At 55.6% G+C, this 56,066-nt stretch carries 55 protein-coding genes, 1 tRNA gene and 2 pseudogenes (2 of these 58 only partly in view); 35 read left to right on the top strand and 23 right to left on the bottom strand.

The window, feature by feature from the left end:
• Both Q1A32_RS01425 and gndA read left to right on the top strand, forming a co-directional pair.
• Positions 1-863, top strand: the 3' portion of a protein-coding gene (locus Q1A32_RS01425; protein WP_299648501.1) for a 2-dehydropantoate 2-reductase. Its footprint begins 121 nt before the window's first position; 863 of the gene's 984 nt are visible here — the last part of the coding sequence; its start codon lies beyond the left edge, outside the window; the stop codon is at positions 861-863.
• Positions 864-915: 52 nt separating this feature from the next.
• Positions 916-2,313, top strand: coding sequence for an NADP-dependent phosphogluconate dehydrogenase (gene gndA, locus Q1A32_RS01420; protein ID WP_299648498.1), 1,398 nt, complete (start codon positions 916-918; stop codon positions 2,311-2,313).
• Between the two features lie 10 nt (positions 2,314-2,323).
• On the opposite strand, the gene hrpB is transcribed toward gndA, so the two are convergent.
• Positions 2,324-4,723, bottom strand: coding sequence for an ATP-dependent helicase HrpB (gene hrpB / locus Q1A32_RS01415; protein WP_299648495.1), 2,400 nt, complete (start codon positions 4,721-4,723; stop codon positions 2,324-2,326).
• A gap of 75 nt (positions 4,724-4,798) precedes the next feature.
• Here hrpB and meaB point away from each other — a divergent pair, with 75 nt between their 5' ends.
• The 4 genes from meaB (at position 4,799) to Q1A32_RS01395 (ending at position 7,194) form a co-directional block, all read left to right on the top strand.
• The gene (gene meaB, locus Q1A32_RS01410) at positions 4,799-5,812 is read left to right on the top strand and encodes a methylmalonyl Co-A mutase-associated GTPase MeaB (protein ID WP_299648492.1); all 1,014 of its coding nucleotides are present in this window, start codon (positions 4,799-4,801) and stop codon (positions 5,810-5,812) included.
• Positions 5,813-5,915: 103 nt separating this feature from the next.
• Positions 5,916-6,206 (top strand): 50S ribosomal protein L28, encoded by a 291-nt coding sequence (rpmB, locus tag Q1A32_RS01405; protein WP_299610302.1) that lies wholly within the window; start codon positions 5,916-5,918, stop codon positions 6,204-6,206.
• Between the two features lie 138 nt (positions 6,207-6,344).
• Complete coding sequence (locus Q1A32_RS01400; protein WP_299648490.1) at positions 6,345-6,698, top strand: DUF2946 family protein; 354 nt, start codon at positions 6,345-6,347, stop codon at positions 6,696-6,698.
• A 31-nt stretch (positions 6,699-6,729) separates the two neighbouring features.
• Positions 6,730-7,194, top strand: coding sequence for a copper chaperone PCu(A)C (locus Q1A32_RS01395; RefSeq protein ID WP_299648486.1), 465 nt, complete (start codon positions 6,730-6,732; stop codon positions 7,192-7,194).
• 83 nt (positions 7,195-7,277) lie between these two features.
• Here Q1A32_RS01395 and Q1A32_RS01390 read toward each other — a convergent pair whose 3' ends face one another.
• Both Q1A32_RS01390 and Q1A32_RS01385 read right to left on the bottom strand, forming a co-directional pair.
• A complete protein-coding gene (locus tag Q1A32_RS01390) occupies positions 7,278-7,976 on the bottom strand; it encodes an NAD-dependent deacylase (protein ID WP_299648484.1) in 699 nt (232 codons plus the stop codon).
• A 39-nt stretch (positions 7,977-8,015) separates the two neighbouring features.
• Positions 8,016-8,978, bottom strand: coding sequence for a LysR family transcriptional regulator (locus Q1A32_RS01385; protein WP_299648482.1), 963 nt, complete (start codon positions 8,976-8,978; stop codon positions 8,016-8,018).
• Between the two features lie 146 nt (positions 8,979-9,124).
• Between Q1A32_RS01385 and Q1A32_RS01380 the strand changes: the two genes are divergently transcribed.
• From Q1A32_RS01380 to Q1A32_RS01355, 6 genes are all read left to right on the top strand, one after another.
• A complete protein-coding gene (locus Q1A32_RS01380; protein ID WP_299648480.1) occupies positions 9,125-10,015 on the top strand; it encodes a carbon-nitrogen hydrolase family protein in 891 nt (296 codons plus the stop codon).
• A gap of 81 nt (positions 10,016-10,096) precedes the next feature.
• Positions 10,097-10,315: a translation initiation factor IF-1 gene (gene infA / locus Q1A32_RS01375; protein WP_005978431.1), complete on the top strand. Its 219-nt coding sequence runs from the start codon at positions 10,097-10,099 to the stop codon at positions 10,313-10,315.
• Between the two features lie 87 nt (positions 10,316-10,402).
• Positions 10,403-10,984, top strand: coding sequence for a nucleoside triphosphate pyrophosphatase (locus Q1A32_RS01370; RefSeq protein WP_299648478.1), 582 nt, complete (start codon positions 10,403-10,405; stop codon positions 10,982-10,984).
• The gene (locus tag Q1A32_RS01365) at positions 10,981-12,000 is read left to right on the top strand and encodes a ribonuclease E/G (RefSeq protein ID WP_299648475.1); all 1,020 of its coding nucleotides are present in this window, start codon (positions 10,981-10,983) and stop codon (positions 11,998-12,000) included. The genes Q1A32_RS01370 and Q1A32_RS01365 overlap by 4 nt, the downstream gene beginning before the upstream one ends.
• Entirely contained in the window at positions 12,000-12,170 is a 171-nt protein-coding gene (locus Q1A32_RS01360; protein WP_299610323.1) for a DNA gyrase inhibitor YacG, read from the top strand. Before Q1A32_RS01365 ends, Q1A32_RS01360 begins: the two co-directional genes overlap by 1 nt.
• Positions 12,171-12,251: 81 nt before the next feature.
• Positions 12,252-12,326 (top strand) — tRNA-Phe (locus tag Q1A32_RS01355).
• 233 nt (positions 12,327-12,559) lie between these two features.
• Here the strand turns inward: Q1A32_RS01355 and Q1A32_RS01350 are convergent.
• The 4 genes from Q1A32_RS01350 to Q1A32_RS01335 all read right to left on the bottom strand — a co-directional run bounded on the left by Q1A32_RS01350 (position 12,560) and on the right by Q1A32_RS01335 (position 16,744).
• Positions 12,560-12,772 (bottom strand): AlpA family transcriptional regulator, encoded by a 213-nt coding sequence (locus tag Q1A32_RS01350; RefSeq protein ID WP_299648472.1) that lies wholly within the window; start codon positions 12,770-12,772, stop codon positions 12,560-12,562.
• A gap of 58 nt (positions 12,773-12,830) precedes the next feature.
• Positions 12,831-15,116: an AAA family ATPase gene (locus Q1A32_RS01345; protein WP_299648469.1), complete on the bottom strand. Its 2,286-nt coding sequence runs from the start codon at positions 15,114-15,116 to the stop codon at positions 12,831-12,833.
• Between the two features lie 60 nt (positions 15,117-15,176).
• On the bottom strand, positions 15,177-16,151 hold the full coding sequence (locus Q1A32_RS01340) for a hypothetical protein (RefSeq protein ID WP_299648466.1): 975 nt from the start codon (positions 16,149-16,151) through the stop codon (positions 15,177-15,179).
• A 122-nt stretch (positions 16,152-16,273) separates the two neighbouring features.
• On the bottom strand, positions 16,274-16,744 hold the full coding sequence (locus Q1A32_RS01335) for a hypothetical protein (RefSeq protein ID WP_299648463.1): 471 nt from the start codon (positions 16,742-16,744) through the stop codon (positions 16,274-16,276).
• Between the two features lie 71 nt (positions 16,745-16,815).
• Between Q1A32_RS01335 and Q1A32_RS23975 the strand changes: the two genes are divergently transcribed.
• Positions 16,816-17,028 carry a ribbon-helix-helix protein, CopG family gene (locus tag Q1A32_RS23975; RefSeq protein WP_366141186.1) on the top strand — a complete coding sequence of 71 codons (213 nt, stop codon included), beginning with the start codon at positions 16,816-16,818 and terminating at the stop codon, positions 17,026-17,028.
• A 108-nt stretch (positions 17,029-17,136) separates the two neighbouring features.
• Here the strand turns inward: Q1A32_RS23975 and Q1A32_RS01325 are convergent, their stop codons facing one another.
• Both Q1A32_RS01325 and Q1A32_RS01320 read right to left on the bottom strand, forming a co-directional pair.
• A complete protein-coding gene (locus Q1A32_RS01325) occupies positions 17,137-18,042 on the bottom strand; it encodes a cyclic nucleotide-binding domain-containing protein (RefSeq protein ID WP_299648460.1) in 906 nt (301 codons plus the stop codon).
• Complete coding sequence (locus Q1A32_RS01320; RefSeq protein ID WP_299648457.1) at positions 18,021-18,902, bottom strand: WYL domain-containing protein; 882 nt, start codon at positions 18,900-18,902, stop codon at positions 18,021-18,023. Before Q1A32_RS01320 ends, Q1A32_RS01325 begins: the two co-directional genes overlap by 22 nt.
• A gap of 127 nt (positions 18,903-19,029) precedes the next feature.
• Here Q1A32_RS01320 and Q1A32_RS01315 point away from each other — a divergent pair, with 127 nt between their 5' ends.
• The 6 genes from Q1A32_RS01315 (at position 19,030) to Q1A32_RS23960 (ending at position 24,757) form a co-directional block, all read left to right on the top strand.
• Positions 19,030-20,637 carry a hypothetical protein gene (locus Q1A32_RS01315; protein WP_299648454.1) on the top strand — a complete coding sequence of 536 codons (1,608 nt, stop codon included), beginning with the start codon at positions 19,030-19,032 and terminating at the stop codon, positions 20,635-20,637.
• A complete protein-coding gene (locus Q1A32_RS23970) occupies positions 20,634-21,425 on the top strand; it encodes an E2 domain-containing protein (RefSeq protein WP_366141185.1) in 792 nt (263 codons plus the stop codon). The genes Q1A32_RS01315 and Q1A32_RS23970 overlap by 4 nt, the downstream gene beginning before the upstream one ends.
• 250 nt (positions 21,426-21,675) lie before the next feature.
• Positions 21,676-22,692: an HD domain-containing protein gene (locus tag Q1A32_RS01310; RefSeq protein WP_299648451.1), complete on the top strand. Its 1,017-nt coding sequence runs from the start codon at positions 21,676-21,678 to the stop codon at positions 22,690-22,692.
• A gap of 4 nt (positions 22,693-22,696) precedes the next feature.
• Positions 22,697-23,650: a hypothetical protein gene (locus tag Q1A32_RS01305; RefSeq protein WP_299648448.1), complete on the top strand. Its 954-nt coding sequence runs from the start codon at positions 22,697-22,699 to the stop codon at positions 23,648-23,650.
• A gap of 9 nt (positions 23,651-23,659) precedes the next feature.
• The gene (locus tag Q1A32_RS23965) at positions 23,660-24,223 is read left to right on the top strand and encodes a histidine phosphatase family protein (protein ID WP_366141183.1); all 564 of its coding nucleotides are present in this window, start codon (positions 23,660-23,662) and stop codon (positions 24,221-24,223) included.
• A gap of 279 nt (positions 24,224-24,502) precedes the next feature.
• Positions 24,503-24,757, top strand: a complete 255-nt coding sequence (locus Q1A32_RS23960) for a hypothetical protein (RefSeq protein ID WP_366141220.1) — start codon at positions 24,503-24,505, stop codon at positions 24,755-24,757.
• Between the two features lie 140 nt (positions 24,758-24,897).
• Here the strand turns inward: Q1A32_RS23960 and Q1A32_RS01295 are convergent, their stop codons facing one another.
• Positions 24,898-26,613 carry a hypothetical protein gene (locus Q1A32_RS01295; RefSeq protein ID WP_299648442.1) on the bottom strand — a complete coding sequence of 572 codons (1,716 nt, stop codon included), beginning with the start codon at positions 26,611-26,613 and terminating at the stop codon, positions 24,898-24,900.
• A gap of 603 nt (positions 26,614-27,216) precedes the next feature.
• Between Q1A32_RS01295 and Q1A32_RS01290 the strand changes: the two genes are divergently transcribed.
• On the top strand, positions 27,217-27,345 hold the full coding sequence (locus Q1A32_RS01290) for a hypothetical protein (protein ID WP_299648439.1): 129 nt from the start codon (positions 27,217-27,219) through the stop codon (positions 27,343-27,345).
• Positions 27,346-27,956: 611 nt separating this feature from the next.
• Here Q1A32_RS01290 and Q1A32_RS01285 read toward each other — a convergent pair.
• A complete protein-coding gene (locus Q1A32_RS01285; protein ID WP_299648436.1) occupies positions 27,957-28,433 on the bottom strand; it encodes a hypothetical protein in 477 nt (158 codons plus the stop codon).
• Between the two features lie 290 nt (positions 28,434-28,723).
• Between Q1A32_RS01285 and Q1A32_RS01280 the strand changes: the two are divergent.
• The 8 genes and pseudogenes from Q1A32_RS01280 to Q1A32_RS01245 form a co-directional block, all read left to right on the top strand.
• Positions 28,724-28,948 (top strand): annotated as a pseudogene (locus Q1A32_RS01280) (MobA/MobL family protein); the annotation flags it as partial.
• Between the two features lie 86 nt (positions 28,949-29,034).
• A pseudogene (locus Q1A32_RS01275) lies at positions 29,035-29,208 on the top strand (hypothetical protein); the annotation flags it as partial.
• Complete coding sequence (locus Q1A32_RS01270) at positions 29,136-29,807, top strand: MobA/MobL family protein (RefSeq protein ID WP_299648433.1); 672 nt, start codon at positions 29,136-29,138, stop codon at positions 29,805-29,807. The pseudogene Q1A32_RS01275 and the gene Q1A32_RS01270, both read left to right, overlap by 73 nt.
• A gap of 92 nt (positions 29,808-29,899) precedes the next feature.
• Positions 29,900-30,034, top strand: coding sequence for a hypothetical protein (locus tag Q1A32_RS01265; RefSeq protein ID WP_299648430.1), 135 nt, complete (start codon positions 29,900-29,902; stop codon positions 30,032-30,034).
• 289 nt (positions 30,035-30,323) lie between these two features.
• The gene (locus tag Q1A32_RS01260) at positions 30,324-31,019 is read left to right on the top strand and encodes a hypothetical protein (protein ID WP_299648427.1); all 696 of its coding nucleotides are present in this window, start codon (positions 30,324-30,326) and stop codon (positions 31,017-31,019) included.
• Positions 30,992-32,836 carry a serine protease gene (locus tag Q1A32_RS01255; RefSeq protein WP_299648424.1) on the top strand — a complete coding sequence of 615 codons (1,845 nt, stop codon included), beginning with the start codon at positions 30,992-30,994 and terminating at the stop codon, positions 32,834-32,836. The genes Q1A32_RS01260 and Q1A32_RS01255 overlap by 28 nt, the downstream gene beginning before the upstream one ends.
• Positions 32,817-34,142 carry a serine protease gene (locus Q1A32_RS01250; RefSeq protein ID WP_299648421.1) on the top strand — a complete coding sequence of 442 codons (1,326 nt, stop codon included), beginning with the start codon at positions 32,817-32,819 and terminating at the stop codon, positions 34,140-34,142. Before Q1A32_RS01255 ends, Q1A32_RS01250 begins: the two co-directional genes overlap by 20 nt.
• Complete coding sequence (locus Q1A32_RS01245; RefSeq protein ID WP_299648418.1) at positions 34,139-34,771, top strand: hypothetical protein; 633 nt, start codon at positions 34,139-34,141, stop codon at positions 34,769-34,771. The genes Q1A32_RS01250 and Q1A32_RS01245 overlap by 4 nt, the downstream gene beginning before the upstream one ends.
• A 191-nt stretch (positions 34,772-34,962) precedes the next feature.
• Here the strand turns inward: Q1A32_RS01245 and Q1A32_RS01240 are convergent, their stop codons facing one another.
• From Q1A32_RS01240 to Q1A32_RS01225, 4 genes are all read right to left on the bottom strand, one after another.
• Positions 34,963-36,303 carry an IS1182 family transposase gene (locus tag Q1A32_RS01240; RefSeq protein WP_299648415.1) on the bottom strand — a complete coding sequence of 447 codons (1,341 nt, stop codon included), beginning with the start codon at positions 36,301-36,303 and terminating at the stop codon, positions 34,963-34,965.
• A 187-nt stretch (positions 36,304-36,490) separates the two neighbouring features.
• On the bottom strand, positions 36,491-37,045 hold the full coding sequence (locus Q1A32_RS01235; protein WP_299648412.1) for a GNAT family N-acetyltransferase: 555 nt from the start codon (positions 37,043-37,045) through the stop codon (positions 36,491-36,493).
• A 403-nt stretch (positions 37,046-37,448) separates the two neighbouring features.
• On the bottom strand, positions 37,449-38,111 hold the full coding sequence (locus tag Q1A32_RS01230; protein ID WP_299648409.1) for a hypothetical protein: 663 nt from the start codon (positions 38,109-38,111) through the stop codon (positions 37,449-37,451).
• Between the two features lie 298 nt (positions 38,112-38,409).
• Positions 38,410-39,036, bottom strand: a complete 627-nt coding sequence (locus Q1A32_RS01225; protein ID WP_299648407.1) for a hypothetical protein — start codon at positions 39,034-39,036, stop codon at positions 38,410-38,412.
• Between the two features lie 112 nt (positions 39,037-39,148).
• Here Q1A32_RS01225 and Q1A32_RS01220 point away from each other — a divergent pair, with 112 nt between their 5' ends.
• Together Q1A32_RS01220 and Q1A32_RS01215 are read left to right on the top strand one after the other, a co-directional pair.
• Positions 39,149-39,391, top strand: a complete 243-nt coding sequence (locus Q1A32_RS01220; RefSeq protein ID WP_299648404.1) for a helix-turn-helix domain-containing protein — start codon at positions 39,149-39,151, stop codon at positions 39,389-39,391.
• 172 nt (positions 39,392-39,563) lie between these two features.
• Positions 39,564-41,678 carry an AIPR family protein gene (locus tag Q1A32_RS01215; protein WP_299648401.1) on the top strand — a complete coding sequence of 705 codons (2,115 nt, stop codon included), beginning with the start codon at positions 39,564-39,566 and terminating at the stop codon, positions 41,676-41,678.
• 12 nt (positions 41,679-41,690) lie between these two features.
• On the opposite strand, the gene Q1A32_RS01210 is transcribed toward Q1A32_RS01215, so the two are convergent.
• Genes Q1A32_RS01210 through dcm form a run of 6 tightly spaced genes read right to left on the bottom strand, consistent with a single transcriptional unit; the run spans position 41,691 to position 47,945 of the window.
• Positions 41,691-42,122 carry an EcoRII N-terminal effector-binding domain-containing protein gene (locus tag Q1A32_RS01210; RefSeq protein ID WP_299648399.1) on the bottom strand — a complete coding sequence of 144 codons (432 nt, stop codon included), beginning with the start codon at positions 42,120-42,122 and terminating at the stop codon, positions 41,691-41,693.
• A complete protein-coding gene (locus tag Q1A32_RS01205; protein WP_299648394.1) occupies positions 42,119-43,930 on the bottom strand; it encodes a DEAD/DEAH box helicase in 1,812 nt (603 codons plus the stop codon). The genes Q1A32_RS01210 and Q1A32_RS01205 overlap by 4 nt, the downstream gene beginning before the upstream one ends.
• Complete coding sequence (locus Q1A32_RS01200) at positions 43,923-44,747, bottom strand: HNH endonuclease (protein WP_299648391.1); 825 nt, start codon at positions 44,745-44,747, stop codon at positions 43,923-43,925. The genes Q1A32_RS01205 and Q1A32_RS01200 overlap by 8 nt, the downstream gene beginning before the upstream one ends.
• A complete protein-coding gene (locus tag Q1A32_RS01195; RefSeq protein WP_299648388.1) occupies positions 44,744-46,378 on the bottom strand; it encodes an ATP-binding protein in 1,635 nt (544 codons plus the stop codon). The genes Q1A32_RS01200 and Q1A32_RS01195 overlap by 4 nt, the downstream gene beginning before the upstream one ends.
• Positions 46,379-46,420: 42 nt before the next feature.
• The gene (locus Q1A32_RS01190; RefSeq protein ID WP_299648385.1) at positions 46,421-46,858 is read right to left on the bottom strand and encodes a very short patch repair endonuclease; all 438 of its coding nucleotides are present in this window, start codon (positions 46,856-46,858) and stop codon (positions 46,421-46,423) included.
• A gap of 13 nt (positions 46,859-46,871) precedes the next feature.
• The gene (gene dcm / locus Q1A32_RS01185; RefSeq protein WP_299648382.1) at positions 46,872-47,945 is read right to left on the bottom strand and encodes a DNA (cytosine-5-)-methyltransferase; all 1,074 of its coding nucleotides are present in this window, start codon (positions 47,943-47,945) and stop codon (positions 46,872-46,874) included.
• Between the two features lie 594 nt (positions 47,946-48,539).
• Here dcm and Q1A32_RS01180 point away from each other — a divergent pair.
• The 3 genes from Q1A32_RS01180 to Q1A32_RS01170 all read left to right on the top strand — a co-directional run bounded on the left by Q1A32_RS01180 (position 48,540) and on the right by Q1A32_RS01170 (position 50,732).
• The gene (locus tag Q1A32_RS01180; protein ID WP_299648379.1) at positions 48,540-48,854 is read left to right on the top strand and encodes a hypothetical protein; all 315 of its coding nucleotides are present in this window, start codon (positions 48,540-48,542) and stop codon (positions 48,852-48,854) included.
• Between the two features lie 816 nt (positions 48,855-49,670).
• Positions 49,671-49,952 carry a hypothetical protein gene (locus tag Q1A32_RS01175; RefSeq protein WP_299648376.1) on the top strand — a complete coding sequence of 94 codons (282 nt, stop codon included), beginning with the start codon at positions 49,671-49,673 and terminating at the stop codon, positions 49,950-49,952.
• Positions 49,953-50,315: 363 nt separating this feature from the next.
• Positions 50,316-50,732, top strand: a complete 417-nt coding sequence (locus Q1A32_RS01170) for a hypothetical protein (protein ID WP_299648373.1) — start codon at positions 50,316-50,318, stop codon at positions 50,730-50,732.
• Between the two features lie 272 nt (positions 50,733-51,004).
• Here the strand turns inward: Q1A32_RS01170 and Q1A32_RS01165 are convergent, their stop codons facing one another.
• Entirely contained in the window at positions 51,005-52,366 is a 1,362-nt protein-coding gene (locus tag Q1A32_RS01165) for an integrase family protein (RefSeq protein WP_299648370.1), read from the bottom strand.
• An 810-nt stretch (positions 52,367-53,176) separates the two neighbouring features.
• On the opposite strand from Q1A32_RS01165, the gene Q1A32_RS01160 reads away from it, so the two are divergent.
• A complete protein-coding gene (locus Q1A32_RS01160) occupies positions 53,177-54,205 on the top strand; it encodes an AraC family transcriptional regulator (protein WP_299648367.1) in 1,029 nt (342 codons plus the stop codon).
• A 175-nt stretch (positions 54,206-54,380) separates the two neighbouring features.
• Positions 54,381-55,586 (top strand): acyl-CoA dehydrogenase family protein, encoded by a 1,206-nt coding sequence (locus tag Q1A32_RS01155; RefSeq protein WP_299648364.1) that lies wholly within the window; start codon positions 54,381-54,383, stop codon positions 55,584-55,586.
• 225 nt (positions 55,587-55,811) lie between these two features.
• Here the strand turns inward: Q1A32_RS01155 and Q1A32_RS01150 are convergent, their stop codons facing one another.
• Positions 55,812-56,066, bottom strand: partial view of an HpcH/HpaI aldolase/citrate lyase family protein gene (locus Q1A32_RS01150; RefSeq protein WP_299648361.1) — the end only. Its footprint extends 516 nt past the window's final position; 255 of the gene's 771 nt are visible here — the last part of the coding sequence; its start codon lies beyond the right edge, outside the window — the gene reads right to left on this strand; its stop codon occupies positions 55,812-55,814.

Below are 56,066 nucleotides of genomic sequence, written 5' to 3'. Positions count from 1 at the left end.
GTGCCAAAGACGGGCTGCGGCTGACTGATTTTGACGGCAATGAAACGATTGTCAGGGCTTCTCAAATGGTTGAGGCGGCCGAGCAGGCGTTTTCGGATGCCGATGTGATCCTGGTCTGCGTGAAGTCCGGTGACACGCAAGCCATGGCACAGGAAATCGCGACGCATGCCCCGACAGCCCAGGTCATCAGCCTGCAAAACGGGGTCGAGAATGCAGCCGTTTTGCGCGCGGCTTTGCCCGCGGCGGATGTGCGTGCCGCGATGGTGCCTTTCAATGTGGTGCCCGAGGCGGATGCACATTTTCACCGCGCGACCTCCGGCAATATATTGGTGGAGGCAGGGCCATTGCCTGATTTTGGCACGCCGACTCTGGTCTGGGAACAAGTCGACAATATCGAGGCGGTCCAATGGGGTAAGCTGCTTATCAACCTTGGAAACGCGATCAATGCGCTGGCGGATATGCCGTTGCTGACACAGCTGCAGGATCGGGCGTGGCGCCGACTGATGGCGGACCAAATGGCTGAAGCATTGCGTGTCATGGCGGCGGCAGGGATTGTGCCGGCAAAGACCACGGCAGCACCACCGCGCCTGATCCCTCATATCCTGCGCCTTCCCACACCACTGTTTCGCCGGATCGCCGCGCAGATGTTGATGATCGACGCACAGGCCCGGTCGTCGATGTGGGACGACCTGAAACGTGGCCGGAGAACAGAGATCGATGCGCTGCAAGGCGCAATCATTGCGCTGGCAGAACGGCATGGTCGACAGGCTCCGCTCAACACCCGGATGCGCGCCCTGATCCGAGAGGCCGAGGCTGCGGGAAACGGGTCACCCGGTCTTTCGCCTGGCGACATCCGGCAATAGCCTTGCGCGTCCGTCCACCGGCCCTATGGTCGCCGTGCAGCGAGATAAGGGGATGCGCATGTCGGCAGACATCGGAGTGTACGGTCTGGGGACGATGGGCAGCGCGTTGGCTCTCAATTTTGCCGAGAATGGATTTTCTGTTGCGGTGTCGAACCGGGAGCCGGATTGGATCGATCCCTTTCTGACGGAAGCGGATGGTCTTGCCGGGGACGTTCGTGGATTTGCCGAACTTGCGGACTTTGTGGAGGCGATCAAGGCTCCGCGTACCATCCTTTTCATGATCCCGTCAGGTGCGCCGATGGACGCCATGATCGACACCGTTGTGCCACTTCTGAGCGATGGCGACACAATCATAGATGGCGGCAATGCGGACTTCAACGCCACACGCGCGCGCAATGACCGCCTGAACGGGACAGGTGTGCACTTCGTCGGTATGGGTGTGTCCGGCGGTGCCGAGGGCGCGCGTCACGGTCCGTCCATGATGGTTGGTGGATCCGATCACTCCTGGGCGCAATTCCGGCCTATGGCTGAAGCGATCGCAGCCAAGTTCGAGACGGACCCTTGTGTCGCCCATGTCGGTCCCGATGGCGCGGGTCATTTTGTGAAGACCGTGCACAACGGCATCGAATATGCAGACATGCAGATGATTGCCGAAATCTATGGCATCCAGCGCGACATGGCCAAGCGGGCGCCCGCGGACATTGGCGCAATGTTTGCACGTTGGGACGAAGGCGCATTGCACTCGTATCTGACGGAGATTGCGGCGAAGGTTCTGACCGCGACGGACGAGGCGTCGGAGAAACCGATGGTGGATTTGATCAAGGACGCTGCCGGACAAAAGGGGACGGGGCGGTGGACAGTGATCGAAGCCTTGAAACTTGGCCAGTCCGCGTCGGCAATAGAGGCGGCTGTCGGTGCCCGTGGCTGGTCGTCGGAATTGGAGGCGCGCCGGTATGGTGAAGAGGTGCTCGACAAGGGACAACCAACAGATGCGCCAACCGTAGCAGATCTGGAAGCCGCGATGCTGGCAGGGCGCATCATTTCTCACGCGCAGGGGTTTCGGGTGATGACAACGGCGTCGGAGGCCTTTGGCTGGGACCTCGATATGGCGCGCATCGCCGAAATTTGGCGGGCCGGATGTATCATTCGGTCTGCGTTGCTAGATGATTTCTCTGACGCGTTTCGCAAAGAAATGCCCCACGATCATATGATCTTTGCCCCGGCAATTCGGGATCGTTTGACGTCCGCGATACAGTCTTTGCGGCGCGTTGTGGCTTCGGCAACACTGGCAGGCCAGCCGGTTCCCGCACTGGCTGCGGCACTTGCCTGGCATGACAGCATGGGGCAGGCACGCGGAACGGCCAACATGATCCAGGGATTGCGCGACTTTTTCGGTGCACATGGGTTTGAACGGATTGATGCGTCGGGCACCCACCACGGATCGTGGTGAGAGCTGTGTTCTACCGTCGCGGTTTGGCGCGCAGCGTTGGATCAGCCTGTGTGGGATCTTCGGGCCAGGGATGCTTGGGGTATTGCCCGCGCATGTCTTTGCGCACATCGGCATAGGAGTTCGCCCAGAAGCCCGGCAAGTCCGAAGTCACCTGCACGGGTCGCCGTGCCGGTGAAAGCAGCGTGACCTGCAACGGCACTGTACCAACCAACGGGTGCTTTTTTACGCCGAACATCTCTTGCAACCGTACCGAGATGCCCGGCACCGCCCCATCGTAGTCGATCGGCACACGGCGTCCAAGCGGGGTCTGGAAGTGCCCCGGAACGGCACGATCCAAACGTTGCATGTTGTCCCATCCCAGATGCGCCTGCAGGGCTGGCAGGATGTCGAAGGCTTTCCAATCTGCGGACGTCTTCACACCCGAGAGATGCGGCAAGAGCCACGTTTCTATTGTGTTCAACAATGTCTCTTCGCTCAGGTCTGCAAAGTCATCGCCCATCAGAGCGGACCGCGCCATCAGACGCTGAGCGGCTTTGGAGGGTGCAAGACCCAACTGCCGCACACCGTCCAACATCGCAGTGGCGATCGCCTCTTCGGGCGCGTCGTGCCATGGTTTGTCGTCCAGCACCAAGGCGCCAAAGCGACGTTGGCTGCGGGTAAGAACCGCTCGGTCACGTTTTGACCATGTGCACGTGTCGGCCCACGTAATCTGATCAGAGAACAGCTCCTCCAATTCGGACAGTGCCAAAGCCGCCGCCTGTCTGATCCGTGCTTCACGCGGGTTGCCGTCGAGGTCGGTTGCCACGATCAGGCGCTGCCCGGCCAGCGCATCGCCGTCTGGCATAACAGCCCCTTTCCCGCCCGACAGAACATAGCGGGGTGCATCGCCAGCCCGTCGCAGGCCGATGCGGTCGGGGTAGGCGAGCGCGGCCATGGCGGCGGGGCTGAGTTGGGGGCCGTTTTGTTGTTTGGCGGCGAGCCGTTTGGCTTCGTCCTTGATCCGCGCCACGGCGCTTCGGTTGACGTTGTCGCCAAAGTCACCCGGCGTCCGGAGCGCGCGCAACCGCAGTGACAGATCCGTGCCCCGGTTCCGCAACGGGTCGCGATCCGCAAGGAGAGCGGTTAGAAGGCCCGCCTGACGGCCCGCCGCGACCAGCATATGCGCGAGCCTTGGATGCAAGGGTTGCCGGGCCAGCAACCGCCCGTGATCCGTAATGCGGTTCTGCGCATCAAGCGCGCCAAGCATTTGCAGCACACTTCGCGCTTCGGCGAGGCGCCCTTCATGCGGAGGCGTGACGAATTTCAGTTCGTTTTCTGTTCCGCCCCAGATTGCCAGTTCCAGCGCGAAGCTGGCCAAGTCGCCTGCGGTGATCTCTGGTGGCGGAAAGGCCGCGAGAGCGCCGTCCTCTCCCTTGGTCCACAGTTTGTAGGCGATACCTGTGGCAACGCGTCCCGCACGCCCCGCGCGTTGCGTCGCCTCCGCTTTGGTGACCTTTTCAGTGATCAGGCGCGACATGCCTGATGACGGGTCAAACCGAGCCCGGCGCGCGCGCCCGCCGTCAACAACGATCCGGATGTCAGGAATGGTCAGGGACGTCTCGGCAATGGATGTGGCAAGCACAATCTTTCGATGCTTGGACGGTGACACGGCGGCGCGCTGCGCCTTGAAGTCCATTGCCCCAAACAAAGGCTGCACATTCGGCAGATCAGACAAAAGCGCGGCGGTGCGCCGGATTTCACCTTCGCCGGGGAGAAAGGCCAAAAGACTGCCCGGGTTCGCAGCACATGCGGTGCGGATCAGATCGGCCATTGCTGTCTCAAATCGCACGGTCTTTGGCATCGGGGCCTCCAACCAATGCGGTGTCACCGCAAAACTCTTGCCTTCCGAAGTGAGGATAGGCGCGTTCATCACTTCGGACACTGGGCCTGCGTCAAGCGTGGCGGACATGGCAAGCAGGATCAGGTCGTCGCGCAGCGCCTCGGCCACTTCGAGGCAGAGGGCGAGGCCAAGGTCTGCGTTGAGGGAGCGTTCATGGAATTCATCGAAGATGACCGCCCCCACACCGGGCAGGTCCGGTGCATCCTGAAGCATACGGGTCAGGATACCTTCGGTGACGACTTCGATCCTTGTCGATTTGCTGACCGAGCTGTCGCCGCGGATGCGGTAGCCGACGGTGGTGCCCGTCTTTTCGCCCAAGGTGGCGGCCATCCGATCTGCTGCCGCTCGCGCGGCGAGCCGTCGCGGCTCCAGCATCAGAATGCGGCCCTTGGTCAGGCCCGCGTCCAGCATGGCAAGCGGTACGCGCGTCGTCTTGCCCGCGCCCGGCGGCGCTTGCAGCACGGCCCGGCCTTGGTCGCGCAAGGCGTCCATAAGGTCTGGCAGGATGTCATCAATGGGCAGCCGGGTCATGCGCGGCCTTATGGCCGAACTGGCCGCCATCGCCAACACTGGACATTTTCGAGACGCCCCCGCAGAAACACCGGCATGAACACGCAAGACCTTGCAGATCGGATTGCAGCGGGTGAACGCCGGGCGTTGGCGCGCGGGATTACGCTTGTTGAAAGCGGGCGTGCGGATCATCGTGCGCAAGCGGCTGACGTTTTGGCTGCGTTGCCCCGTGACCGTCAGGCCTTGCGCATCGGGCTGTCGGGCACTCCGGGTGTTGGCAAATCCACCTTTATCGAAGCTTTTGGCATGATGCTGGTTCAGGCGGGCCTGCGGGTGGCAGTGTTGGCCGTTGATCCATCATCGGCTCGGTCAGGCGGATCAATCCTGGGCGACAAGACACGAATGGACCGGCTGAGCCGGGAGTCGGCTGCCTTCATCCGCCCATCGCCCAGCCAGACGCATTTGGGGGGTGTCGCCCGGCGCACGCGTGAGGCGGTTGCCCTGTGTGAGGGGGCCGGATTTGACGTGGTGCTGATCGAGACCGTGGGCGTCGGGCAATCGGAAACGGTTGTGGCGCAGATGGCGGATCTGTTCTTGTTGCTTCTGGCCCCTGCGGGCGGGGACGAGTTGCAGGGTGTGAAACGCGGCATCATGGAAATGGCCGACATGATCCTGATCAACAAGGCGGATGGCGATTTGAAACCTGCCGCCACGCGGACCTGTGCGGACTATACGGGGGCGTTGCGGCTTTTACGCAAACGTCCGCAGGATCCAGATGGATTTCCCAAGGCAATGATGGTCTCTGCTTTGACCGAAACCGGGCTTGTGGAGGCTTGGTCGGACATGCAGGCGTTGGTGGAATGGCGGCGCGGTGCAGGTTTCTTTGACCGAACGCGCGCGGATCAGGCGCAGTATTGGTTTGAACAGGACGTTCGCGCAGCCCTGCTGTCGAAACTTGAAACCGGTGCCGCCAAAGACGTGATGCGCGGCCTTGGTGCACAGGTTGCACAGGGCAGTTTGGACCCTGCTGCGGCAGCGGCACAGATGCTGGATGCTCTGGATGCTGATTTCGGCCAAGGTCGGGTTGACCCGGCCAGCGATTCCCCCTAAAGCCACCGAACGAATTTCGATGGCGCCGCCGTGCCGTGCGGTGCCTATGTCGTTTGGGGACCCGCACCGGGTTCAACGGCAGAGCGGAGAAGAGGATAAACCCATGTCGCGCGTATGCGAACTGACCGGTAAAGGCCCGATGACTGGCAACAATGTCAGCCACGCCAACAACAAGACACGTCGGCGTTTCCTGCCGAACCTGAACGATGTGACCTTGCAGTCTGAAACGCTTGGTCGTGGCGTCAAGCTGCGCATCTCGGCGGCTGCTTTGCGGTCTGTCGATCACCGCGGTGGTCTGGACGCGTATTTGGCGAAAGCCAAGGACGTGGAATTGTCCGATCGCGCGATGAAGGTCAAGAAAGAGATCGCCAAGGCGCAGGCCGCAACAGCCTGATCCTGGCTGCGTTTTGATTTGAAACCCCGTCTGCCTGTGCAGGCGGGGTTTTCTCATGTGTTGGCCAAACTTGGTTTATGCTCAAGCAGCGTTTGTGCCGCAGTTGAGATGTGGAAAAAGTCCATCTACATGTAAGCTATGTTGCGCGCTTTGTTGTCCATAGCTCTGAGCCTTGTGCTGCTGGTAACCAGCCACAGCGCCGCTATGGCCCGCGGCGCACCGCATGCTGTGGACCAGATCGTGATCTGTTCCGGCACGACTGTCACAACGGTTTACGTGGATGCAGACGGTCAGCCGATCGAAACACCACATCTCTGTCCAGATTGCGCGCTTCACCTGCTGGCGGCGCTGGTGCCACCCGACATCGCGCCCATTTGGGCTATTGTCGCTTCTGCAAAAGCCGTACACCTGTCTTCTGTGCACGGTGCCGGTGTCACGTGGACATATGCATCCGCACGCGCACCTCCTTTTGACGTGATCCATCTTTCGTAGTTTCGGACCACTTCAAAATCAGGAGGACCACATGTCCTTTCGCACATCCCTTTTCGCTGCTGCAGCGGCCACACTCTTCACTCTCCCGGCCTTTGCCGATGGCATCATGGTTATGGATCCCTACGCACGGGCCGCAAGCCCGGCAGCCAAATCCGGTGCCGCATTCATGATGATCCGCAACGAGACCGGCCAGGACGATACCCTTATTGCAGCCCAAACTGATGTGGCCGCTCGTGTCGAATTGCACACCCATGTCGAAGTCAGTGATGGCGTGATGCAAATGACCGAAATTGAGGGCGGCATCACTTTGCCTGCCGGTGGTACACACCACATGATGCGCGGCGGCGATCACGTCATGCTAATGGGCCTGACCGGCCCGCTCGAACAGGATTCGACGATCGACGTCACTCTGGTCTTTGAAAAGGCGGGAGAGGTTGTGATCACCATCCCGGTGGACAATGAGCGCAAGCCCGAGGCGGGCGCGCATTCGCACTGAGGATGGGCGGATCGAGATCCGCCTTACGGTTGGATGTCGGCCTGCCGCAATGGACGATGCTGTAAGGCGGATCCTGATCCGCCTTACCTGGCCAGCAGTTCGGCCACCCATGCGGGCACCGTATCCGACGCCTTGCCGGATCGGATATCGTCGAACAGCCCCACGTTTTCTCCGGGATCGAGGTTCATCTCGATCGTCTTGGCGCCGACATGGCGGGCCATCTGAACAAAACCTGCGGCCGGATAAACGTTACCCGAGGTGCCAATCGCCACGAAGATATCCGCGTCCAGCAGTGCGCGTTCAATGCGATCCATCTGGTATGGAATTTCACCGAACCACACAATGTCCGGTCGCGCTGTGGGTTGATCGCAATTGGGGCATGATTGCCCGACCGACATCTCCAGTGGCGCTGACCAGCGATGATCGCAATCGGAACACAATGCCGAGTTCAAAGCGCCGTGCATGTGGATGACGTCAACACTGCCGCCCCGTTCATGCAAATCATCCACGTTCTGCGTCACGAGCGTAACAGGCCCTGCATGTTCTGTCTGCAACCGGGACAATGCGTGATGGGCGGCGTTTGGGCGTGCCTCGGCAGCTTGAGTACGACGAGCGTTGTAGAAGTCGACCACCAGTTGCGGATTACGGGCGAACCCTTCGGGTGTGGCGACATCCTCGATGCGGTGCTGCGCCCAGAGCCCCCCCTCGTCTCGAAAGGTACCAAGTCCGCTTTCAGCCGAGATACCGGCGCCGGTCAGGATCACGATGGATGGAGCTGTCATGTTGTTCTCCTGTTCAGGACGCACAGACTGGGAAGAAGTTCAGCTGTCGATAAGGCGCAGTTCACCTGCGAGCCATGGCAGCTGGGTCAGTGCGGGGTCGATCATATGTGTCTTGATGAGGCGGCGCATCGTATTTGCAACATCCGTCGGCACATCGCCCGCCCAATCGGCACTGGCATAGAGCGAGATCGTGCGTGAAAACGGCTTGAAGGGCAGGGGGAAGGCATCCACCTGATCGTGGAAGCGACCGGCTCGCATGTAGCCAAGCGGCGTCGTCACGGCCCAGCCAATGCGCCGCGCAACCATAGCCATCAAAGCCAGATGACTGCCGATTTCGAACCGGTCCGGGAAGTCCAGCTTTTGCCTTGCCAGATGCGCCTCGATCTGGCGTGAGATCAGTTGCGCCCGTTCGTATCGCAAAAAGGGCAGATCGGGCAGGATCGTCATGGGGTTGCCATCACGAACAACACCGCGTGGTGCCACCAAGATAAACGGATCGCGGGCGAGCGGGTATTCGATAACGCCATCACGCATCGCTCCGTCGCTGGCCGATATGGCGATGTGCAGGCTCTTGTCAGCAATCGCTTGGAGGATCTCGTGGCTTGGCGCAGTTGCAAGCGTGAATTTGCAGCGCGTCAGGCTGTCCGCAAGTATCGTCACAAGCCGAGGCGTAAGGTCATTTTCGAAATCATCGATGACCCCGATCGCGAGCGCCGACAGATGTGCCAAGTCCATCACCGTCAGTTCCGATTGTGCAAGGCGCAGCTGGGACAAGGCAGCTTCTGCCCGCGTAAGAAAGCTTGTGCCCGCGGGAGTGAGGCGCATTGGTCGCTTGCCGTGATCGACCAAATCCGTTGCCAATGCTGTTTCAAGATTGCGCAATTGCTGACTGACGGCAGGTTGGCTTAGCCCGGTTACAGCGGCGGCTTGGGCAACGGACCCTGTTGCCGCGAGCGCCTCAAATACCTCTAGCCCGCGCAGTGTGACGCCCTTGCTCAGCATATCTTGCCTTTCCCCAGTTTTGTTTTCTTTGAATGTGGGGCGTGCGATTGGTCAAGAAAAATCAGCTTTTTCCCGATCCATATTCAGAAAACGTGAAGGGAGTGCGTTGACTTGCGCCGTTTGTCACAGATGGGGCACAACTAGGTATGAGGATTGCAACAGCTTCTTATCCCCTTGATGTATTGCCCGATTGGGCCGCCTACGAAGACAAGTTGACCGCCTGGGTCACTGAGGCGGCGACAGCCGGTGCGGACCTTTTGGTGTTCCCGGAGTATGGCGCCATGGAGCTTGCCACGCTGGCAGGTTTGGACGTTGCAGGCGATTTGGAGGCGTCACTCTTCGCGGTTGCAGAGCGCTTGCCGGATGCAGATGCATTGCATGCCCACCTCGCGGCCCAATTCGGAGTGCACATCCTGGCAGCTTCTGGTCCTGCAACCCATGACCCGCCGGACGGTGTTGTGCGCCCCGTGAACCGCGCGCGTCTATTTGCACCGAGCGGTGAAGTAGGTGTTCAAGACAAACAGATCATGACCCGGTTTGAAGCCGAAACATGGGATGTCGTGCCGGGTGGACCGCTTCAGCTGTTTGACACCGCGTTGGGGCGGATTGGGATCCTGATCTGCTATGACAGCGAGTTTCCCCTTCTGGGTCATGCGCTGAATGAAGCGGACATCATTCTGGTACCATCGGTGACGGAGGCGCTGGCCGGGTATTCCCGCGTGCGGATTGGGGCACAAGCCCGCGCGCTGGAGAACCAGTGCGTCACGGTTATGTCGTCTGTCGTTGGTCTGGCGCCATGGTCCGAGGCGGTTGATATCTCCGTCGGCGCAGGCGGTATTTTTGGACCGCCTGATCGCGGTTTTCCCGATACGGGCGTTGTCGCGTTGGGCGAGATGAACGAAACCGGTTGGGTCTATGGGGATGTGGATCTCGCCGATGTTGCAGCAGTGCGTGTTGATGGTGGCGTTCTTAACCGTAGGGACTGGAACGCCCAGACCGGTCGTGCCGATCCTGTCACAGTCGTGAAGCTGGCCTGATTACCCCTTGAATTATGGGGCGGAGGGGCGCATTTAGTGGCGCGTCCGCAAATTGGCGGGCTGTGTAACGAAGGAGAGACCATGGCCAAGGAAGATACGCTCGAATTTCCCGGTGTCGTGAAGGAACTCCTGCCCAATGCGACGTTTCGGGTCGAGCTAGAGAATGGCCATGAGATCATCGCACACACGGCAGGGAAGATGCGCAAGAACCGCATTCGTGTTCTGGCAGGCGACAAGGTGCAGGTCGAGATGACCCCCTACGATCTGACCAAGGGTCGGATCAACTACCGTTTCAAATAGCACGAAGCCGATGGCTTCGCGTCAGTGTGGTAAGCGGCTTGGCGTTGCAAAGCGCCGCCATCACTGGCTGGCGGACAAGGCACCAGCGTGACTCAAACCGGCAAATTCATCCTCGGTTCAGGAAGCCCGAGGCGGCTTGAGCTGCTCGGGCAATTGGGCATCGTGCCGGATGCCGTGCGCCCTCCTGACATTGATGAAGACCCACTCAAGGGTGAGTTGCCGCGTCCGTATTGCGCCCGCATCGCGCGGGAGAAGGTTGAAGCGGTCAGTGCGGATGCGCGGGATATCATCTTGTGCGCCGATACCACCGTCGCGCTGGGTCGGCGTATACTGGGCAAACCGGCGGATGAGGCTGAAGCGCGCATGTTTCTGGACTTGCTGTCCGGACGCCGCCACCGGGTCATAACAGCCGTTGCGGTGCGGAAAGATGACCAGATTTGGGAACGCGACGTTGTCAGCACGGTGCGCATGAAGGTTTTGTCGGAACGCGAAATCGCCAGCTATTTGTCCACCGATGATTGGCGGGGCAAGGCTGGCGGGTATGGCATCCAGGGTCCGGCTGGCGCTTTGATCCCTTGGATTTCGGGCTCTTTCACAGGCATAGTCGGCTTGCCGTTGGCCGAAGCCGCAGGCCTATTGCAGGCTGCAGGGATGAGGGTGTGGACATGAAGGGTCGCCAGATATTGCTGGATCATCTCGACGGGCGCGAGGCGGCCGCACTGATGGTTGACGGGCGTTTGGATGATCTCTTGATCGATTCCGATGCACCACGGCCCGGCACAGTGTACCGCGCCGTGACGGACAAACCGGTGAAGGGGCAAGGCGGAATTTTCCTCAAAACGCCAGATGGCGCGGCCTATTTGCGTGGCGTGAAAGGGATCGGCCAGGGCGAAACGCTGCTGGTACAAGTGACGGGTTATGCCGAACCAGGCAAAGCGATCCCGGTCAGTCACAAGGTTCTGTTCAAGAGCCGCTATGCGATTGTCACACCTGACGCGCCGGGTTTGAACCTGTCGCGCAGTATTCGCGACGACGACATGCGGGATGAACTGCTGGCACTTGCCCATGATGGGATGGAAGGCAGCGCGATGGGTCTGATCCTGCGTTCGGCATCCGCTGGTGCTGCCGCAGATGATGTGTCTGAAGACATCGCAGCGATGCGCGCCCTTGCAGAGACCGTTACAGACGACAATGGCACAGGCCCGGAGACCTTGACCGAGGGGGATGGGCCCCATGTCCTTGCATGGCGCGATTGGGCGGAAACGGCAGACGTGGTCACCAAAGCCGGATCGTTTGAGACGCATGGTGTTCTCGATGCTATTGATGATGCACAGTCGCCGCGAGTATCATTGGGCGCTGGCGCCAGCATGTATGTGGAGGCGACCCGCGCGTTGATTGCTGTCGATGTGAACACAGGCGCTGATGGATCCTTTGCAGCCGGTTCAAAGGCCAACTTGTCATGCGCTCGCCAGTTGCCAGCGGCGTTGCGCGTGCGCGGGTTGGGTGGTCAGGTGACAATTGATCTCGCACCCATGCCAAAGAAGGAGCGAAAGACATTCGAAGCCGCGTTGCGCGCGGCACTGCGCAAGGATGATGTGGATACGGTGATGGCAGGTTGGACGCCTCTTGGGCATTTCGAACTGCAGCGCAAGCGCGCTCGCCTTCCGTTGGCGGAGGTGCTTTGATGGGTTGCCCGATCTGCGAAGCTGAAACCGTTCCGAAGTACCGCCCGTTCTGCTCGCGCCGCTGTGCGGATATCGATCTGGCGCGGTGGGTGAATGGCAGCTACGCCGTCCCATCGCAACGCGAAGAAGACCAAGATTTGCCGGAAGAAGAAAGTCCTTTGCCGCATTAGGCATTTGGTGCGATTTTGCTATGGACAGCGCCCGGTGATCCGCTTATCACGCGCCCACCCGAAGCCTCTGGCTTCTCCCGTGCCCGGGTAGCTCAGGGGTAGAGCAGTGGATTGAAAATCCTCGTGTCGGTGGTTCGATTCCGCCCCCGGGCACCATTTTAACTATATGAAAAGATTGATCAAAGCTGGCCCTCAAGCTTAACTTGCAATGGTGCCTCGCGGGTGATTTGGACCTCTGGGCAACCATGGGGCAACTTTTTGCATCGCATGCTGGAGGCACGGGCTTTCCATGAACGGGGATGGTAACCCCGGCTTTATCGGAAACCCTCTGTGAATGACCGTGCTGCCGGACCGGCAGATGTGTCTTGAAACGTTGGTGTTGCGAGGTGCTAGGACGTGCCTGCGTCCCGATCATCGATGGACTTCTGGATATAGCGTTCGATCTCCTCGGCAACAAAGCGGGAGCCGACAGGCCGAAGTTGAACCTTCTGCGGGAAGTCCTTTCGCTCACGACACCACCTGTCGATCGTCGTGCGATCGCGTCCGAAAATCTCGGCAACTTGTTCAACGGTGAGCAGTCGCAGATTGTCGCGAATGGGCATTGGAAGTCTCGTCGTGCAGATGTCTGGTCCGACGACAAAGGTCGTGGGTAACCGGAATTCAAACGCACTTGGAGGGTTTTCCACATGTATCAGGTTTCGTCTCGCAATTTTCGATCGGGCTGAGCAACTCCAGTAGCCTTGCCGCTGACAGCTCTCGCTCCTTCAGAAGAGCTCGGGCGATCCTGACGATGTCATCCTGATGCTGGTCAGCGATCCGGATCGCGCGTTCCTGTTGTGCGTGGAGGAGGGCATCGACTTTTTTGACCGCACTCGGTTGGATGTTCAAGGGATCGACAAGACCAACTGGTGTGAACGCCAGCTGATCGCCGAGCCCCCACTCAAATAGCGTTTTTTCAGCAATCCTGGTTGCGAAGGCGAGATCCGATTGCGCCCCGATTCCGGCACCGTTCATGGCTCCTCCAAGAAGTACGATTTCCGCCGCTCGACCTCCAAGCAAAGCTGCGATGCGATCTCGGGCCGACTGGTGGCTCTCCAAGGGACGGGATGGCAGATCCACAAAACCACCGAAGCGCGACATAGTCGCCTTGAGCGGCGCAGGGAGCTTGAGGCAGTGGGCTACGACAAGATGCCCGGCTTCGTGGACGGCTGTGCGCCATTGAGTATCACCATCCAAAGGTCGGCGGATCCGGTCAACGACTGCAACGAGATGGCGATTTTCCAGTGAGGTCCCCTCGCGACGGGCAAGCCCCTTGGCCTCCTTGACAAGCGCGACGACCTGCGCGCCGGAAGAGCCGAGAAGGTTGTCGGTCACACTGCCCACATCAATGGGATCGTCGGTCTCGCCTAAGGCATGCCGAAGGATCTGCACAATCGCGTTTCTATCCGGATTGCCGATCTCGAGATGAACATCGAAACGTCCGGGCCGAATGATCGCGGGATCAATGATGTCCGGATAGTTCGTGGCGCCGAGTACGATAACACCGGCCGTTTCATTAAGCCTGCTCAGATGCTCCAGCAAGCCATTGACCACGCCGACAATGTAGTCGGAATTCCGCTTCGGCGCATCTCGATGGGTGAAGCTGTCCAGTTCATCCAAGAAAAACACGGATGGGCGCATCCGGATTGCTTCCTCAACCTTGTCCGACAAGGCCCGCAGCATATCGCCTTGGTGGCCATGCCGTTGGCAATCCGAATAACTGGTCGCGATGAATGCGGCATCAATCGATCCGGCCAACGCGGAGGCAAGCAGTGTTTTCCCGTTTCCCGGCGGGCCAAAAAGGAGGATCGATGATGAGACGTCGTTCCAGTCAAGGTTGCCCGCTTTCCAAAGTGCAACGTCGTGGACAAGTCGGTTGACATGGTCTGCGACGTCTTCGTTGAGAACAATATCCTCCAGAGTGGTTCGAGTGGTGCCGGATGGTGTCCGGAGCCTTTGAGCCGAGAGGGCGAGGGCGTCCGCAACAGCGATCGTCGTCTTCTCACGAAACGCCCCTTCCACAACGGCCAAAGGCAATTCGGAAAGTTCGGCAGTTGTCGGAAGACGTCTCCGGATTTCATCTTCAGCGAGTTGGCCGGTTGTAGTGTGGGTTGTCCGAAGTAGTTCGATGCAGATTTCTGTCGTCAGGGGCGGAAGCTGCACCGTTCGTTCGGACACTGCGAGTTCGACTGCAGACATCGGCGCCCCGGCAGATGTGATGCAAAGAACTTTTTGCCCTTGTCGCACTGCTGACGAGACAGACTTTTCGTAGTCAATGCGCCGCTGGTTCGCCTGTGTTTTTGTGTCCGCCTCGTGTGCTCCCCAAGCCGAAACATCAAAGAACCGCCATGTGTCTTCAAGCGGATCTGAAAGCTCCGAGAGCCATGGCAGGATACGTGTCAGCTCATTGTAAAGCGCCCGCCCCGTTTCCGCGGATTCAACTTCGACCCGCGTCATGGCGCGGCTGCGGGTCATCTCTTCCTTGATCTCCGCAGCTTCAAAGAGTCCGGCGAAGCGTGCGGCGACCGACATGGTCCGGATCGGCGGTTGATGCATTTGGCCATTCCGGAACGTCTCCGCTTCTTCGGCCCATGGATCGTGGCCTTCGGACAAAGCCTCGACAATTTCCGCCGGTGACATCAGCGAGGCTGCGGGCGTCGCTGAATAAGGAGCATTGATCCGGAGCTCGAGTGGCAGAGCCAAGGCGTTGAGGCGCTCGGCCGAAGCCTCGCCGTGCGTTTCTTCGGTATCGATATCATCGATATCGAAGTCTGCATCAGGTTCCGGCCTGAGTTCCGCGACGCGGTCGCGGTGCCAGAGAGCGATCCGGCGGAGAAGGGGGCGGAGGATTGAGAGAGCATGCGGAGAGAGCGCGCTGTCGCGCGTATTCAATGAAGAAAGGGACATGGGGTAAGGTTCAGGTGCTGTAGCGGAGGGAAGGGGGCCGCAGGCGCGGCTCCACAAAGATCAGGAAGGTTCGGTTCGAGAGGTCGAAATGGAATGCAGGGTTGGATCCCACCCTGCCTCGACAGCATCTAGTAGCGCAGAAATGTAAGAGCGCGCGTGGCTGTGGTAGATCTCGGACGTCGTCCGGATGCGCTCGCGGAAAAGTTCCGGCGGAACGATCAGATCGGGTCTGTGCGCCTTGATGTGTGAGTGCAGGGCCTTCTCCACACAGATCGCGCGATGCCCGGTTTCAATTTCGACGACGCGTTGCACTTTGCCTTCCGTGTTCGTCGGATCGAACTGCACCTGACGCATCCGGAATTCCGGATTGGAACTGAACCCGAGCTTGATGACGTCGAGGCCGGGAAGCTTGAAGCTCAAGATGTACAGTCGGCTGGGCTTTGACGTCCAACTTTCCCCGCAACCGGCACAATCGACGTCACCACTTCGCATATTGGCGACTGACACATCCTGCCGATGGCCACAGACATGTTCGTACTCGCGGTAGCTGGCGTTTTTCCGGACAGAAGGTCCGATCAGTTGCCAGTCTTGGGCTTCGGCTTCCGCTGCATGACGCTCGTTCAGGCAGATTTCACAACTCAAGGCGTGGCCGCCTGACGCTGCAGCCTCGACTCGGTGATGTTGGCGGCGATCAGTGTGGCCGCACGCCAGCCGATATACACCATAGTGACGATCACCCTTCGGATCCCTTGCGACGAACTCTGCACCTACTGTTGCCGCGGCTGCCTTTCGCCGGGCCGTGATGCAATGCGGACATTCCGGATTGTGACCGAGCACGACGCTGATCCGCTTCAAAGTGGGCTTGCCGCAGATCTTGCAGGCGAGGACGACATGCAGGCGATCCTTGGCGCGTGCAATGAGGTGAAATCCCTTCGTTTCGGCGGCGTCGCGCCACCGGATAGGGATGGGCTTGGGAAAGACCGGCACGGCACGGCCATCGATCGGGAACGGGAATTGTACCTTTGAAACAGGCATTGGAGGACTCCAATAGGGAGCATGTAAATACTGGAACAGGCATCGGCATGCTGGATTTGGGGACAGACTTCCCAATCTGTCCGGAAGACCGGACAGGCTTGAGAAACGGGATGGGAAAGAAGTCAGCCGGCGCGCTGCACGGCCATCAATGCGAGGTTGCCGCGGTATGCTTCCATGAGCGCGTATGACTCAAACAGAAGGGCAGCCAGTCCCGGATTGCTCCGGCTGTTCGCCTTTTGCAGTTTGAGGATATCCGATCCGGATTGCAGCAGGTCAAACTCATCCGGAAAGTTGCCGGGCGCTGTTTTCAACAGCGCTTTGGACGCGTGCCACAGGTCAAGATGCACGCCGGTCATCTCCATCAGCTCACGAAGAGCTCCAACGCAGGACGACCAAGCGGATGCGGCGGCGTGCCCCAGTTCTTGTCCCTCTGCGGTATCCAGATTTGCGCGCGCGGTATGGACGTCCCAGTCGGCGCGCAAAGCCTCGAACAAAAGGTCGAGCGCATTCCGGAAGGCAAGACGGTCATCGCAGAGGACGGATTCCAGCGGTTTCAGCCCCTCTGCGGGCATGGTATTCGGCGTATCAGCCATGATGATCTCCTACGGATCTGATCGGTCAGCGTGGGCGAAGGAGTTGCAGCTCCATCGCTCACGTGCTTTATATGATATCAGGAAATCTCAAGTCAATAGATGATATCATGAAATCTCGCGGAAGGCCCAAAGTTGATACTATTCCGCTCATGGTACGCATGCCGTCGGAGCTCGTGGAGCAGCTTGATACGGTGAGGCGCGAAACGGAAGATCTTCCCAGCCGACCGGAACTCATACGGCGCATCGTCGAAGAATGGTTGAGTCAAAAGCATCAGAATGGTTGATGATCCTGCGCATTGGACGGGAAGCGGAAGTTCGCTGCAAGCGCAGCCAGCAAAGCAGGGGTTCGCAATACCGGACTTTCGTGAGCCTTAAGTTCGATGGACTTTTTGCTAATGCTGTCTGTGGCTCAGATTTCTCAAGTAGTCGAAGACTCCGCAAACAACGCACAAAAGAAAGAGCACTGCTAGAAATACGGAGGCGACTAGCGGGCTTTGCTCGGGGTTGGCGGTGAAGTTCCAAAAGAAAGGGAAGGGAGCAGTACGCCCATCTACGAATAAGAAGTAGCTGACGCCGAAGTGTGAGCCGTACAGTATTGTGGCAAGTAGCGCCATTGAGAACGCTCTTCCGTACCGGTGCTGGTGGTCGAAGTACATCGCCAAGCCAACCACGATAGCTGCAGCTAGCGCACTCAGCGATAGTAATTGGCCGGTAGTCAGGTCTGTAAAGTTCCAGAACAGTAACGCAGATATCAGAAAGCTACCACATCCGGTCAGTAGTGGTTTGACAACTTTGGCCAAGAACGGTTGCTCCAGATTTTGCGCAATTTTCCTGCGGTTCATGTTGCTGATGAGCTTCTTAAGCGCGGAAGCAAAATTCGGATTACTGTCTCTGATCTCACGAAACACGCGCCCTGGAAGAACACGTGTTCTCAGTCTGTTTGAACTTGCAATCACAGATGCAGTTCTGGGTTGGCCAGGTTCGTCTGCTGCCAACTCTCCGACTGTGGAAGGTGTGCTGAGCTTATCCAGCCTACCTTTACCTTTTCGGATTACCTCCACGTCGCCAAAAAGAAGAAAATACACATCGTCAGCCTGTTCGCCCTCACCAATTAGCCGATTACCCTTACTGAAGGTGTGGACTTCCGATTCATCCAGAATTTGCTGCGCTATTTCTTCGTCTCCAGCAATGAGTTCGTTGCGCTTCAGCGTTTCCAAGTCCCGCTCAATATCGTCAGCGGCAAGAGTAGAATTGGCCTGAACTTCTGGAGGTTGTGTTAGCTTCTTCGACGCAAACATTCCTCAACCTCCTTGGAATTCAAGACCTCCAGCTGGAAGCTACTTACATTGCGCATCATGCCGTCATCGTCTCGATCGTAGGGATTGAAGCCGTATTGACGCAGTACGTAGAAGAGCATCGCCTTTGTTGTCGGAACTTCTAGGGTCCCGCACTCCATTTCATATTCATGCTCAAGCTGCTTTCTGCGCCATTCATTGAGAGTGGTTGCCGCTGACAACTTCACCGTGATTTCTTCATCCCAATCATCATCGGGCGGTATGGCCTGATCAGGCTTGGCTAACACCTTTGGAGTCGCCATGCGCGTCAGTACAAAATCGGAGAAGCGCTTTTTCTCGAAGTCGTAGGCTCTGACGTGCCAGCGATGCCCGTCACTGACCAGTGCGGTTGGAACCAGCGTGCGCTCGCTGTCTATGCCGGAACTGATGGATGCATAGACGCAATGTAATGCTGAATTAGTCGTTATCGCTTGAACCACTGTTCGAACAATCCGTTTGTCGAGAGGACGGGAAGACACCGACACCGTCGAAACTTCCGGAAGCTCTTTAATCCAAATTTCTTCCTTGGTTCTGAAGCCTCTAGAGAACATCTCAAGATGCATGAAATATTCAGATGCTTCGCCTGAAATCAGTTTGGGTTTAAAGCCTGGACTAGTGACGTACGCACGTTCCCTTGGGTCATACTGCATGTTTCCAGGGCAGCCGTCCAAATAGTTGGTCAGATCATTCGTGGCTTGCTGCGGCGAAATTCCAAACTGATTCTGCAGTTGTGGGCGACCAACGTGCCCACTCCAATTGAGGCAAAACTCGATGAACTCGAAACGTCGTTTGATGCTTGTTTTTAGGTCTTTGAATGGGTTCAAGGCGGTTTCCTCCCGTTGTACCAGAGTGTAGCACCTTGACAAAAATTACTGAAGTCCTATTTTATGTGGTAGACATACTAAATCTTACCGCCTTGTGCTGCGCGAGGTGTCATGAATAGGAGCTGCCATGCCTTGGCGACACAATGTTGCGCAGAAGCGCATAACAAAGCTGATTGATGAAGCGCCCGCTATCGAAGTCCAGAAGTTCCATGAGGACTACCTTCCCCAATTCTTGGAGAGACGCAAAGCGCTGCTAGCGGAGGGTCATCAGGGAACTCCTCCGCTCTATGAGCTGCCCAAGGGTCGCGCCGTCGTTGTGGACGCGGTGCATGTCTATGTGACTTTGGTGAACTACGACGACTACCGAATGGAAGAGCACAGGGAAACGGAAGCATCGCATGCGAAGGCGCTGAAGTTCTTACATCTGCACTATAGTGCTTGCGACCGTGCGATGGAGTTCAGCCCCGCTCAGAGGGTGGATTTTCATGGCGGCCGGATGCATGCTGTCGTTGTCGCGGAAGGGGAAAACGGCGTCACTGAGGAAACTGTGTCAAACGCCTTGGCCTTCGTACGAGACCTTCGTTATGTTGCTGAGCAGGCTAACAAAGAACTCGCAGATGGTGAATTTGAAGCGCGTTTCCGTATCGGAGTAGATGCAGGGCGCTGCGTTGCGATCAACAATGGGACCGGGCACGAGCAGGAGCCTATGTTCCTGGGCAGTCCAGCGAACCATGCAGCCAAGCTAGCAGATGGTGACGAACCAGGCATCTATCTTTCAAATCGCGTGAGGGCTGCAATAGGCCAAGCTGAACTTAGTTCGAGCTTCGAATCCCTGCTCCAGTTGGACGAGGCGACCTATGGGCGTCTTGTCGCATCAAGGGATGTCCGAGAGGGCATCGAGCTCGGCTTCGATCAGATGCCGCGCTCACTTGACGGGGTGATCAATGAATGGCGGACGGCCATCCAAGCACGTTCAGTGCCCGATCCGACCAATCCGAATTTTGTATTTCACTACAAGCGCCCGCCGCTTGCTGAGATTAAGTTCGAGGACATCTCTCCGAGCAAGTCGATTAGGATGCCGCTTGCATCAATCTATGCTGACCTGTCGGGATTCACGGACTACATCGACCGTGCTATCGCGCTTGGCATGATCGCCGATGCCGTCAAAGCCCTGCATGTGTTCCGAGAAGAGTTCCAAAACGTCGTTCATGATGACTTTGGCGGCCGCAAAGTGCGATTCATTGGAGACTGCATTCATGCATTGCATGCGGAAGGTGATCACCGCGAGACAAGCTCTGAAGAAACTATAATGGAAGCAGCCAAGTGTGCTGGCGCAATCCGGTCTTCGTTTGAGCTGTGCAAGTCGGCTTTGATGGGCGTGAATGAATTGGGATTGGCCATTGGTGTTGAGTACGGTCAGACGCCTATCTCCAAGATCGGAATACAAGGTGACCGCTCGGTTCGTGTTGCATCAAGCAAGACCACGAGCGTCTCTGAAGCTATGCAAAAATCCTGTGATCATAACGAAACGCGTTTTGGACCAGAGGTGCTCAAACTTGCTCCTGTGGCTTTGAACGATCTGATTTCCAGTGACGGGATGGCCGGGGACCTTCAGTTTGACGATGTCAGCACAGCCGTAAGTGCTCCGGCAGTCGCGGAAGTTGCCGCACCATACGCGCGAGCCCACGCACCTTCGGTTGTTACGGATACGCGCGCGCACTTTGAGAAGAAATGAACTCGCTTGATGAACTACTCCAACAGGTACCCGAATGGGTTGAAGTCGAGTCCAGAAAATCAAAAAAGGCAGTAATCAGGGCTACCTGTGTTCGCGATAGCGGAGCGCTTGGTGACGTTTATTCACTCGCAGTCGAGCAATTGGCTTCTGATCAAATAAAAATCTATGAGACCAAGGCCGAACAGAAGTTGCCGAAGTGTTGCGTCGAGCGTCACATCAATTCCGACTCTAGCTTCTGCTTACATTTGGACTCCTCGAAGCCAGTTGGTAGCCCAAAAGCCGCGCGCGATTGGTGGAATAGTCTGGCGAGATATCTTTCCAATCAAGAGTACGCAGCCAGATTTGGTCGTTGGCCGATCAACCAAGGCTTAAGCCACGGAGATGCGGCTACCACTCAAGTTGAAATGGAACGCCTGGCAGACACTGTTGGTTGGACAGACGAAGTTTTAAGCTCGATCTTTCGAGGGACGGGATTTCTACACGATGCGCCGCTTCGGTTAAGCAAGGACAAATCAAGATTTGTGAACCTGAGAACACCTTGCCCTCGCGGATGCAAGAGGCTTCATTTTCCATACCGCAAGAGATCCTGTGAACGTCACGAGTGCAAAACCGATTGCCAAAGAGACCATCACCCAATCTTACGCGCAAGTTGCCCGAACCGGGACGTTATTGAGAGGCTTAATCGTCTTGAAATCAAACGCCGATCCCGAGAACGGGAGTTACTGAACGATCTCAAGCAGTCAAAAACGTCGTGTTGCGGGACCATGAAGGACTGTCCTTTGGCTTAGCCGTGGTCTGAGCAGGCTGTCTCTCAGCAAGACTGGGGCGGTGAGTTTTGCTTGAAATGTGGCGCCTCGAAGCGCGATTGCGCCGCAGTGCGCTAAAGAATCTGAACATGGGCATCGTATCAGCCGAATTTTCATCCTATGTTGGTTGAAAGAGAGATCAAGGAGCGGATACCTAGTGCAGATCCAATGCAACCATAGGCAAGACGGAGAGTGCATCCCAAGGTGGGTTTGCGCACCGACTTTGATGCATATGGCTGATGCAACACCAACTTTGCGCTCCGATGAAGACCTCCGTCTGAGAGATCGCGTTGCGAATGCGCTCTTGCAGACTGTGCCTCTAAGGCGATTGGAGGGCATTGGGTTTTTAGGAGCGATCGACTACGCAAAAAAAGGTTCGGGTCGACAGCCCCATCGGCGTCGCCACAACCGCAAAGAGCATTCGATTGGTGTGGCGAAGCTAGCTGAAACCTATGCCCTTGAAGTTGAGATAGAAGAAAGAGATCGTAAGACACTTGTATGCGCCGCGTTGCTCCACGATATCGGACACGGCCCGCTGTCTCATACTTTAGAACCAGTTTTTGAAGAACGATTTGGGATAAACCATCACCGGACAACCCGAGACATTGTCAAAGGCTCCACCCGATTTGGGTCGCAGATTCTCGACATCTTGAAGGAGTTCGAAGTTGATCCCGATGACGTGCTTGCTTTGATCGAAGGGCAACATGATGGAAAGCACGCCTTTTTGTTCTCTGCGCCGATCAATATCGACACGCTCGAAGGCATTACGCGATGTCGGGCATTCGTAGGTCCGAGGTCCGCCTTTGGAAGTGCAAGCGCTGCAGTCAGGCGTTGGGCCACATCAGGTCGACTGCCCCAGAATGACTTCGATGATTTTTGGTCGTTAAAGAACAGTGTCTACAATCTGGTGATCAATGCTCCGCTTGGCCGACTGCTTGATACGGTCGCTCAGTCCTATATGGCGGCCAACATCGACAGATTTGGGCCAGACGATTTTCTGAAGACCGAGAGAAGCTTTAGGGCTTCGCATGCGGAACTCTTTTCCTATTTGAATATCGTAGTCAACGACGAGGACGATTTACGGTCGCGGTTGCCGAAATCTTGGTTGGCCGTTGATGTCAAAATTAATGATCGTAAGTTCTTCGTGGACGAAAGCGTCGAACTTGCTGCTCCCCATCAAATCGACGCACGATACAAGCAGACCCGCTCTCGCTATTCCGTGAAGCTCGAAGACCTCATTCAGGGATAGTTCGATGAAGAGTGGTGATACGTCGCCGATTTTAGCGGCTTGCAAAACCGAGTCCGAGCGCCAACTGAGCCAAATGCGGAAAATCGCAACGGACATGTTTGGAGATCACCCGAACTATCTCTTCGGCGTAAACGGAAGTGTCGCCCGGCGGGAGTGCACAAGTGGTTCGGATGTAGACCTTTTTTTCTTGATCAATGGCAAAGTCACTATTTCCGACGCGCGCAAGGCGCAGGATGCTTATCGGTCAAAGCTGAAGGATGTAGGGCTTGTTATGCCTGCTCATGGGGGAGTTTTTGAAAACCCGTTGAAGATCAACAATCTCCTTAGGACCATTGGGGGAGACGAGGACACCAACGAGTTCATCACACGTCGCATGTTATTTCTGCTCGAAGGTGAGTGGACCTTCAATCGACAGCTGTTCGAGCAGACGCGCACCCGATTGATTGAGCGCTACGTCGCAGACGACTTAGGCGATCACAAGTTAAGCCTCTTTCTTTTGAATGACGTGATCAGGTACTGGCGCACGATCTGTGTGGATTTCGAGCATAAGACGGCGGCGGCAGACAAGCCGAGAGCAATCCGCCTCATTAAGCTGCGGTTTTCCCGCATGCTTCTTTACCTGGGAGGGGTCGCAGCGGTCAGCCAAACGAAAGGACTTGAAGTCGCTGAGAAGCGTCAGAGGCTTGAAGAGCTTTTTGCAATGTCGACGATCGCGCGCTTGCAGGCAATTTTTGGCCCGGCAATAGAAAAGCCGCTTGCGCGATACGGCCGGTTTCTTGCGCAACTCGATGACGCGGACATCCGTACGCAGCTCAAGCTACCAGGCGAACAGGGTTTGCAAACCGCCGCCTATCAGGGCCTGTCCGACGAGGCGCGCGAGTTCAAAAAAGACCTGCTCGACATGTTGATGGATGGGCTTGGAGCAGAGCACGATGTCGTCAAAGCGCTCCTGCTTTAAGCTGAGAGCATGGATCAAAGCTCTGCGTTGAAGATGCCGATATCGCTAGTTTTCCTCAGGCATGCCAGGACGCCTTGGAACAGTGATGGGCTGACGATGGGACAGTCGGACATCCCGCTTTCTGATCTCGGAAAAACGGAAGCGGACCTGGCGGCGACTGCCTTGCAAGAGTATCCGATTGACATGATCGTATGCAGCCCGCTGACTAGATGCCTAATGACGATTGCGCCGTTTCGCGCAACTGGCGATCATGAGTTCGTCTTAGAGCCTAAATTGGCTGAACGAGCTTGGGGCGTTTATGAAGGTGTCCCCAAATCGCAACGAGGTGTCGAGAAAGACCCTGAACTTGGTGAGACGGAGGGTGAATTCCGGCGTCGCGTCACTGAAGCTCTAAGCGCGCTACCAATCGAGAGAAATATCCTCTTGGTCTCACATTCCGGAGTTTTTCGCGAAATCTGCAACCTCGGTTACATTCCTAGTGTAGCTCATGCGAAGCTTCCGCACGCAATTCCTCTAGCTCTTAGTCGTGTTGCAGCGAATGTCCGCAATCTGGGCTGCACGCACAGCAATTGAAGGCTATCATCAACGGCAGCATTGGGCCGTCCATGAAATCATACGCCTCGACGAGCTACTTACTTGGCGTTACGCTTACCAAGTAGCGAAACAGCATCATAACCCAGGCGGTAGCTTGGCTTCAACGGGCGGGCGCTTTGAAAGTGATGCAGATGGATTTGGAACGTTGTCGCGACCTGCCGATCAGGATATTTGCACAATGCAAACGATCTTGATCCCACTTTGCATCTGTCCGCTTAAAAAGGGTGGTTGCGTTATGAGCCACAGCTTAATGCGCCGATGTCATTTGAACGCCCCAGCGGAGAAATCATTGAACCACCAGCGTTTTTTACCGACCTTGGCACCATTCCCAAGATCTTCCGCATCGGACGTCTGTTTCAACCCGAAGCGCTTCCAGCCTTTGCGTTGGTACATGATTGGGTGGTGCGGATGAACAATTGCAGAGAAAACCGCCACGACTTTCTTGGCAGCATTCGCATCCAGCAAGAAACTTTAAAAAACCTGGATGGAGGCCCATCCACGAGATCGCTCTAAGTTGTTGTTTTATCTGTCGCGTTTAGCATTGCATACTCGGCGGTCGCGGGCTGGATATTGTTATCGCTTTGCCTCTTGCCCTCCGACCTTGGAAGAAGTGCGCGCGGCGCAGGAATCTTTGTGACCCTTACGCCCGGCCTCTAGGTGTCGGCGCGCGCGGGCAGGCCAAGATATCGACGCGCATTTCCGTCAAAGAATTTTTGCGCCCAGAGTTCACGCGTGCTCTCATCGACTTCTAGGTGATCGAAAAAGTCGTAAAACGCGTTCAGATATTCGCGCGTGCGCCCAATGGCACGAGGCATAGACCAATCTGTCCCATAACAGACTTTGTCCCGGAAATGGTGTTTCGCCCCAGCGGGTTTGTCTTGGGTCAGCTGTTGCATCAGGCGAGCAACAAAGCGATCATGTTGCATCCCTGCATGCCCGTGGTCTTCGTGCAAAATTTCAAAGATGTATCCAAGCCCCATGTACACATTGTCATAGTCTTCGACCATTTTGATAGCGCGGTAGGCAAAGGTTTGTTCAAATTCTGCATCTGTGGCCGCCGCCCATCCGAACCAATCGACACCGGTAGTTCCTCCTCCGTGACCTAAAAAAAGCCATAGATTTTGTGCGTCATAGGTGTCCATAGCATGCCGCCAAACGCCTGGATCAGAATAGACTCCAAACCCTCTTTCCACTTCGAACCCAATCGGTGTGCAATGCGTAAACAAGCGCAGGTCATTGCGAGCGAAAAAGGGGAGAATTTCGGACATGGCCCGTTGCGCATGTGCGCTTGGAGCAGGCTGTACAGCCCTGTTTCGATACGCTTGATCGACGGTCTCAGACGGGTTGATCGGGGTATGAATGGCAGGGTCATCAATGGCTCTAAAACCAAGGGGGGGATAAATTTTGAACCCCTTGGCGCCGTTTTCCAAACCGTGGCGTATGTAGGATTTCCAATCCCCGGAGCGAAATGGGTCCACGGCTCCAAAGGAGATCAATTGACCATCTGTGTGTTTGGCCAGTTGACCCATACGCGTCATTTGCTGTTTGAACTCAAAATACGGAAGATCGAAGTTCCGCCCGTGACGCTCTGCATAGGCCTCATACATGTCCATTAACAGGCCGACATAATGTGTCGCATCGTAACCCTCATCGGGTTTGTGTCGATTATAATCGATTTCCAAAACGCGGAACCGAGCCTTTTCCGACAGGGCCATGACGGCAATAAAAATAAGGACCTGAGACAGGTTTTCCAACTGAGAGTCATCGATGCCAAACAGGCTTTTCATCGCGCCGTCTTCGGGGCTAGGGTCCAGTTCAAGATGCAAATGCGCCGCGTCGTGCAGGAAATCCTCGCCTTCCACTGCCTCGCCTGCGCGGGTGAAGGCGTCTGCGAACAATCGGTCCAATACGTCGATGCCGATGTTTTTGTCGTCAAAGACGGAGGCCTCTCGTATTTCTTCGCTCAGGATCCTTGTACTGACTGGGTCGCCTTTGGATTTGTCATGCCCGGTGGCCTCGGCCAAGGCATCGATGCCAGAAAGTGCTGCATTAAATCGGTCGTGATCTTCGGGGGATCGTTCTGCCTGGCGCTGGTATCTGCGGATCCAAAACCGCAGCCGACGACTTGTTGCATCCATTAAAGCTTCGGTATCGCGGGCCATCAGGGCCTTGACCAATTTATCTTCGAGAGGATCTTCGTCATCCGGTCGTCCCAGATCTGAGACACCTGTTATTGCAATAGCGACCTTTTCCAGACCTTTGGCTAAAAGCTTGGGCACGCCAAACGCATATAGGATCTGCGCAAGCGGCAAATACTGCGCATTAAAAAGATGGATATGCATATCAATAAAGGGACGTTGTGTGGGCAAAACGGGACCTGGTCTTTACGTTGTTTTCGCCACCAAGTTGAAACGAACGATGACCGTAAAGCAAGGATTTGCTGAACAACAACCTTGGGAAAAGCCGCTCACTCTAGCGTCTGTTCGCGCAAGATACCTACTTTGCCGCGACTATTGGCGACACGGCCTTCATCGGTGAGGTTGGATGCACGCGGCGAAAACGCCGCAAGTGCACCCAAGTGAGAAAAGCTTATCAATGGCTGCTGTGACGATGTCGATTGCCGCGCAATATGAACATCTGCGCGTGCGTGAAAAGTCTCTGCGTCAGCAACAGTCAAAAAATGAATGTCGTTTTTTGTCCCGCAGAACGCTAGTTCTCCAACCCCCTCGTTTTGCCATCGTGGCGAACGGCCGCTATGGCGGGCTTGCACTCGTAGCATGGCCCATAGTTGGTCAATGTCGGCTTTGGCCGTCCATAAAAATGCTTAGCGTCGGTTCTGCTCACGAAAGCGCCGCCTCCGAGGTCGGCTTCGAGACCAAACCTACCGGATGCTACGACGCAACGAAAGTCGGCTACAGGCAGCCGACTTGCCTTTTTTGTACGCGCGACCATCGCCGTGGACGAAGCCAACGATGCCGCCTTTTATGCTGTTCTTCCGGTTGGACGAGATCAACCCGGTCAGTCAGCGAGTTCCGCTTTACAAGTCCAGTACCTTCAACGCGCCCAGTTTTGGTATCCGCGTAACACCGCCCGAACCGTAGTTTCGCCACATTTCCCCACTAGCTCCGTCACATGGCATTATCTAACAAAATTTGGGCAACCTTTCTCGGCGGGTCCTGTTTCATCTTCGGGACCTGCGCCTTATTTGGGTACTTTCCGGGAGAAAGCATCGGCGTCAGGATGTTTGCACAATTGGCCGAAAGGTACGGTGCTGTCGACACGGGTCTCGGCACCTTATTTGTTGGAGTGATCTTGACCCTCTGGATTCTTTTGTCGGGCTACGGGGGTGCCCATGACGGTGGTATCGGCTGCGACAGTGGAGGCGATGGCGGCGACTAACCAAAACTCAGGTTGTTTGGTCTGATCCGCCAATACCGGCGAAACGAGACAGCCACAGTCAAAGCGCCGAGACTGCCTTCAGTTTCCGTTTAGAACGTTTTGTTTTGGAAGTGATCAAAGCGGCCCTTCAGAAGCCGCGTTAAAGGCCCGCTTCGTCCGCGAAATGTGAATTCGCACCCTTCTAGATTGTGCAGTAGCAGCGAATGTCAGCTCTGATGGGCCGCGCCGCAGCATCTTGACCCAATAGCCAAGGTCCGCAATGGGCCGGTGCAACTTGCAGGCCTGCGGACCTTCGACGAGCAACTTCCCAGGCTCATTGGAATTGAATTGCATAGCTCCAACTGTCGTCATGAGAATATGCTCCACCAATGAAGTGGATCAGGCAATGGCCCGCCTCGAGCAGGTCCTTTGTTCGATTGTGTGTGAAAGGTGCAGGCAGTTGAGCTTTGTTGCCATGTGCAACATTGTTTCGAAGTTGAGCATAGCTCCGTCCCAACAGTGTTTGCCAGGAAGAGACCACGACATCTTCACTGTCCCATTTCAATCCGCCATTTTCTTTCGCCACCAAGTACTGAGGAAGCGTTTCTTTAAGGATCTGGAAACCTGAGCCCTCGAAATCAAAATCGGCAAATGGATACATGTCTTCCAATGACTGACCGATACGGTTCCAGTTAACACCCCTTATGACCCTTGTTTCTCCATCCACATGCGCAAAGTCTTGGTCAAGATTGACCAAAAAAAACTCCATTTTGGCAGCTAAGAGTATGAATTCTGCGATTTTGTCGTCCAAGTTGGCCTCCTATTGAATTCGCACACTAAATCTCGGGCTTGACTCAATTGCATCTCGGAGTCGCGCCAGAGCGCTTGGTCGCGTTCAGAGTGCTTCCCAATTGCAGCACACTCCATGAATGTCTGGTGTGCGAGCTGCGACTGCAGCATCCAGCAGATGTGTCGAGAGTCCGGATTGGGCCGTGGGAAGGGGGGCATAGACTATTGGTAGTGGCAGCCAGCAGACCGTTCTGAGGGCCTCAGATACCATCCAGTGGCATTGTGGTGCGAAAAACCGCTGAAAGCGCACTTATGCAACCCCACACCTGCGGTTCCAATATTTGCAGCAATCTCGACCCGTCAGGGTGTTTTCGGCTGGCCAGCTACCACCTCTCCGCGAAGACGATCAAACGCAGCGCCGGGCGCTCCGCCACGGCAGCCGCCGCCTACCGTGTCGGGGAGCGCATCGAGTGCCAGCGTGAAGGCCGCGTCCACGATTACACCCGCAAGCAGGGCATCAAGGAGACCTTCATCGTCACCCCAGAAATGCCCCAGCCTAGGCGCAGGACCGCTCTCGCCTTTGGAACGAGGTCGAGGCCAGCGAGACCCGCCGCAACTCTGTCACTGCCCGCGAATGGGAGCTGGCTCTGCCGTCCGAGATCAGCGACGAAGACCGGTCGCAGATCACCCGTGACTCGCCCAGGAGCTGGTCAGCCGCTATGGCGTGGCCGTCGATGTGGCGATCCACGCCCTGCGCCGCGAGGGCGATCAGCGCAACCATCACGCCCATGTCCTGACCTCCACCCGCAAGCTGGAAGCGGATGGCTTCACCGCCAAGACCCGCGTGCTCGATTCCGCCAAGACCGGCGGTGTCGAGATCGAGCAGATGCGCGGCCTCTGGGCCGAGTTGCAGAACCGGGCCCTAGAGCGGGCAGTAGAGGTGGAGCGTGTCGATCACCGGTCACTGGAAGCGCAGCGCGAAGCTGCGCTGGAGCGGGGCGATCAACTCTCCGCCGAGGAGCTGGACCGCGATCCGGAGCTGAAGCTAGGACCAGCGGCGAACTCCATGGAGCGCCGGGCTAAGGCGATGGCCGAGCGAGAGGGCCGGGAATACACACCTTTCACCGAACGCGGAGCCGTGGTCCGTGCCGCCCGCCAGGCCCGCGCTGCATTACGTGAAATGCGCGAGCGGCTGGACATCGCGCGCGAGACCTACGGCATCGAGCGCGAGGCCGGGCAGGGCCGTGTCTCTGCTGGTCTGGCAGCACTCAGGGCCGCGACCGCGACCGAAACCCGGAAGACTTCCGGGAGCGTCCGGCGCGTGTCGTGGGCCAGTCACGGGAACAGCACGACACGCCGAAGCTGGAAGGCCGCAATTATGCGCGGGAGCGGCTGAAGGAAATCATGGAGAAGGACGCAGGGCGCGACGGCCTGGCGGCGGTTCACAGCGAGTAAGACATAGACGAGGACAATGGGCGTAAGCCGTGAGTGCATGAGCGGCTGAGAGACGTGCTGAAAAAGCCGCGCGAAAAGCTGGAGATCGAAGACGAGCGCGACCGGGAAAAGGATCAGGAGGTCGAGAAGGATCGTGACATTGACCGCGATCCGGGCCTCAGTCACTGATGGCCGTCATTGGAGGCAACTTACAGAAATCCACGTATCTGTGCCTCAATCCTTTATCGTTCCCAAAAGCCTTGTAAAGTCATAATGTGCAGTGGAGGTACGTCCAGCTAAATCAGTGTGGAGTTGTGAAATGCGCTTGAACAGACGACATTTCCTCAGAGGAAGCGCGGCCAGCTTGACATGTGGTTGTTTGCCTCAGTTTGCCCTAGGAGAGTCTCATATATCTGGCGAAATAGAACCGCCGATAGAAGACTTCGGTTGCTCCGCCCTCGATCCATTCAGCGATCAGATGCAGATCATCGACTTCTCGTCAGAACAGCAACAGGTCATTCAAGACCTACAGATAAGTGATTACGGCACTTTCGTATTTGCCAAACGTTGGCGACAACGCGACGGGCTTACACCGAATAGTGGTAAGATTACGCTTGGATGCGGTTTCTTTAATGGGAAGCCAGAACAGCATGCACTCGTAGTCAATGCGGCAAACGATTGGCTTGATGGCAGACTTGGACAGCTAATAGACTTTCGTTTCGACGTCCCAGTTTCCGATGCCCATATTCGGATTCAGTTGGGCGGAAACAGGAACAACTCTTATGTAGGTCGCGACAACCTCCGTATTCCAAAGGAAGAGCCGACAATGAGGCTGGCCAATTTCAATCGGCCATCAACAGTAAAGCATGAATTTGGCCATGCGCTCGGGTTACGCCATGAGCATCGATTTCCTGGCGCTATCAGTTTTCGCGAAGATGTTGTGGTTGAGGAGATGAGACGTCGGCACGGCTGGTCGCAAGCTCAGACCTACCGGAATATACTGACGCCGCTAGATAGCTCTGCAAAGTGTATTGGCGATCCTGATCTGAATGAAACTTCGATAATGATGTACACGATACCAAGCCGTTGGACGCAAGATGGAGCGAGTTATCAGAGAGCTGGTATAATTACAGAAAGAGACAGAAGATGTCTTATTGGCGTTTATTCTGCTTGAGTCAGGTGAAACCTTTTACCTCACGTTTAGCATTTATCTTATTTCTCCCGATGCCATTCTTGGCGATGCCCGTAGCGTCTCAGGATAGCGCACCCTTGCAAGCAATGGTCTTCTTTTGGGCGCAAGACTCTGAACTTACAGGTCAGGGCAGTGTAAAGCCACTGGGAAGCGGGTTCATTGTTGACCGCTCTGGTATCGTCATGACCGCTCGTCACGTACTGGAGCGGCGAGTGGTGGGTGAGGACATTGTTATTACGATTTCCTCGAAGAATACCTTTCCTGTCCCAATAGATGAGGGTGATATTGTATGCGCGGCTGGCAACCAAGATGTTTGCATCGTCCGTATACCAACGGATGCAATTCCGCCTACGCTACAAGGTTTTTTTGAAATTGAGTGTGGGGTACTAGACGTCGGTGTTAGGTTAAGAGCTCTAGGGTTTGCCGGGGGTGCGAACCGTTTCGCCGGTGTGATTCAGCCGGGAGGGGAGGTTGTTGGTGCCCCGATGATAAACCGCCTTGTCCCGACGGATATTGACTTGGTCCCAACGATGAGTGGAGGCCCAGTATTAAATGAGGTGGGGCGTGTTGTTGGCCTTGTAAAAGGTGCTGATAGCACCTCGCCCAATTTGACCTTCATAACGCCCATGACGAGTGCAGCACCAACTTTACTTGGCTTTGGTATTGCTTGCGATGTGCTGGCTCCCAACGATGTCGTTGTAGTGACGCCCCCATCGACGTCTGAAAAGCCCGTCTACTTTTGGGATGGATTGGCGAATATACTCCGAGGAGATGATGATTCCGTCATTGCGGTGAGACCCGAAGCGAGCCCAGTTCGCAGGGAACGTAATGCCAAAGTTCGACGTGACGTTTTTGGGACGCTTTCCGAAGTCTCCGACGAATCAGAGATCGTGGAACTCGTGCGGGCTGTTTTGATGAAGATATGGCGCGACTCCTCTAGCGTGTCTGATAGCGGAATTGCTCCTCCGTCGGTTAAAGAGATAAACTTGTGGGCTTTTGTGGAGCCGACAGGGGCCGATATTCCAGTAGAAGACTATCTACAGTCTTGCTCAGATTCGCGAGAGCTATTGGCGTTCATGAGAACCCAACTTGAAGCAACGATCGCCTATAAAACCATTGTAACAATGCTGTATGGTGCGGAAGCTGAACAGTTGGTTGCGTACTGGGGGCGCGTACCGTTCCCAACGGCTAGTGCCGTAGGTGACAGTCCTGATAACCCACTTCAAAATCGGAGCGAACTGGCTTTAGATGCATTGTTATCCTTTGGTGTTTTTGACGAACAATACGCGGCCATAATCGCATCGCTTGATGAGGCGGAGCCAGAGTGGCAAGGAAGAATATCCAACTGGGCAAAAATGCTGCTCACTTACGATCAGTTACTCAGCGACACGCATCCTGAAAGATTCTGGTCAGAGATTCCAATTGAGTTCGATATCAATGCGTCCAGCTCTTTTGGCTGTGAACGGTCTGCAGAACTTCGAGGATGGTTTGAGTTCGATATGGAGACTCAAGAGGGGACACCAACCTCAGTGCATGTACATCACGGCGCCGATGCTGACGGGCGCGATTTTCATGATTCAATTTTCGCGTTTTGGGCGCGACGTGACGTTGCTGAAACATCAGATGAATTACGCATCTTTCTTGAAGCTCTAAAGCGAGACTATGAAGGTACGCACACCGGGGGCTATGAGCTGATTGATCTAGTGCGGAAGAAAGATGTTGAGAGCAATGCCAGCTGCGAAGGCGAAAGTGCAGTTAATGAGTTTGGGATCATTCGAGATGAGTGTGTTGAATTCTAGTTTGCGCTCCTTTTTGCCTAGGCTTACCCTCGATTTTACATCAGGAGAGCGCAATTTGAAGAAAGTGAAAGTTGTTTTTTGGATTTTGGCTAGCTTTTCTTTGGTGACACCGTCGTTCGCCCAGGAAGCAGCCCCGCAATCTGCGATGGTATTTTTCTGGGCAGCAGATGCCGAGCAGCTAGGGGCGAGTAACTTGAAACCTCTGGGCAGCGGTTTTCTCGTTAGCAGACAAGGCGTTGTCTTGACCGCGAAACACGTTATCGAGGCTGTCGAACCCGGTGAGCGGATCATTGTTTCGATCTCAGGAAAATCCGCATTCCCAGTTCCAATCGACGAAACCGATGTCCTTTGCGCCATGGGGAATCGGGACATTTGTGCCGTCAGAGTTCCATCGGGGACCGTACCAACGACACTCGACAGAGTGTTCGCTCTAGAATGCGGAGCCCTGGGTCCCGGAACGCAGCTTCGTGCCATGGGCTTTACCGGAGGAGCTGACCGGTTCGGAGGTGTCATACAGCCAAGTGGTGAAGTCGTTGGCGACGCGATGAGAGCCGGGTTGATACCCACTGATCTAAATATGGTTCCCACAATGACAGGTGGCCCTGTGCTCAACAGCAGAGGCAATGTTGTCGGTCTGGTCAAGGGTGCGGACAGTAGCAGTAACAACCTTACATTTGTGACACCGGTGGTTAGCATCAAACCGATTTTGGAAATTCTAAACATTCAATGTGAACATCAAACTTACAAGCTTACACTTGATAGTGACAGAGCGGGTTTAGCCCAACCTGTTGCACGGCCAAATGCTGAGACATCGTTTGATGATATCGAAATTGAAATAACGTATATTCTTAATGAGCCTACAGAAGTGGGTGACCTCAGGATAGTTGCCCAATTGACAAATACATCGGATCAAACCGTTCAAATATTGCGCTTTATCCCTTCCCCTCGGCTAGTCGACAACATGGGAAACGAGTATTCGTTTGTTGGGGCATCAGGTCTAACCCGATGTGTTCACCAGCGATTGACCGACGGGAGGTTCAACGACTACCCACCAACTGTCCCGAAATGTAAGCAGTATGACGACAACGCCCAATGGTCGAATTCCCTTCCTAGTAGATCTCCGATGACCATGGCATTGATTTTCTCCGAGTCCTCTGACGGTACATTTAGTGAGGAGTTGGCCAAAATGGCAACTAGTGCGACGCTCGATCTGCGGTTCGTTCACTCGAGGGATCAGTTCAAAACTATAATATTGGACGAGGTAATCGTGCCGGATATTCAGATTCCAACGGATACAGAGCAATGACGTTCTATCGCACCGTCGTGGTGTTGGTCGCTTTTTTCTACGCTGCCGAGCTTGCATCAGCGGAAGAAGTCGCTGCCGAGCCACCAGTACCAAGTCGCTGTGCCCCGAGTGGTCAGGTCGATCAGTGCCCAAAGGTTGTGGAAGTTGGCGGATTGCGGGTCGAGATGATCCGAATAATTCGTGAGCCAAACTTAGATCGACATTATCGTGCGATTCTAAGTATCACTAACCTGAGTGAACTAGATACGAAAGGTGCGATCTACTACCCAACCCCAGAGCTAGTTGACCAATTTGGAAATCCATACTTTGTCGTTGCCGCATCTGGAGTTCCCTTTTGCGCCGATGAGGGGATTGCGCCGCGTTTTGGAAATGAGATGGTTTTTTTTGATGTTCGCGATTGTCATAGCCGCGATGCGCTACAAATTGCGATTAGCTTTCCCAACAAAGTGCCCATGACTGTCAGTCTAGTTTTTTCCCCCAATAACTCACGAATCTATAGCAACGAATTGGCTAAATTGGCATCCCATGCTTCACTTAGATTTCGGTTGATGGCCGAAAATACCGAGCCAAGCCGAAACAGAATTCACGAAATTTTCTTCTCCAACGTACGTCTACCTAGGGAAGAATAATCTGAGAATCGTGTTGTGGATCAGGTCAGTTGCTACATGTGCACGTTGCAGCATGGCCGATAACGGTCGATTTAGGTGAAAAACTCGACCTACTACATCTTGTGTTTAGCCGACGCGCGGTCTCTCAACCCGCTGTAATCGCGGTCAAAGGCAGTGTTTTTGGTAGTTGCCAATTGCTGGCTTTGCGAACCTCAGCACGGGACCATTTTGGCAAGACGTTTTAGGTTCAGGGCGGTGGCGGCGAGGAGGAATTCTTCGTTGGCTCCTTTGAGACCTCGTAGCCGGAGGCGCTTGAAGTCGAGATGTCGTTTCAGATGGGCGAACAACATCTCGACTTTCTTTCGTCGTCGTCGGCTCTCGTCGTAGGCTGCCGTATCGCGCAGCTCGCGAACGGCTTGGCGCGCCTCTTCATCCATGTGGCGTGTGACAGTTCGGAACGGTGCGTCGGTGCAAGCCTTCTTGATTGGGCAAGCCCCGCAGGTTTCTTTCCCAGCAAAATAGCTCTTGATCCGATCGTCCTTTCTGATCCGCCGCAGCGGCATTTCGTGACCTTCAAGACAGGTGTAACTGTCGGTCTCGGGATCGTACCGGAAATGACTGAGGTCATATTTGCCCTTGGTCTGATGTTGGCGATCCAGCACCGGCACATGCGGCGTGACTTCGTGCTTCAGGAGCCAGGCTAGGAATGGGCCGGTGCCGTATGAGCCATCGGCTGCAATTCGATCAGGGCGAAAGTCATGGCGGTGGCGGCTGCGCTCCAGCATCGCCTTCGCCGCGACGATTTCCTGGCTCAGACGGGCGGGCGTGGCTTCAACATCCACGATGATGCCATGGTCAGTATCTACCAGATAGTTGGTCTCGTAACTGAATCGGCCAGGACCATCCTTTAGCGACCATGCCGCTTCAGGATCGGTTTCCGAGATATATTTTGGCGGTTTTTTCTTGGGGCCTGGTTGCGTTGCCTCATCTGCGTCAGCCAATTTTGCCAGATAGTCGGCGACAGGGCGCTGCACCTGTTCCTTGAGAGACCAGATTTTCTCAACCGTATCTGGCGCATCCTTACGATCCCGGTTTGCATCTGCTTCGATGGTGCTGCCGTCGATGGCTGCGTCCGTGCCACCCACAATCCCAAAACCGACGCACTTTTCCACGACGCTCTCAAACAGGCGGCGCAGCACATCGCCATTGGCAAAGCGCCCGTGTCGGTTCTTCGAAAAAGTCGAGCGATCCGGCACCCGGCCTTCCAGGCCCAACTTGCAGAACCACCGATACGCCAGATTGAGGTGGACCTCATCGACAAGCCGTCGCTCGGACCGGATGCCGTACAAATAGCCAATCAGCAGCATGCGCAGCATCAACTCAGGATCGACAGAGGGGCGTCCTGTGTGGCTGTAGAGCGTAGCCAGCTCCTGGCGGGTCGCGTCGAAGTCCAACAGCCAGTCGATCCGACGCAAAAGGTGGCCCTGCGGGACATGATCCTCGATCCGGAACCGATAAAACAGGTTCTCCTGCGTCTCCAGCCGTCCCATCATCGCTCGATCCTCCTTGCCAATATAGCAAGTGAATCAGCCACTTCAGCCTCGATCAAGCCCGGAGTTTTTCCATTAGCATCGGCCGTTTTTAAGCACATACGTTGTGGCAGTTGGGGGTGTGTCCGCAGTGCGGACGAAGGGGGCTTTCGATCCTTGAAGGTGACTGTCGGGTTTCCGAACCTAACCGCTACACCAATGCAATTTTGAACTCGACCGTCTCATGGCCACCAAGAGCTTTGTCAGCGATATAGCTTCTAACAAATTTGCCACCCGCCTTTTCGATGACACGCACGGACGCCTGATTGTCTGGGCTAGTAGTGACTTCAATGTACTTCAACCCGACTGATTTTGCCTCTGGTAAAATTGCAATGAGCGCAGCAGACGCCAATCCTTCTCCTCTTCGCCAAGGCACGACAGCGTAGCCGACGTGACCAGAACACGTAGGGGGCAATTCCTCCGTCCCCGGCTTCCATCGCAAACCTATGTGGCCGCAAAACTCATCATCCCATATCCACCTTCGGATACTTGGCAAGCGAGGTACTTTCGATCCATCTGGCAGAGTGACAGGCCCGGCCTTTGCGGTGGGGTCATCGAGATTTGCAACGAACGATGCTGCATCTTTCGAAATCGTTTCGATCTGCTCTTGTGCAGCTTCAGCACGCAAGTTGTCTGGCGACCAGCCTCGCTGAAGCGCCGAAACGTACGCGGGGATTTGGTCAATACTTGGTGTCAGCAGTTCCATCGTTCCGGTTTCGCGACCCTAATTCGTTACAAACAGACATTCTTGCACTGCGCAGCATCGGTCAAGTTTGGCTCGTTTAAGACCTTCTCCGCATCGCTTCATACGCCAAAACCCATCCGCTCGACGCGACCGCGAGTTTTTCACCAGCATCGGTCGTTTTTGGCCGCATCCCCGGGCCCGCCTAGGATCAATCGCTTTGCCATGACAAAAAACCCCAGCAAATCCTTTGCGGTTTTGGCAATTTTTGCCTCACGACAAAGTTGGATGGCCACCATTCCTCTAAGTCCGCTTACGGGAAGCTGCGGTGCAGCACAGCATGGTATTGTCAAGGTCCGCAATGGGCCGATCTTGCTGGCAATCTCAAGCAGATTGTTCAGCGGGCTGTCAGGTTCCAGGAGAAAACTCAGCCCCCTTGCGGCTCTTCGTCTGGAGTTGTAGCTCTTTTAAAGATCCGTGCGTTAAGTGCCTTCTCAGTTGCTTCCTGAGCTTTATGGTGCCAGCGTTTATACTTCCTCATCACCCAGTAGGATACAGGGAGGTATGCAATTGCTAAAACTACAAACACCTCCATACCGGATTCCCAGCTAAATTCATCAGGACCAATGGCAAAATAGAGAGCTGTCCCGACTACGAAAAGCAGACCGCCAGCGCATATTCGGTGGGCAATTATCGGAATCCATCCCGACCATGTGCGTGGTCTTGGGGGAAAGAAAGCCTTCCGCATTGCGCTCATCTCATGCCATGGCAAATAGTGAAAACCGTCGATTAGCAATGTGAAGTTCTGTTTCGCTCGATAATTCATCAAAAAATGAATAACGTCTGTTTCCCATCTCTGGATCTCGAGGTTTGTAGCGGTGGTGATTTCATCAGACGAATGCTTACGGTTGGCCAGTCTTTCCAAAAGGTCCATCCGGCGCTCCAATATCTCGATCTGAGAAAGCTGGTCTGGCAATCCCCCTTTGTCAAAAAATATTGAAACTACCGCACCCGCTAAAGTGGTGGCGATGGCGCCGCCAACGATGGCAGTTGGATCAGTTTCGATTCCGCCCTTGTCTTTGTCGTTCAAAATAACCTCACGTAGAAAGCATGCTGATAAAACCTAAGATCCTTTGGCCACACCGTAGACTTAAGTTCAAAGCACGACCATGAGTATCCAACACGATCACGCTACCCAAACAGATTACACAGCGGACCAGTCTTACGCGGGGTGAGAGGCGCATAGTTTCGCTTACGCGGTTAAGGTCTGCTATGCGGGCTGCGGCCGCAGCAATCGAGGACCGTGGCCAATGTCCGCTCAGGGCCGTGTCAAACCTGCGTGTCTTGCCCTTCAAAATGCAGCTTAAGACTTGTAACCAACCCAAAGCCTAAACTCCGGCCGCCGCTTTGAGCCTACCCAGCCGTTCGTCAGCTTTTGCTTGAATAAATGACTCATTTGCCGCGGCGTTCGTTTCGGCTGCGGCTCTCGCCGAAGCATGATGTTTCTTTATCGCACGCGGACGTACCGACAGGCTCCAAATCGCGCAGTACAGGAACACTGCTATCAATGTAATGACGATCAGATTCAAGGTAGTGAATTGCCCTTGTGCCAAGCCGGCAACAATTCCCAGAAGGCATGCCCAGAGCAAGCTCTGATTTACTCCAAAACGGATGAAACCGAAGCGCTTCCGGATGTGTTCCGGGCTTCTAGGGTATGACCATTTCCTGTCAGCTGTATGATTGTTGTAGTATATCTCGCAACCGTCGGTGTCCTTTACTACCGTCACGACATCGCCAACGTTGAGAAAGCTGGCACTGGGGATAGACACCCTTTCTACGCGTTCGTCGGAAAGGACCATTGTCGCCTTAAGCGTGTGTTCGTTCGACTGAAGATCGGTCATGATGCCGCCGCCAACGGTCTTGTTTTCTAGGTAATCGATCGCTGTTTCCACTTGATCATCGTCCGTTCGGTTTTTTCCTTCGAGATCGACGATCTGGCCCGTTAATGCCTGCATTTTTTTCCCTCTGCTGGTTGGCGAACAACATGTCTCTGGCCGCCTGTGACTATAGTAAAATTGCTACTATAGTCATTAGATTCAATGCACAACCTCCCCGATACCGTTGGGGATGGAGCGCAAGAACGAGAAGCTGATACGGGCCTTTGCAAAGGCACTCAAAGATCGGAGGAAGGCGGTGGGCCTTTCACAGGAGGAGCTCGCCTTTCGCGCGGATCTTTCGACAAGCTACGTTTCGTTGCTTGAGACACGAAACCGGCAGCCGACATTGACGGTGATGGACGCTCTAGCCCGGCAACTTGACCTCACCCTCGCCGAACTGGTGCGTTTGGTCGAGAGCGACATGGACAGCTGAGACCTTGGTTTTGGTTGTGGCACTCGGTCAAGCTGCTGGCAAGTGATGCACCTTCCCAGTTAACCCGGTGACCGTCATGCAGGTGCGGCGGTTGAGTTGCCTCCAGCCTATCCCTATCAATGACCTGTACGGGCAAGCATTTCATCAACACAGCAGCTTTAAGGGTAAAAGGTTGGACCAAATTGATAAATTTCACACCGATCTGCTGAACGAGCTGCGGACAGAGGGCGACGAGAAAAGCTCTCCTGTTTCAGATGTGTTTTTTGAACGTATGGCAGGTCTTCTGGAAGCAGAGGGTGAAATCGTAGCGGCGGACAGGGTTGGATTTGTTGCTGCTGCATCCAACAAGACTGTCAGAATAGACGGGATCGGTGGAGATCCCCGAGAAGCCGACGGGATACTCAGCGTCATTGTCAGCGATGTCATTGCCGAGGATGAGGTAAAGAAGATCAATGCTCAGGATGCGAAGAAGGCATTCGGTCATCTGATCAATTTTGTCGCCGCTTCCCGCCGTGCGGCATTCCGGGAGGAACTGATTGCCGGCTCTCCCGAGGCTGGTGCGGCTGCGACCATTGCTTCAGCCTGGTCGTCGATCACCAAGGTCAAACTGATCCTGATGACGAATGCGGTGTACAGCGCGCGCACCGACGCGGTGCTGGCAGGAACCATTGCTGACATTCCGGTGACGTACAACGTCTGGGATCTAAAGCGTTTCCAGCGTTACGAGACTTCTGGCCGCGCTGCCGAAAAGCTGACTGTCAATTTCAAGGCAGACTTCGGCGAGGGTATTCCGGCGCTCAAGGCTTCGAGCAACGGGGATCAACTCGACAGCTATCTTGCCGTGATCGGCGGTGCGCAGCTTGGTGAGATATATGAAAAGTGGGGTGCAAGGTTGCTGGAGTCGAATGTCCGTAGCTTCCTGCAGGCTCGTGGCGCAGTGAACCGTGGTATCCGCGATACGATCCGGGACGAGCCGGAGATGTTTTTCAGCTACAACAATGGGCTTTCAGCCACTGCCGACAGTGTAGAGGTCGAACAGTCTCCGGGCGGGCTGACAATTGTATCGGCACATAACCTCCAGATTGTTAATGGTGGTCAGACCACTGCATCGCTTCACGCAGCGCGGAAGGTTTCACCTGAAACACTGGGCAGCGTCCATGTTCAGGTGAAGTTGACCATTGTGCCGCCCGAAACCTCGGAAGAGGTGGTCCCATTCATATCGAAGTACGCCAACAGCCAGAACAAGGTAAGTGCAGCAGACTTCTTCTCGAACCACCCATTTCACATGAGGATGGAGGAGTACTCGCGCAGGGTGCTGGCCCCGGCAGCCGAAGGAACGAACCGGGAAACCCATTGGTTTTATGAGCGTGCGCGTGGGCAATATCTTGTGGAACGGGCGAAGAAGTCGCAGGCGGAGCGCCGTCGGTTCGACATGGAATTTCCGAAACCCCAGTATTTCGTCAAGACCGATCTGGCGAAGGTCGAAATGAGTTTCCGGTTGCAACCTGACACTGTCAGCAAAGGAGCCCAGAAGAATTTCGGTGAGTTTGCACAACGTATCGGGGCTGAGTGGAACAGGAGCGACAAGAAGTTTGACGAAACATGGTTTCGGCGTCTTGTGGCCAAGTTGATCATTTTCAGGCACCTCGAGAAAACCATTCCGAAACAGCCGTGGTATCCCGGCGGTTACAGGGCCAATCTTGTGACCTACTCGATTGCAAAATTGGTCGCAGATCTGGATGAACGCGATCAGCTTGTCGATCTTGATGCAGTCTGGCGTAGGCAATCCGTCCCACGCGATCTGTCGGATGCGTTGCTTTTGGCTGGAGAGGCAGCGGCAAAGGTGATCACAAGTCCTGAAGCAGGTGTCAACAACATCACGGAGTGGTGCAAGAAGCAGGCATGCTGGGCTGTTCTTCAGCGCACCGACGTTGAATATGGCCCTGAACTGTCCAACTGCACGATAGAACCGGAGGATGCCCGTTCGGCCCAACGCGACGGTCAGCGGGAAGAAGCGATCGTGTCGGGGATAGAAGCTCAGGCCAAGGTAATCGAAGCAGGCGGTGAGTTCTGGGGGAACCTCCGGACGTGGAGCAACGAGCGTCGGTTCCTCAGTCCGAAGGAAGATGGCGTGCTGAAGGCCTGTGCAGCCGGAACCTCAAGGCTGCCCTCCGAAAAGCAGTCTCTGATTGCAGTCGATGTATTGGCTCGGGCCAAGGAAGAGGGTTTTCTTGACGAGAGTGAGGCGCCACGGGTCAGGATTTCTTCGCTCTCGCGTCGGCACTGAGATCAGCCAACATCAGTGTACGCGCCGCCAGCCGGTCAAACGAATTCTCGGATTCTCGTCAGTTGGTTCCGTCTCGCTCGACTGCTGCCTGATCGCAATCGAATAGTGCGGCTCATGTTCGGCCTTGGAAATTTCGAAGCTGTCGCCTTCACTCGCACCTACATCCCGAAACCAGCCGGTCATGTGGGTGATGCGATACTCATTCCGCGTGCCTCCCGGATCGTGAAGCTTGTTGTTGTAATAAACAAAGCGGAACTTCATTGCGTTTCCGGCATCGTCGATGCATCTGATCCAAGCATCCGGGTTCTTGGTATCTGACCTAAGCTGCGGCAGGATGGCCAAGAGTTCCTTTTCACCCTTCGGAATGAGAATGCCACCCTGATGGCCGCCAGTCGAGCCGACGTCATTTGCGCTCAGGGATTTCCGAAACTTCTTTGTTGTCATGATCTTTTGGGCAGTATTTCGAGTGCTCGTTTCAAGTCCTCTGCATCTCGCGTCGAGACCGGCACCGTTTCATTCGCAAGTTCGCCTTTCCATGTAGAGCGGTCAATCATGACTTCTTCCACGGTATCGACATAGAACAGCCGGTAGACAGTGACCGGCTTCGTTTGCCCGCGGCGATGCGCCCTCGCGCTCGCCTGCGCTTCCAACGCCGGGTTCCAGACCGGAGTGAAGTGGATGACGACGGTTGCGGCGGTTATGTTCAGGCCGGCACCGGCAGCCTTGGGGTTTAGAACAAGGCAAGCCGGCCCGTCGTGACTTGAAAACCTGTCAACGATTTCCTGTCTATCCGCCTGAGGCGTAGAGCCGTTGATCGCGCCCCAATGGATGTCCCGTAGACCTGAGCAGGCCTGGATCAAAAGATCGCCAATCCGATTGAACAATGCGAAGACAATGACCTTTCGGCCGTTGGAGAACGCTTCCCGGAGCAGTTCAACCGCGCGTTCCATTTTAGGAGTAACGAGTGGGAGGTGGTCGGAAGCGACAATTTCAGCCTCGTCGTTTTCTCCGCCAGTTTCCCGAAGCCAAGGATGGGCGCAGACCAGTTGAAGCTGCATGGTTGCAACCAATGCTCCAGCAACTGGGTAGCGGGCCAGTGTTGCTTCGCGGACAGCCTCATAGTGGTCGATCAGGGTGTCGTCGAGTTCCAAGGGCACGTCGATGTCCATCCGCTCCGGCAGATCTCCAGCAACATCAGCCACCCGGCGTTTGAGGATGATCGGGTCAGTCAGCCGCTGAAGTTTCTTTCCCGACTCAAAATCGTCAGGGAACAGAGTTTCGAACTCGGAAAGGTTCCCCAGAAGACCTGGTATCGCGAAGTCAGAAAGTGACCATAGATCGACGAGTGTGTTCTCAACCGGCGTACCGGTCATCGGAATTGAACGCCTGCGCGGAATGGTGGCGATGGCCTGACGCCTGTTCGAATGCGGGTTCTTGATGGCTTGCGCCTCGTCACAGATCACCCATGCCCATTCAAGCCCTGAAAAGACCGATATGTCGTTCACCATCGTGTCGTAAGTCGTCAGGACAACCTGTGAAGTCTGCAGGCCGGATACGATACCTGTTCTGTGCGGTCCGCGATGAACGGAGACGGTCAGTGAGGGCCCAAACCGCTCAATCTCGCGCACCCAATTCGCAATGAGACTGGTCGGACAGACAATCAAAGCGGGAGAGTTGTTGTTAGGTGGGTCCATCAAAAGAAGAGCGATGATCTGGAGCGTTTTCCCCAAGCCCATCTCGTCTGCTAGTATCAGCCCTCCCGTCTGATCTATGACGCTGGACATCCACTTTACGCCACGGGCCTGATACGGGAACAGCGTCGCATTGAGGCCCACGACATCGATCAGATCGTCTTCTGCATCTGCCGCTTCGTTGCCAGTCTTAAGCAATTCGTCGGAGGTCTTGGCAACGAGCTCGCAATTTTCGGCACGGACAAGGCGAATGGCAGCGCTGAAGGACATGTCATTCGCGTCAATGTCGTTCAGCGCTGACTGAAAGACCTCAACTGCGTCGCGTGGGAGCGGCCTCAGTACGTTGCCATCGACAACCCAAGAATGTTGATTTGACGGTGCCATCATCTCGATACGGCGACCTTGCACGGTTCTTGCGCCACCCAGCCGACCTACGATCCGTTTTCCAACCCGATCTAGCCGGATGAAAGGTTCGACAAGTCGTCCCGAAAGCGTATGGCCCTCCGGAATGTTCTGCTTCAGCTCTTCAAAAGTCTCCGGCAGCGTCCGGTAATCAGTCATTTGTCATTCCCAGCATGGAACGGACTTCCGATATGGACCATGGAAGGGGTCTACGGCTATGCGCGACGCGATGGCAATTGGGACACAGCGGAACAAGGTCTGTTACTGGGTCATAAGGCTTAGGGGAAGCGAGGCTGGACAGTGGCTCCAGATGGTGGACTTCAATTATCTTCCCGTTCTCTCCGTATCTTTCATAGGGGTCCAAACCACAAGCGGAGCAGATTTCACCGTGTAATCGAATGCAAAGGAGTCGGTTTCGGGGGTTCCGCTCACGTCGATTTACAACGGAAGGCCTGATCGCTCCCTCGACTGGTGGCTCATCCTCAGTTTCATCCTCATCAATGACGTCGTACCCGATCAGTTCGGCCATCGCACCCATCATTGGGACGACCACGTCGCGACATGTTTTTTCTGTCATTAGCTCCGTGTCGGAACGCGTTTCGTGCCTTATCTGCGCGTCCATTCGAAAGTTTCCGTCGTTGACACTCCAGTCTTCGAGTGACTGACCTGGCACCTCAATTTTCACATTGGATTCCATCGAGCCTACAAGCGCACGTGCCAGCTGACGATCCTCGTGGGTAGCCTCCTTGATTTGGTTGATGACCGCGCCAGAGAAATTTCCGAAGCTCAACTGCACCTTGTGCGACTTAAGTCCATGAGGCCGCATTTCAGCAACCGGTCCGTTTCTGGGGCCCAGATCACCAAACCAGATCTGCATGCCGGCTCGAAGGCCGCGTTTATCGACCGCGACCTCGATGGCGGCCCCAGTTCCCAGTTCAAGTTCGCGAACGATCAGCTCCTCATGCTGGCCTATCATGGCACCTGGTCATCTTCCCCAAGCTCGCCGGGCTCGGGATCGGCGAGGTTTCGGAGGAGCTTTCGAAGATTGTTCGAAATTTCCGTACGGATGTCCTCAAAAATCGGTTCGAGTTCGTCGTTTGTGTTGTTCTGTTCTGCAGCAGCAAATGCCCAAAGCAGAAGATCCATTCCTTCGACAGCAAAGCCGTTCGCGGCCGCCCTCTGATAGATCTTCTGATAAAAGTCATGATGTTTGTTGAGTAGGACCGAGGGCACATGCCCGTCACTTCCTGCGCTCCTGAAGGCCGGTTGCCATAGCTCGCCGCTATTGATTGTCTCGACCGCTTCGACATGGACGAAATCCGGACTGACATTGTTCTGGATCGGTGACTTGATCCGGATCTTCGGCCCCATATTGTTCGATATTTCAGCGGATTGTGTGGCCGGATCAACCGAAGTGACCTGCGCTTTGGCTGCATTTGCGGTTGCAGCGATGTTCTTGTTCGAACTGCCGTGATCCACGCCGTTGTTGGAGTTGGCCTGTGCGCGGCTTTGGCGGCGGTAGCGATTGCCGGCTTCCCGGTAGATTGGCTGAAGCAGGGTCCGCAGTCCGTCTTCAAGATCAGGGTGAAAGAGGATCCGGGATTTCTTGACGTCGATGCGGAAGGCGTCATCAAGCTCATGTCCGAAATCGAACTCGATACGCAACAAAGATGTATGGGGTTCTGGCGCACCGAAAACGTCCATCCAGCCACCATCTTGGATTAAGCGACCTTCCCGGAAAACGTAGAAACCTTGTGCGCGGTTCGAAATGCGCGCGTATTCACGTTCTTCGTCTTTGGTCATGTCGCGACGGTGAGGAAGAATCCACGCGCGGATGGTTGCCTTTTCTTCCGAGCCGTCGGGCATCTCCACGATGAGAGTCTGCTTCTTTTCGGGAAGAACCTGATCCGAACGCTTCGGATAAAAAGGGTTCCATGGCACCACCGGGCTGCTGTTTACGATTATCTCGACGTTCCGCTCACGACTGTCCATCGTGTTGGTGAAACGGTGGTAGACGAGTGAGAGGTGCTTGCTCAGGGTGTCAGCAAGCCTCTTGATGGCAGCCTGTTCCTTGGTTCCCCCAGCTTCATACTCCTTGGACAGGATGCGATCACATTTCTCCCATACGACAAGTGTTCCCGTTTCTCCGCAGAGCTCGTCAAACATCTCGCCCTCATCCGGCGTCACGCCTTCACGTAGCATCTCCCACTCGCCGATGTCCTTCACGTGGTCGAGGTCCCACGCGAGCTTCGACAAGGGAGCGTCAGGTTCGCATCTGGATATGATGGAAAATTTCAGGCAGACGGAGCTTGAGGCCGTTTTCAAGCCTAGACCGAACTTTCCGAGGCTTTCCGGGTTTTCACGGACTGGCGCACCATACCTCATCGCACGATGTAAAGTCTCAGGGTCCATGCCTATTCCATTGTCCCCGAAAAAGACGAGCTTTCTTCCATCTTCGTGTAGAACTATTTCTACATTGATCCGATCGGCTTTGGCAGCGATCGAGTTATCAATTATGTCCGCGGCAGCCGTCTTTACGTTGTATCCGGTATCACGCAGGCCAAATATCAACCGTGATGCATCCGGTTTGTTAACCAAGTCATTCATGTTTACTGTCCTCGAGACTTTTTTGAGTTTTCCAACTGCACATCAGGTATTTGCGCTGCTTGCGGGTATCTCATCTGAAACGCCGCCTGCAATCAACCAGTTGGCGATCCTGTCACAGAGTACTTCGGGTTCAATGTTTCGAGTGGCGCATTCCCATACCGTCAGGACACGCCAACCGTCTGAGATCAATTTAGCCTTTGCTTCGGCATCTCTCTCTACATTGCGATTTAGCTTGGTACGCCAGAAATCAGTTCGGGTCCTAGGATACCTAAAGTAACGACAACCGCAGTGCGCGTGCCAGAAGCAGCCATGGACGAAGATCACCGCGCGGAATCTTGGTAAAACAAGATCAGGTTTTCCAGGGAGATGCCTCTGATGGAGCCGAAAGCGGTAGCCTATTCGATGAAGCCCTTTTCTGATAACGAGTTCAGGCTTTGTATCTTTGGGACCGATCCTCGCCATTATCTGTGATCTGGTCATCGGTGCCTTTCGGCTAGGCACTCTGGCTTCTCCGTGGGTTCAGTGCGACCGTGTTTTCAAGCCATGGTGCCATGGCCTGTGCGATCGCCACTGCGACTGGTGCTGACACTGCATTCCCGAACTGGCGATAGGCTTGGGCGTCCGACACCGGTATTTTCCACGGTTGATTTGTTCCGGGCCTGTCAAACCCCATGAGCCGCGCGCACTCACGAGGTGTTAGTCTTCGAGGGTTCTTCCCTTCTTGGGCAATCAGGATTTCTGACCCGTCCTTATAGTACCTCGCGCTCAATGTCCGCGCGACGCTTTCTGGCGTACAGAGGCCAAACCCAAACCCGTTCCCTGCAGCCTTGTGCTTTGCTGCGTAGTCCTGAAGGTACTTCCAAAGGTTGTCTGACAGTGTGTATTTCGCTCCGACGTGCGCGTCGTTGCCCTCTGTAAACGGTGGCTCTGCCGGTTCACTGCCGTCTTCGGGGTGCAGGATGTCGACAAGCGTTGGATTCGGACCGTCTGGAACAACGACATCATCCAGCGAAAATCGTGTCGGTACGTCGCGGCGGAAACCGGTGATGAAGATTCTTTCCCGGTGTTGCGGCACCCAGCTCCTCGCATCGATGATCTTGTGATCGACATCGTATCCCAGCTCATCGAGCGCATGTAGAATGACCCGCATGGTGTTGCCTTTGTCATGCGACAGAAGGTTCTTCACGTTTTCCAGTAGGAAGGCGCGAGGCTTATGATATGAGATTATCCTGACGACATCGAAAAACAGGGTTCCTTGGGTCTCGTCCAGAAACCCGTGCGACCGCCCGAGGGAATTCTTCTTGCTTACACCTGCGATGCTGAAAGGCTGACACGGGAACCCGGCGAGCAGAACATCGTGGACTGGGATTTCTGAGGCTTCAACCTCAGTGATGTCTCCTGTGATCGGGTGGGCCTCACCGAAGTTCTCGCGGTAGGTCTCCTGAGAAAAACGGTTCCACTCACTCGTGAAGACGCATGTGCCACCAATGGCCTCGAAGCCGATCCGCAGCCCGCCGATGCCTGCGAATAGGTCAATGAACCGAAAGCTTTCTGGCCGATGCGTCATGGGTTCCCCGTACAGTACACGACTACCATATCTAGGCCAGTCCAACAGTGAAACGTCAAAATGGCGTTAAGTTATACTTGTCTGCCAAGAACAGCTGTCCGCGAAGTTGGCTTGTCACTAGATGATGCCGGAGGACGTTCCATGCTTCTCAAGCGTGCTGCATGATCCGATAGGCCAGGTTCGACTGCTGCGGTCTGAGTGGAACCGACGTCGGGAACAGACTGGGCCAACAGGGTCGCGCATTTTTGAAGGCTTGCACCTCGTTCTTTAGCGCCCTGATTATCCAAGGTCAGAGATGTGTTGCTGTGAGGAGGTTGCGCAGCGACAGAAACTCAGGTGATCGTTTAACAGTCCGCCGGTTTTCGGTCGCCTCGTAGTAAGTACCTATGGCCTGCCACCATTTCTGCGGCAACCTCTGCCAAATAAGATATCCCAAATGAACGTGTCCGGCGCTTCAGAGCAGAAATAAGAAGAAAGTTTGTCTGCGTAGTCTGCAGGCATGCGACCTTGCTTTACTGGCCAAATCCGCAATCTGGGGCGTCGTATCTAGCCGGCTGTGCTTTTGCTTCAATCGGCGCGAGGGCGGTAAATTTCATGAGCTCTTCCAAGGAGGAAATCATGAAGGCCAAGCCTGTCACTTTTACCTGTCGTATGCCGAGGGACGTCGTCGACCAGATCGATCAAGCCTGCCTTGAACACGGTTATGCCACCCGGGCAAAATTCCTTGCTGCAGCCGGGCTAACCTACGGATCCAAACCGGGCGACGAGCTGCTCCTGAGCCGCTTGTCCGAAATCGCTTTTGCACTGCATCGGCTGGCAACCGCCGGAGCTCTGCCACCTCGTGCCTTGTCGGAATTGAAGCGGGAGGTGCGGTCGGCGATGAAGACCCTCAGAGAGGCCGCGCGATGAGGCCTTTTCGCAGGTTTCATGACAGTCGCTCCCAAGTCGGGCGCTACGTGGGAAAGAGTGGAAAGCTGATTTCCGGGTCGGTTCTCGAAGAGCAGCCCGGGTCCTTGATGAGGTGGTTCGAGCCGTTCGAAGTGCCGTTCGGAGAAGGACTGCTGCATACGACACTGTCGTTGCCGATGGGTGACTCACTCGACCATGCCGGATGGCACGACGTGTCGTGCCTGGTGCTGGAACGGACCGGCATCCCGCCTACGATGGTCCCATGGTTCGTCTGGGGACATCAGGACTCCGCGTGCGATCACGTCCACATCGTTTCATCACGCCAGACGTGGTCAGGTCGCACTTTGGAGCTTTCAGTGTCAGAGCGTTCTACCAACCAGCTGGCGGTGGACCTCGCACATGTTCTCGGGTTGCCCGAGCCGCACTGGATGCCATCCGAGACAACGACCTTGCTTGGTCACGTTCGCAAAGGCGCAACGGGGTCCGCAAGGGCATTTGCTGATGAACTTAACAGGGCCATGGATCTGCACCTGCCATCGGACATCGCACAGGCCAACGAGGCACTCGCAGCAACTGGAAGCGACTGGACCATCGAGATGTCACCGACCTCGGACAGCATTCTGGTACCGCGGCATCAAGTGACCGGCGAGCGGTTGAACCCGAAGTCCGCCGGCGCCGACTTCTCATCGGCACACCTGTTCCGTCGCTTGCACCTTGCAAGGCGCATCGAAATTCTCAGAGCTGCAGTTGTTCTGGAGAAGCTCGCGAGGATGCTGCCGGCTAACCTCATTCCAATATTGAGCAGAAAGGAAAGCCATGACCCAAATGAAAACCGACACCGAAATCCTGTCGAGCAAGATCGATGCGATGCGGGAAGACATTCGCCGCCTTCTCCCGATGCTGAGTCTCTTGGAGCCGGCGGACCGCGACCAGATGGCGGGGTTTGCCGAACGCCTGTTGGCCTTCATGCAGGAGATCCAGGATGGGTACCGGGATCAGGCGCGGGAATTCGAAAGACTCAGGAAAGAAATCCAGACCTCCAACGAAAACACCAAGGAAGTTCTGGAGAAGCTGACATTCCTCATAGACGGGGTTTAGGGCCAGGGTGGTGGCTTCTTCGGCTTCTGTCAGTTGCACGTCATTTGGGAATTCACTTTCACCATCGGATAAACAAGCATTCCGCTGACGTTCTGTTTTGGCTGCCCGACGAAACGAAAATCCAATTTCGCACCTGCGACCGCGTGATCGAAGAACCGCAAAATGGGTTTGGGCCGGGATCAGAAAGGCTCGCGTCGTATTTCTGCTTGAAACACGGAGCGAGAGTTGAGTCTGCCGTCGATCACGATCAGTCGCTTGGATTCTGAAGAAGCGATTTCGCAGCTCCTTTCATGTGGATAACCCCGCCGCATCAAAATTTGCCGACATACGTGTTGGACATATCGAAAGACAAAGGAGTCCCAAATGTCGCGCAAGCCCAAGACGAACGATGCAGAAGTCGATGCCGAGATCATGAAGTTCATGGAAGCCAATGGCCGGTTGCCGTCCATCGCGGAGATCAGGAAGATTTTGCCCGGCGGTATCGGCAGTGACCGCGCTTCGAAAGCAAGAAGGCGTGCGATGTCAACAACAAATGCTATCGGCGAAGCATCGCTCCATGGTTCCGATGATTGGGCGAATGGAGCGGCATGTGATCAGAAGGCCGTTTCGGGGAGCGTTCCCACGGCTACGAAAATGGTTCGCAAGCTTCTCGATGATGTCGATGGTGAGTTTGCCAATCGGGAGCGTCTGCTGTGTGATACGATCACTGAGAGGTTTCGTGCCCGTGCCCATGAGATGCTCGATGAGGTTCTTGACCATCTGTTCGATCGCTCACGGTAAGGTCAGTCGACCGAAAACGGTGATTTTATCCTGAAACGGGGCGCTTTTGGTGAGCGCCCCGCTTTCGATTCTGCCCGGAGGGCCCGAGGTGGCCGGTCAATAGGTGGCCTTTTCATAGCAGACGACATGATATTCAGGATGCGGTTATCCCATCCTTCAAATCTGCGCCTGCATTCATGCCCACCGCGGGAAGCTCTCCTTGTTCGCAAATCGATCACAGCAACTATACTGTTGTGGTTGATGGTATACTCCCACTTGGGCATCTGATTGCTCTATGCGGCATCCACGCCATCGGCTTCATCAGCCCGACTTTCAATCGTATCCAAAACTCTGGCGAGCCGGTCCAAGTGGACTTTGCGAACATCTTCGACATCGTTCAAGATCTTTGTGGCAACGATGTAATGCTCGACTGCGCCGGATAGGCCTGTCCGTTTTGAGCTGTTCGTGTGCCCAAGAATATCCGCGATGGTATCGATCGGAGTATGCAGCGCATGTAGAATCGTCGACGATGTCCGCCGTAGATCGTGTCGTGTCCAGTCCGCAGTTCCACTTGCTTCTTGAAGTGCCGCAGTGCCGCGCGACCAGTTTCCTTCGACGTTGCCAACAGAGTTTGGAAATACGAGGTCTTCTGAAGCCGCACTCTGCGCGCTGGGCAGGTCAGCGAGCAGTTTCATCGCGGCGTCGGAGAGTGGGATCCGTTGCATTTTGCTGTCTTTTCTCGAGCGCTTGTCGATCGGAACCTTTGTCCAGATGCCTGACCTGAAGTCTACGTCACCCCAGCACATTTCAGCCACTTCACGAAGCCTGGCGCACGTCAAAAGAATGAACCGATGTGCAGCCGGACGCAAATGATCTTCTGGATCCAATTTGCCTGATAGGCTGGCGGGGGCAGGATACTTCATCAAAGGCAGAACCTTTGCCAATTCGTCCTCTGTCAAAACGCGTTCACACTTCCCAGTAATTGTGGGATCTGAATCTGCAGGGTCGTGTGTCTCTTCAATGTTGGCGGCATCTACCCGTGGGGTGCGACCCGCGCCAATCTTGCCGAACCTTTTCCGCCCTGCCGACCAGTGGAGCACTGTTGACAAGTATGATCGTGCTCTTGATACGCTTCCGTTTGCAGAACCCTTTCCGCGTTGTTTCGGTTCATAGGACCCCATCACCTCCGCGAAATCCTCAGCGGACAAGATCGTGATCTGTCGGTCGAGGATTGGCTCGAAGACCCTGAAGATGGCTGATTGTGCTTCCGGGAGGGTGTTTTCTGAACGGGGACGCCAGATTTTTGTTCTGACGCCACCGACTTCACGATATTCGAGAACCAGTTCTCGGAGGGTCGGGGCTGTCGATAGCGCGACACGTTTGGCGCGACGCTCCGCCGTAACGTCCTTGCCGTCTTTCATCTGACGCCGGGCATCAACCGCTGCATCGCGTGCTTCGCGTAAACCCATATGCGGATATTCACCCAAGGTCACTGTCTTGGTTTTTCCAAAATGGTTCTTGGCCTTCAAAGCGAAAGTCTTCTTTCCGGCCGCCGAAACCCGCAGTTTCAAGCCGGTACACTTGGCATCGGAATATTCAATGCGACCTTTGGCAGAAATGCCTCGGATAAAGGCGTCGGTGAGATCCATTTTCATATCTTGATCATCTTTTCTTGGGGCAACTCTGGGGCAACTTTCACGTCGCGCTAGGCCGCGTTTCCTTGCTTCAAGATGCACCTATGTCTCGAAAAAGAATAATGCAAACTTCGTTTAATATCAGTGCCTTGGGGTATTCATGCTGGCGCATCTTGATGCATTTTGAAGCGTGGAAAATACGCCTTTATTGGATTGAAAATCCTCGTGTCGGTGGTTCGATTCCGCCCCCGGGCACCACTTCACAACTCAAGGCCATGTGATCGCAGGTACTTTCTGAGCTTGTGCGGAATGCCTTGGATTTCATTCGGGTAAAAAGCTTGGTAATTCACCGCCGACGCCTATCGAGGGTGCGCTTAGCGGTGCTGGCCCGTGCGATAGAGTCGGGGAGCGAGCTTATGCGAAGTGCGACGCGGTGATCCCCAAGTTCATTCAAGTGATCGAGAGTCTCAAAGAGTTTACGTGGACGTAACGCTTCGATGGCGCGTTTCGCTTGGGAAAGAATTAAAGGAGATCGGCGGGATGAGCAGTTCGCCTCACCGATCAAAACCCTCCGGACCGCCAAACTGCAGGCGCACCCGGGCTATTTTTTGTGTAACGACACCCAAACGGGCCCAATGGCAATTGTTCGGGTGAATACTGAGCTCTTTCTGAACAGAACGACAGAAGCAGAGTTTTGCAGCTGCGTAGAACGTCCAAGCCGACGAGGCGCGTCACAGCATCAAAAACCGTAGATGAGCAGTTGGACGGTGGCCTGAGTTTTCGGGCGCAGTCTTCTCCATTGCAACAATCAGTGATACCGCTTCGCAAAGGATGACCCGCGAAGCGCCAACACTTTTTTCAACTGTTTCCAGTGCGTTCATTGCGGATTGGCTGGTGGCATTGCGATCCCTGTGCGCGCAGGATCACTACCTGTCGCTTCTCGACCGCTCCGGTCTGCTAACCGATCAGTCTGCGCCGCAGGGTCGCGTTACGCTTGATCAGATTGTTTGCCTCTACCGACTGGCCGCCGTGGAAACCGCGGACGAAATGATGGGCCTGTGGTCGCGTCCGATCCGGCCGCGCGCGTTGCAGCATCTTCTGACCTCGGTGCGGGAGGCGACATCATTGACGTCGGCGCTCTACCGATTTTCGACATTCTGGAATTTGCTACTTGATGACTACCAGTTTGAACTGTCTGAGGCAGCGAACGGCATGGCGCTGAGGTTGGTTCCGCAGGGGGATATCGCGGCGCAGCGGTTTGGCCAGATGCTGATCCTTAAACTGGCACATGGTTTGCTGTCGTGGCTTGCACGCCATGAGGTGCCGGTGAAGGGTGTCGATTTTGCCTTCGACCGTCCCGTGTTCGAGGAGGACTACGCGCTGATTTTCCCCGCACCTATCGTCTTTGGTGCCCCCGCGACAACGATCCATTTCGACGCGAAGGTATTGGGGCCTGTGCAAGTGCGCAGTTCTGCTGATCTGGACCGATTTCTTGAAAACGCACCCAGAGACTGGATTTTTACCCGGTCCCAGCACCACACCCAGTCGCTTCGCGTGCGTGCCTATCTCAGCGAGGCAGGTTGGGAGGATGCCCACCTCACCGGGGCGGCACGTGCGTTGCACATGACGCCCCGCACCCTGATCCGAAGGCTGGAGGCGGATGGAACGTCCTTTCAAGCCATCAAGGATGCACTGCGCCGCGATATCGCGATCCGTCGCCTGCAGGTGGGGGAGACCAGTATCGAGGCGATTGCGCAGGACGTCGGGTTCGCGTCGGCTGCGAGTTTCCACAAGGCCTTTCAAAGGTGGACGGGAACAACCCCCAGCTCTTATAGGCGCAGGCAGGCCGCAGACAGCTAAGTATGTCACTTTCGGACAATCGACTGTCACTGCGTGAGATGGCGCGCATATCCGGTCAACTGCCATGCTAAGGAAATAAGTATTCAACGACCAATTTGCTTCCACCGTTTCTATGTCGCCCCCACTATGCAAGTGGCGACATGGGACAGTGTGCGCCATCGAAAGGACTGCCTCAATGTCGGAAAGACTGGATACAATTCTGGCCGCGGCCCGTGACCACGCCACCGATGTGGTTGCCCCCAATGTTGACACCTGGAACGCGGCAAAGGCATGGCCCCGCAATGCGTCGGACAAAGCGGGTGCGGCTGGGCTGACTGGCCTCTATGCTCCCGAGGAATTCGGTGGCCAAGGCTTGCCTTTGTCCGACGGCATTCAAGTCTATGAGCAGCTTGGGCTTGGGGACGGGGCTTATGCCTTCGCGCTGTCGATGCACAACATCTGTACCTATGCGGGGTGCGGATACGGAACCGATGCGTTCAAGGATGCTTGGGCGCGCAATCTTACCTCTGGCCGCAAATTGGCGAATTTTGCGTTGACCGAACCGCAATCCGGCTCTGACCCGATGAAGATGTACACACGTGCCACGATAAACGGCGATGGCACCTGGACAATCAGTGGTGCGAAAGCCTGGGTCAGCCTGGCGGGTGAGGCCGATATCTATTTTACCGTGGTGAAAACCAGGGACGCACCGGGCCACAAGGACATGGCGATGATCGCCATCCCAGCTGATGCCGCCGGGATCAGTTTTGGCCCGATGTATGACACGCCATCGTACAACTTCCTCCCCATGTCCGAGATGTACCTCGACAACGTGGTGGTGAGCGAGGACAACATCATCCTGCCTGTCGGTCAGGGCTTTCAAGGCTCTCTCATGGCGATTGATATTGCCCGTGTGTCCATTGCGTCGGGGTGCTGCGGATTGATGCAGGCGGCGCTTGATACCGCGTTGTCCTATTCGAAGAACCGCAAGATGTTCGGGGGCAAGAACCTCGATCTGGACGGCATACAATGGATGTTGGGGGGCGTCGCGACTGACCTGGAGGCTTCCCGGTTGCTCTATCGCAAGGCTGCCGCAGCGCTTGGCACACCGGAAGGTCCGCTGATGGCTGCGCACGCTAAACGATTTGTCCCCGATGCCGCCGTGAAGGCGGCGAACACCTGTACGCAGGTTTTGGGAGGTATGGGGCTTTTGCAACCATACGGTCTGGACCGATTGTCTCGCCTCGCTCAGATGCTGCGGATCGTGGACGGCACCACAGAGATCAGCAGGGTGGTCATCGGGCGAGCGCTGCAAAAGCGTGCGGCAGGTCTGCCTGATCTGCCGGTTCCCAAAGGGTTCGGTGAGATGGAAGAAGACACCGACCCCATCGCAGCGGAATAACGTGAGCCACGCTATGCAGTCGCGCCTCTTGTCATTGGCATAAGGGTCTTCATCTTAGCAAACGCCATTTGGCAGGAATGCCGAACAAGGGCTTCAATGCGAGAGCAAATGGCGGCTGTGAGAAGTCCGTTGTGGTGCTATCAGACACACCCAACGACAGCTCTGGGCCGCCCATGCGGTACAAATGTCGGAGTGTTTGAAACCTGCAAGGGCGAGCCAGGTGCTTTATGTCGACGAACGCTCTGTCGAGGTGGCAACCGCATCTGACATAGCGTTCATCAGTAGGTTGAAATCATTTCCGGGCGTCACAAGGTCGAAGCCCTCGGACAGTCGTTTTTTGGCCAGCGCCGCGTCTCCGCAAAAGATGCCGGTTGCGACGTCGGCGGCTTTGGCGCGACTTAGAATGTGTGCAATTGCGTCCGTGGTTGCGCCAGTGTCCAGTTCCGCGCCGGGGCGTTCGCCAAGATCAAGTGCCAGATC

The sequence above is a fragment of the uncultured Tateyamaria sp. genome, assembly GCF_947503415.1.
Lineage (GTDB): Bacteria > Pseudomonadota > Alphaproteobacteria > Rhodobacterales > Rhodobacteraceae > Tateyamaria.
The sequence above is the reverse complement of the archived record's forward strand: the minus strand, read 5'-3'. Positions and strand labels throughout refer to the sequence as shown.

Coding starts and splice junctions, on each gene's coding strand:
- Q1A32_RS01395 (WP_299648486.1), top strand. CDS start 6,730: ATGTCCTTTCGCACATCCCTTTTCGCTGCTGCAGCGGCCACACTCTTC.
- Q1A32_RS01315 (WP_299648454.1), top strand. CDS start 19,030: ATGCCTTGGCGACACAATGTTGCGCAGAAGCGCATAACAAAGCTGATT.
- rpmB (WP_299610302.1), top strand. CDS start 5,916: ATGTCGCGCGTATGCGAACTGACCGGTAAAGGCCCGATGACTGGCAAC.
- Q1A32_RS01260 (WP_299648427.1), top strand. CDS start 30,324: ATGCAGATCATCGACTTCTCGTCAGAACAGCAACAGGTCATTCAAGAC.
- Q1A32_RS01170 (WP_299648373.1), top strand. CDS start 50,316: ATGTCGCGCAAGCCCAAGACGAACGATGCAGAAGTCGATGCCGAGATC.
- Q1A32_RS01210 (WP_299648399.1), bottom strand. CDS start 42,122: ATGACAACAAAGAAGTTTCGGAAATCCCTGAGCGCAAATGACGTCGGC.
- infA (WP_005978431.1), top strand. CDS start 10,097: ATGGCCAAGGAAGATACGCTCGAATTTCCCGGTGTCGTGAAGGAACTC.
- Q1A32_RS01390 (WP_299648484.1), bottom strand. CDS start 7,976: ATGACAGCTCCATCCATCGTGATCCTGACCGGCGCCGGTATCTCGGCT.
- Q1A32_RS01240 (WP_299648415.1), bottom strand. CDS start 36,303: ATGATGGGACGGCTGGAGACGCAGGAGAACCTGTTTTATCGGTTCCGG.
- Q1A32_RS01400 (WP_299648490.1), top strand. CDS start 6,345: ATGTTGCGCGCTTTGTTGTCCATAGCTCTGAGCCTTGTGCTGCTGGTA.
- meaB (WP_299648492.1), top strand. CDS start 4,799: ATGAACACGCAAGACCTTGCAGATCGGATTGCAGCGGGTGAACGCCGG.
- Q1A32_RS01165 (WP_299648370.1), bottom strand. CDS start 52,366: ATGAAAATGGATCTCACCGACGCCTTTATCCGAGGCATTTCTGCCAAA.
- Q1A32_RS01325 (WP_299648460.1), bottom strand. CDS start 18,042: ATGTTTGCGTCGAAGAAGCTAACACAACCTCCAGAAGTTCAGGCCAAT.
- Q1A32_RS01195 (WP_299648388.1), bottom strand. CDS start 46,378: ATGAATGACTTGGTTAACAAACCGGATGCATCACGGTTGATATTTGGC.
- Q1A32_RS01350 (WP_299648472.1), bottom strand. CDS start 12,772: ATGCCCATTCGCGACAATCTGCGACTGCTCACCGTTGAACAAGTTGCC.
- Q1A32_RS01225 (WP_299648407.1), bottom strand. CDS start 39,036: ATGCAGGCATTAACGGGCCAGATCGTCGATCTCGAAGGAAAAAACCGA.
- Q1A32_RS01175 (WP_299648376.1), top strand. CDS start 49,671: ATGACCCAAATGAAAACCGACACCGAAATCCTGTCGAGCAAGATCGAT.
- Q1A32_RS23970 (WP_366141185.1), top strand. CDS start 20,634: ATGAACTCGCTTGATGAACTACTCCAACAGGTACCCGAATGGGTTGAA.
- Q1A32_RS01340 (WP_299648466.1), bottom strand. CDS start 16,151: ATGCCTGTTTCAAAGGTACAATTCCCGTTCCCGATCGATGGCCGTGCC.
- Q1A32_RS01360 (WP_299610323.1), top strand. CDS start 12,000: ATGGGTTGCCCGATCTGCGAAGCTGAAACCGTTCCGAAGTACCGCCCG.
- Q1A32_RS01250 (WP_299648421.1), top strand. CDS start 32,817: ATGAGTGTGTTGAATTCTAGTTTGCGCTCCTTTTTGCCTAGGCTTACC.
- Q1A32_RS01190 (WP_299648385.1), bottom strand. CDS start 46,858: ATGACCAGATCACAGATAATGGCGAGGATCGGTCCCAAAGATACAAAG.
- Q1A32_RS01245 (WP_299648418.1), top strand. CDS start 34,139: ATGACGTTCTATCGCACCGTCGTGGTGTTGGTCGCTTTTTTCTACGCT.
- Q1A32_RS01335 (WP_299648463.1), bottom strand. CDS start 16,744: ATGGCTGATACGCCGAATACCATGCCCGCAGAGGGGCTGAAACCGCTG.
- Q1A32_RS01160 (WP_299648367.1), top strand. CDS start 53,177: ATGACCCGCGAAGCGCCAACACTTTTTTCAACTGTTTCCAGTGCGTTC.
- Q1A32_RS01385 (WP_299648482.1), bottom strand. CDS start 8,978: ATGCTGAGCAAGGGCGTCACACTGCGCGGGCTAGAGGTATTTGAGGCG.
- Q1A32_RS01380 (WP_299648480.1), top strand. CDS start 9,125: ATGAGGATTGCAACAGCTTCTTATCCCCTTGATGTATTGCCCGATTGG.
- Q1A32_RS23965 (WP_366141183.1), top strand. CDS start 23,660: ATGGATCAAAGCTCTGCGTTGAAGATGCCGATATCGCTAGTTTTCCTC.
- gndA (WP_299648498.1), top strand. CDS start 916: ATGCGCATGTCGGCAGACATCGGAGTGTACGGTCTGGGGACGATGGGC.
- Q1A32_RS01180 (WP_299648379.1), top strand. CDS start 48,540: ATGAGCTCTTCCAAGGAGGAAATCATGAAGGCCAAGCCTGTCACTTTT.
- Q1A32_RS01365 (WP_299648475.1), top strand. CDS start 10,981: ATGAAGGGTCGCCAGATATTGCTGGATCATCTCGACGGGCGCGAGGCG.
- hrpB (WP_299648495.1), bottom strand. CDS start 4,723: ATGACCCGGCTGCCCATTGATGACATCCTGCCAGACCTTATGGACGCC.
- Q1A32_RS01205 (WP_299648394.1), bottom strand. CDS start 43,930: ATGACTGATTACCGGACGCTGCCGGAGACTTTTGAAGAGCTGAAGCAG.
- Q1A32_RS01290 (WP_299648439.1), top strand. CDS start 27,217: ATGCCGCCTTTTATGCTGTTCTTCCGGTTGGACGAGATCAACCCGGTC.
- Q1A32_RS01305 (WP_299648448.1), top strand. CDS start 22,697: ATGAAGAGTGGTGATACGTCGCCGATTTTAGCGGCTTGCAAAACCGAG.
- Q1A32_RS01255 (WP_299648424.1), top strand. CDS start 30,992: ATGTCTTATTGGCGTTTATTCTGCTTGAGTCAGGTGAAACCTTTTACC.
- Q1A32_RS01155 (WP_299648364.1), top strand. CDS start 54,381: ATGTCGGAAAGACTGGATACAATTCTGGCCGCGGCCCGTGACCACGCC.
- Q1A32_RS23975 (WP_366141186.1), top strand. CDS start 16,816: ATGATATCAGGAAATCTCAAGTCAATAGATGATATCATGAAATCTCGC.
- Q1A32_RS01345 (WP_299648469.1), bottom strand. CDS start 15,116: ATGTCCCTTTCTTCATTGAATACGCGCGACAGCGCGCTCTCTCCGCAT.
- Q1A32_RS01235 (WP_299648412.1), bottom strand. CDS start 37,045: ATGGAACTGCTGACACCAAGTATTGACCAAATCCCCGCGTACGTTTCG.
- Q1A32_RS01200 (WP_299648391.1), bottom strand. CDS start 44,747: ATGATAGGCCAGCATGAGGAGCTGATCGTTCGCGAACTTGAACTGGGA.
- Q1A32_RS23960 (WP_366141220.1), top strand. CDS start 24,503: ATGTCATTTGAACGCCCCAGCGGAGAAATCATTGAACCACCAGCGTTT.
- Q1A32_RS01220 (WP_299648404.1), top strand. CDS start 39,149: ATGGAGCGCAAGAACGAGAAGCTGATACGGGCCTTTGCAAAGGCACTC.
- Q1A32_RS01310 (WP_299648451.1), top strand. CDS start 21,676: ATGGCTGATGCAACACCAACTTTGCGCTCCGATGAAGACCTCCGTCTG.
- dcm (WP_299648382.1), bottom strand. CDS start 47,945: ATGACGCATCGGCCAGAAAGCTTTCGGTTCATTGACCTATTCGCAGGC.